Here is a 57,671-nt window from a genome sequence, read left to right as displayed (position 1 = left end):
TGGCCATCGACCTGCAGTACGCGGACGTGCGCCCCGACCGGGGGCTCTACCACCGGCTGGCGGCGGGCGGGCGGATCCGCACGCTCGTGCCCGCCGAGCGCATCACGGACGCGGCGGACCACCCGCCCGAGGACACCCGCGCGTACTTCCGCGGCACCGCCGTGGCCACCTACCCGCAGGCCATGGCGGGCGTGGGCTGGGACACCGTGAACGTGGAGCTGCCGGGCGTCCGCCGGGGGGCGCGCATCGCCATGCCCGAGCCGGGGGACCTCACCCGGGAGGTCTCCGCATCCTGGTTCGCGGCCCCGGACGCCGAGCAGTGGGTGCGCGAGGTGGCCCGCCACCGCCCCGGGCTCGTCACGGGCAGCGGCATCCTGCCAGGAGACGGCACCGACCCGCACCACGGCACCGACCCGCGGCGGGCCTGAGAACCCCCCGGCGGGCCTGAGGGCCCGCACCCACCACCGACCGATCGACCACCAGGAGGACACCATGGCCCAGGAACGCATCTTCGGCACCGGATCGCGCCGCGAGGAGGAGGCCGACGCCCCGGAGCCGGCCACCCCGCCCGTCTCCGGCGCGGCGCAGGCCCAGCGGGACACACAGGGCACGGACGACCTGCTCGCGGAGATCGACGGCGTGCTGGAGACCAACGCCGAGGCCTTCGTGAAGGGCTTCGTCCAGAAGGGCGGGCAGTGACGCCGTGGACCGCCGCATCTACGGGATCGAGACCGAGTTCGGGCTGACCCACAGCGCGCCGCAGGCCCGCGCACTGGGCGTCGACGACGCCGCGCGGCGCCTGTTCGCGCCCGTGCTCGCGTGGGGCAGGGCCTCCAACGTGTTCCTGCCCAACGGCGGACGCCTCTACCTGGACGTGGGCTCGCACCCCGAGTACGCCACCGCGGAGGCGGACACCCTGCCGGACGTGGTGGCCCAGGACGCCGCGGGCGAGCGCATCGTGGACGACCTGCGGGCCCGGCTGCAGGCCACCCTGGACGAGGAGGGCGTGGCGGGGACCGTGCACCTGTTCAAGAACAACGTGGACTCGGCCGGGAACTCCTTCGGCTCGCACGAGAACTACATGATCGCCCGCCGCACGGAGTTCTCCCGCCTGGTCCAGCACCTGCTGCCGTTCCTGGTGACCCGCCAGATCCTGGTGGGCGCCGGGCGGGTGCACCCCGCGGGGCAGCCGCCGTTCGGGGCGCTGACCCCCGGGGACGGTTCCCCGAGCTACTCGTTCTCGCAGCGCGCGGACCACATCTGGGAGGGCTCGTCCTCCGCGACCACCCGCTCCCGGCCCATGATCAACACGCGCGACGAGCCGCACGCGGACGCCCAGCACTACCGGCGCCTGCACGTGATCACCGGGGACTCGTCCATGTCGCAGACCACCACGGCGCTGAAGATCGGCACCACGGACGTGCTGCTGCGCATGATCGAGGCGGGCCAGATCCTCCCGGACCGCACGCTCGCGGACCCCGCCACGGCCCTGCGGCTCGTCTCCCACGACCTCACGGGAACGGCCCCGCTGGAGCTCGCGGACGGCTCCCGGCGCTCCGCCCTGCAGCTGCAGCAGGAGTACCTGGAGGCCGTCACCCGGTTCGTGCAGCACCACGGGGCCCACCACGACCGGCTGCCGTGGGTGCTGGAGCTGTGGGAGCGCGGGCTGCGCGCGGTGGCGGAGCAGGACCCCGCGCTCGTGGACCGGGAGCTGGACTGGGCCATCAAGAAGAAGCTGCTGGACTCCTACGCCGCCTCCCACGGCATGGACTACTCCCACCCGCGCCTGGCGCAGCTGGACCTGGCCTACCACGACACCAGTGCCACCCACGGGCTGTTCCACATGCTCGAGCGCCGCGGGGCGGTGGAGTCCTTCGTGTCCCCGGAGGACGTCTCGCGGGCCGTGGAGCAGGCGCCGCCCACGCGGGCGAGCCTGCGGGGCCGGTTCGTGGCGGCCGCCCACGAGGCCGGGGTCAACCACACCGTGGACTGGGTGCACCTGAAGCTCAACGGGGAGCACCAGCAGCGCACGATCGCCTGCCAGGACCCGTTCGCCACGCAGCACCCCGAGGTGGCCGAGGTGATCCGGGACCTGGAGCGCGGCGCGGCCTGAGACCCCCGCGCGACCCACGGCTCCCCGCGTGCTGGGGGCCGGCTCACAGCCCCGACCCACCCGTGTCCTCTAGATTGGACGCGAGCCACGACACCGCCCACGAAAGGTCACCCCGTCTTGCGCAAGATCATCCCCGCCGGCGCCACCGCCCTGGCCCTGTCCCTGCTGCTCACCGGGTGCGGTGCCTCCGGGTGGGACTCCGTGAAGCTCTCCGCGGAGCCCTCGGACGGCAAGGCGCCCTCCGTGTCCTTCGAGACCCCCCTCAAGGTGGACGACGCCCAGACCAAGGTCCTGAAGGAGGGCGACGGCCCGGACATCGACCCCGGTGACAGCATCATGCTCCAGGCCGCCCTGTACAAGGGTTCGGACGGTTCCTCCCTGGGGGAGACCTACAGCCAGGGCGCCGGGCAGGTGCTCACGGTCAACGACCAGCTCAAGGACTCCCTGCCGCAGATGTACGACGCCCTCACCAACGCCAAGGAGGGGGCGATCATCGCCTACAGCTCGCCCGAGACCAGCGGCAAGGCCGGTGACGGGGACGACTCCACCTCGGTGGAGGTCTACCACGTGACCAAGAAGCTGCCCGCCGCGCTGAACGAGAAGATGTCCACCCCGGAGAAGGGCATGCCCGAGGTCACGCAGGACGACAAGGGCACGCCCACCATCAAGAAGCCCTCCGGCTCCGAGCCCACCACGCTGAAGACGGACGTGCTCATCCAGGGCGACGGCGAGACCGTCAAGTCCTCCGACACCGTGGTGGCCAACTACGTGGGGGTGCGCTGGGCGGACGGCAAGGCCTTCGACTCCTCCTATGAGAAGGGCACCCCCGTGGCCTTCCCGCTGGACAACGTAATCGCGGGCTGGAAGGAGGGCCTGGCGGGCAAGAAGGTGGGCTCCCGCGTGGAGATCGTGGTCCCCGTGGACAAGGCCTACGGCACGGCGGAGAAGCTCGGCAAGGACTCCCAGTACCCGGCGGGCGCGCTCGTGTTCGTGGTGGACATCCTGGCCCGCACGGACACGCCCGCGCAGGCCACCCAGAGCCCCTCCGCGTCCCCCTCGGCCAGCGCCGCACCGCAGGGCACGGCCACCGCGACGCCCTCGGCGAAGGAGTCCGCCTCGGGCAAATGAGGGCGGCTACACTAAGCCCTCGGCACGGCCCCGCCCCCCGGGGCCCACGACGAAAGGTGACGCCCGTGTCATTCGGACAGCGCAAGCTCGACCGCACCAAGCCCGAGGTCGAGTTCCCCCAGGAGCCGGTCCCCACCGAGCTGCGGGTCGTGGACGTGGTCGAGGGCACCGGCCGGGCGGCCGAGCCCGGCAACACCGTGTCCTGCCACTACGTGGGCGTCACCTACTCGGGTGGCGAGGAGTTCGACGCCTCCTGGAACCGCGGCGAGCCGTTGGACTTCACGGTGGGTGTGGGACAGGTCATCCAGGGCTGGGACCAGGGTCTGCTGGGCATGAAGGTGGGCGGGCGGCGTCGTCTGGAGATCCCCTCCGAGATGGCGTACGGCAAGCGCGGCGCCGGGGCCCTGATCGGCCCCGACGAGGCCCTGATCTTCGTGGTGGACCTGCTCGACGTCCGCTGAATGCCGTCCTCCTCCGGCGAGGCGGCGCGCCGTTCCACCACGGCGTCCGCCGAGCGTCTGCTCAACCTGCTGATCGCGCTGCTGGACCGTGAGTCCGGGTACACGCGCGAGCAGCTGCGCGCGATCGTGCCCGGCTACGACCGGGCGGGCAACCAGGACGCCTTCGAGCGCATGTTCGAGCGGGACAAGGCGCACCTGCGCTCCCTCGGCTACCCGGTCGAGGAGATCCCGGACGACGACCCCTGGGCCTCGGACGCGCAGCTGACCCCGCGCTACCGCGTGCCGCGGGGCTCGTACCGCCTGCCCGAGGTGCGCTTCAGCGCCGAGGAGTCCGCGGTGCTCGCCGTGGCCGCGGACGCCTGGAACGACGCCGCCCAGGACCGGCTCGCGCGCCGCGCCCTGGACAAGCTGGAACCCGCGCTCAGCGGGGAGGTGACCCCCGGGCGGGACGTGCAGCCCACGGTGGCGGTGGCCGACCCCGCGTTCGAGCCGCTGCTCTCCGCCGTGCTCTCCCACCGCGCCGTGCGCTTCGACTACGTGGACCGCACCGGCGCCTACACCCGGCGCACCGTGCAGCCGTGGGGAGTGGGCTCTCGCTACGGGGCCTGGTACCTGGCCGGCTGGGACGCCGACCGCCGTGCCCAGCGCACCTTCCGCCTCTCCCGGATCATCTCCGAGGTGGACGTCACCCGGGAGACCTTCGACCCGCCCGAGGACTTCTCCATGGGCGGGCAGCTCGCGCGCATGGTGCGCCAGCCCCCGCGGCTGCGGGTGCTCGTGTTCGTGCGCACGGGCGCGGGACAGCTGCTGCGCCGCATCGCGGACCCCGCCGCGGACGGGGCCTGGCGTGCCCCCGAGGGCTACGACGCCGTGGTCCTCGCCGTCCACGACACCGAGTCCGCCGCGGAGCAGGTGTGCGCCGCCGGTCCTGACGCGTGGGTGCCGTGCGCCCCGGTGGAGCACGACGACCCTGCGTCGCCCGCCGTGGACCCGCAGGTCCAGGACACCGTGGCCGAGGCCGTGGCCCGCCGCCTGGAGGACGCCCGCGCGTTCCAGCGCCGGATGCCCGGTGTGCAGGTGCGCTGGGGCAAGCAGCGCAGGCACGGGGCCGCGAAGGCCAGCACCGAGCACCACCTGGCCCGGCTGCTGCACATCGTGCGCCACGTCTACGCCCACCAGGGCGCCCAGCTCGAGGAGACCGCTCGGCACTTCGGGATCACGGACGCCGAGCTCGTCAACGACCTCCAGACGCTGTTCGTGTGCGGGCGCCCCGGGCACCTGCCCGACCAGCTGATCGACGCCTCCTGGGACGACGGCCACATCTACCTGGGCAACGCCCAGGAGCTCTCCGAGCCCGTGCGGCTCACCGTCCCCGAGGCCAGCGCCCTGCTCATGGGCCTGCAGACCCTGCAGGCCGTTCCCGGCGGTGACAGCCGGGTGGTGCGCTCGGCCATGCGCAAGGTCGCCACGGCCGCGGACGCCCTGCCGCTCGCGGACGCACTCGCCGCCCCCGAGGGCGACGCCGCCGCGGAGCCCCGGGACAGCGCCGTCGTCACCGCGCTGCGCCGGGCCGTGGCCGAGAGGCGGCGGGTGCGCCTGCGCTACCTGGTCCCCTCCCGGGACGAGGTCACCGAGCGGCTCGTGGACCCGGTGCGGATGATCTTCTCCGACGGCCACCAGTACGTGCGGGGCTGGTGCCTGAGCGCGGACGCGCCGCGCACGTTCCGCGCGGACCGGATCGTGGGCTGCGAGGACGCCGGTGAGGCCGAGGTCCACCCGCGCATGGACTCCGAGGTGCGTTCGAGCATCCAGCCCGCCAAGCGCCGGCCGGTGCAGGCCGTGGTGGTCACGGACCGGCGGGGGCGGTGGATCGTGGAGCACTACCACGCCAAGCGCCACGTCGAGGTGTCCGTCCCGGAGCCTGAGGGCGGGTCCCAGACGGCCCCCACGGAACCGGGGACGGACTCCCAGGACTCCGCACCGGCCCGCTCCAGGCCCGCGCGGGGCCCGCGGCCGCTGCCGGAGTACGTGGCCGCGGAGGTGGACTTCCCCACGCTGGACGCACTGTCCTCCCTGGTCACACGGCATGCGGGACACGTGGGCGTGGTGTCCCCGCCGGAGGCCGTGGTGGCCGTGGAGCAGTGGCTGGACAGCAGCGCAACCGGGCGGGACTCACAGCGTCCTCTGTGAGGGGATGCCTATACTGGGGCACATGCTCTGGTGGATGTGGGTGCTGCTGTGGACCGTCGCGGTCCTGGCGGCCGCCGCATCCCTGGGTGCGTTGCTCTACCGGACCCTCACCCGGCAGGTGCTGCCCACCCTGGACGACCTCGAGCGCACCGCCGCCGACTTCTCCGACCGGTGGAACGCGGCCGTGGAGGGACGGCCCGCACCGCTGCGCACACCCGCACCACCCGCCATGTTCACCCCGGTGAACGAGACGCGCGCCGCCTACCGCAGCGGCCGCGACCAACGACAGACGGCCCGGCTCATCCGCCGGATGCAGCGCAAGGACGCACAGGGACTGCCGCAACGCTACGGGGACCTGGTCCGGGCCGAACAGAAAGGACTCCGCCATGGGCCGCTTGTTTGACAGCCCTCTGACCGTCGTCTTGATCCTCGTGGTCATCCTCCTGCTCTTCGGCGCTCCCAAGCTGCCCGGGATGGCCCGCAGCCTGGGCCAGTCCATGCGCATCTTCAAGTCCGAGGTGAAGGAGATGAAGAAGGACGACGAGCCCACCGTCACGGTCAACGGCCAGCCCGTGGCCGACGGCCAGCCGGTTGCCGGGACCACGGCGCAGCCTGCCGCGGCGCAGCCCACCACCGTCCAGGCGCCCGCCGCCCAGCCCACCACGGCGCAGCCCACCACCGTTCAGCCGGTGAACACCGTGCAGCCCGGTGCCGCTCAGGCGGCCCCGGTGCAGGCTCAGGCTCCCGCGGCCCAGCCGCAGCAGGTCCCGGTGGTGGACCAGCACCAGAACCCCACCGCCTGATCGGCACCCGTTCAGCGGTGCACGCGTGACACCCGGGGGCCGGACCGTTCGGTCCGGCCCCCGCTCGCACGGGTGCACGGCCCATGTCAGAGAGGTCAGGGACCCATGCCCACCACGGACTCCGGCACCGCCGAGGAATCCGCCCGCGGCCAGCGCCGGGCGCGTAAGAAGGCCACGGCCCGGCGCAACAACCCCCAGGCGCAGATGGCGCTGCGGGAGCACCTGCGGGAGCTGCGCAACCGCCTCATCAAGTCCGCCGTGGCGGCCGTGCTCGGTGCCGTGGCCGGTTTCATGGTGTACGAGCCGTTCATGCAGTACATCACCGAGCCGTTGCAGCGCCTCGCGGCGTCCGGGCGCACCGCCACGATCAACTACTCGTCCGTGGGTGGCTCCTTCAACACCATGGTGGAGGTCGCCGTGGTGCTGGGGCTGATCTTCGCGTCCCCGGTGTGGCTCTACCAGCTGTGGGCGTTCATCACCCCCGCCCTGCACAAGAACGAGCGGCGCTACGCCGTGGGTTTCCTGGCCGCGGCGATCCCGCTGTTCCTGGGCGGCTGCGCCATCGCCGTCACGGCCCTGCCCGCCGCGGTGTACGCGCTGACCGCGTTCACGCCCGAGGGCGGATCCAACTTCGTGGAGGCGAACGTCTACCTCCGCTTCTTCCTGCAGCTCATCCTCACGTTCGGGATCGCGTGCGTGGTGCCCGTGCTTCTCGTGGGCCTGAACATGCTGGGGCTGCTGTCCGGGCGCACCATCCTGAGGTCCTGGCGCGTGGTGGTGGTGATCGTGCTCGTGGTCGCCGCGATGGCCGCTCCGGGTCCGGACCCCGTGACCATGCTGTACCTGGCCATTCCCCTGCTCGTGCTGTTCTTCGTGGCCGCCGGTCTGTGCCTGTACCTCGACCGCCGTCGCGCTCGGAGGCAGGCCCGCCAGGCCGCCGCCACGGGTGAGAGCGCGGACCGGGGGACGTCTCCGGAGCAGCTGCGCTCCATGGGCAGCACCGCCGCGGGGGAGTAGCCGCGGGCGTTTCGGGTGCTGTCGGGGCCACCGCGTAGGCTGGCCGCATGTCTTCCCCCGCCGAACGCTACTCTGCCGCCAAGGCGCGCGCGGCCCACGCGGGCACCGAGCTCGCGGCCTTCGAGGCCACCCTCGACTTCTCCCTCGACCCCTTCCAGACCCAGGGCTGCCGCGCCCTGGAGGAGGGGCGCGGTGTCCTCGTGGCGGCCCCCACGGGCGCCGGGAAGACCGTGGTGGGGGAGTTCGCCATCCACCTGGCCCTGCGCCAGGGGAAGAAGGCGTTCTACACCACGCCCATCAAGGCCCTGAGCAACCAGAAGTTCCACGAGTTCTCCCGCCGGTGGGGTGCAGAGCGCGTGGGTCTGCTCACCGGGGACACTTCCGTGAACCCCGAGGCGGACGTGGTGGTGATGACCACCGAGGTGCTGCGCAACATGATCTACGGCGGCTCCGCGACCCTGGCCAACCTGGGGTTCGTGGTGATGGACGAGGTGCACTACCTCGCGGACCGCTTCCGCGGTGCCGTGTGGGAGGAGGTCATCATCCACCTGCCGGAGTACGTGCAGCTGGCCTCGCTCTCCGCCACCGTCTCCAACGCGGAGGAGTTCGGCGCGTGGCTGGGCGACGTCCGCGGGAGCACGGACGTGGTGGTCTCCGAGCACCGCCCCGTCCCGCTGTGGCAGCACGTGCAGGTGGGCCCGCGCCTGCTGGACCTCTTCCTGGACGACACCACGGTGGAGGAGGCCGCCCAGCGCCAGTCGGACCGCCACCGCGAGGAGCCGGCGGTCAACCCCGAGCTGCTGCGCCTGTTCCGCTCCCAGCACCCGCGCGGCGGCCGCTCGGGCGGGCGCGGTCCGGGCCACCGCGGGCGGCGGCGCGGCGGAGCCCACCACGAGCCGCGCACCGGTCACCAGGAGCGGATCTCGCGCCCCCACCTGCTGCGCCGCCTGGACGCCGAGGCCCTGCTGCCGGCCATCACCTTCATCTTCTCCCGCGCCGGGTGCGACGCCGCCGTGGCCCAGTGCGTGGCCGCGGACCTGTGGCTGACCACGCCCCAGGAGCAGCGCACCATCAAGGCGTTCGCCGCGGAGGCCACCGCCCACATGTCCACCGCGGACCTCGCGGCCCTGAACTACGAGGACTGGTACGCCGGGCTGGTCCGCGGGGTGTCCGCGCACCACGCGGGCATGCTCCCGGTATTCAAGGAGGTGGTGGAGCAGCTGTTCTCGGAGGGTCTGATCAAGGCCGTCTTCGCCACCGAGACCCTCGCGCTGGGCATCAACATGCCCGCCCGTTCCGTGGTGCTCGAACGCCTGGACAAGTTCAACGGGGAGTCCCGCGTGGACATCACGCCGGGGGAGTACACCCAGCTCACGGGCAGGGCGGGGCGCCGCGGGATCGACGTGGAGGGCCACGCGGTGGTGCTGTGGCGCGACGGCATGAACCCGCAGGCTGTGGCGGGGCTCGCCTCCACGCGCACCTACCCGCTGAACTCGAGCTTCCGGCCCACGTACAACATGTCCACGAACCTCATCGCCCGCTTCGGGGCCAGGCGCTCCCGCGCCATCCTGGAGACCTCCTTCGCCCAGTTCCAGGCGGACCGCTCCGTGGTGGGCGTGGCCAGGCGCGTGCGGTCCCAGGAGAAGACCCTGGAGGCGTACCGGGAGGCCATGTCCTGCCACCTGGGGGACTTCTCCGAGTACGCCGGTCTGCGCCGGGAACTGGCCCGGGAGGAGAAGTCCGCGAGCACGTCCCGCACCGCCCGCCAGCGCAACGACGCCGCGGTGTCCCTGCAGGACCTGCTCCCCGGGGACGTCGTGGACATCCCCCAGGGCCGCAACGCCGGGTGGGCCGTGGTGCTGCGCGCGGACACCCACCCCTTCGACCCGCGCCCGCACATCCTCACGGTGGACGGGAAGCTTCGCCGGGTGGGCGTGAACGACCTCGACGGCCCGCTGGCCCCCGAGTCCCGGATCCGGATCCCCAAGAACTTCTCGGGCAAGGCCCCGCAGGAGCGCAAGGACCTCGCGGCCACGGTGCGCGCGGCGCTGCGCGAGCACCGTCCCGCGCGCCAGGGGGCGGGCGGGCGCGCCATCCGCTTCGACCGGGGCACCTCCGCCCGCGACCACCGGATCGAGGACCTGCGCCGGCGCCTGCGTGCCCACCCGTGCCACGGCTGCTCCGACCGCGAGCAGCACGCCCGGTGGGCGGAGCGGGCCTGGAAGCTGGAGAAGGACACGCAGGGGCTGCGTCGGCAGATCGCCGGGCGCACCGGCAGCATCGCCGCCACGTTCGACCGCGTGTGCGCGGTCCTCACCCACTTCGCGTACCTCGAGCCGGACGAGTCCGGCCACCTGCGGCCCACCGCCGCGGGGGAGCAGCTGCGGCGGCTCTACGGGGAGCGGGACCTGCTGCTGGCGCTGAGCCTGCGGGACGGGTTCCTGGACGGGCTGGACGCCCCCGGGCTCGCCGGGGTGATGACCGCCCTGGTGTACCAGCCGCGCCGCGAGGACCAGGGGGCGCGGCCCAGGATGCCCACCGCCCCCATGGACGCCTCCGCGCAGACGCTGCTGCACAACTGGTCCGTGCTCTCGGCACAGGAGGCCGAGCACCGGCTCCCGCTCACGGCCGCACCGGAGCTGGGCCTCGCGGAGGCCATGCACCGCTGGGCGCGCGGGGCCACGCTCACCCGCACCCTCACCGGCACGGACCTTGCCGCCGGCGACTTCGTGCGGTGGGCCAAGCAGACCATCGACGTGCTCGACCAGCTGCGCGGGGTGGACGGGCTGGACCCGGCCCTGCGCGAGACCGCCCACCAGGCCATCCAGGCCGTGCGCCGCGGCGTGGTCGAGTACAGCGTGTTCGAGCAGTAGGAGCACCCGGCCCGCGCCGGGACGAAGGAGGAGCAGTGACCACGAAGCAGCCGGAGTCCCGGGTGTGGCTCAACGGATCGGTGTACTCACCGGCGGACCCGTTCGCCACGGGGATCCTCATGACGGGCGCCACCGTGGCATGGGTGGGCTCGGACGACGCCGCCCGCGCCATGGCCGGGCCCGGCGTCACCCCAGGGGACCTGCGCGCCGCGGTGGTCACCCCCGCGTTCGTCGCCCACCACCGGCTGCACCACGCCCCCGGGCGGAGCTCCCGCGCCGGGGGCGGGACGGCCCACCCTGCGCCCCACGGTGCGGAGGGGACGGGCGGCACCACCCCCGGGGGCGCCCAGGCCGCAGCCTCCCCGTTCGCGGGGCTGCCCCGGACCGCGCAGGGCTACGGCGCCGTGGAGCTGCTCGGTCCGGACGCCTCCGCCCTCGCGGCCGCCGCCGAGCGCGTGGCCGCTGACGGCGCCCACCCCCTGCCGGTGCTCGTCAGGGCGGCGGTGGAGGGGGCGGACATCGACGTCAGCACCCTGCCGTCCCCGGCCCTCGGGTTCGACGCCGCCACCGTCCCCGGCCCCACGGGGGTGCGGGAGGCCGCGCGCCAGCACCTCGTGGCGTGCACGCGCGCCGGGATCCAAGCGGTCCTGGTGCTGCCCACGCCGGAGGACGGTGACCACGGGACCGGAGAGGGAAACGGCACCGCGGCGGCGTCGTCCGAGGTCCTCGACGCGGTGCTGGACGCCGCGGACGCCGCCCGGTCCGAGACGGGGGAGCGGGCCTTCCGCGCCCGCGGCCACCGGCTCGTGGAGGTGGCCGCGCTGGACGACGCGCAGTGCGCCCGGCTGGCCACCCTGGGGCTGACTGTCTCGTGCCGCCCGGGTGCGGCGCCGCTGCGCGAGCTCGCCCGCGCCGGGGTGCCCGTGACGCTGCTGTGCGACGACCCCAATCCCTGGACGGCGGTCAAGGCAGCCCTGGAGGCCCCGGACGAGCGGATGCGCACCTCGGCGCGCGCGGCGTTCCTGGCGCTGACCCGCGGGGCGTGGCGCGCCCACCCCGGCGGGCCCTCGCTCGCGGGGCAGCTGGTGCCCGGCGCCGAGGCCACCCTCGCGGTGTGGGACGCCGAGTCCGTGGTGGTCCAGCAGGCCCAGGGGACCGGGGCCTCGTGGAGCACGGACCCCCGCGCGCGGACCCCCGTGCTGCCCGCCCTGGACGACGCCCGGCTGCCCCGCTGCGAGGCCACGGTGGTGGCCGGGGTGCTCGTGAGCGGCGCCGCACCGCGGCCCTGACGCGGCGTCGGCCATGTTGGACGTGGCCAGGGCGGCGGTTAGACTGGGTGCTTACTGCCGGGTGGGTCCATCCGTCCTTAGAAAACAGAGCGTGACCCCGCGTCCTCTCTGGTCCGAAGGCGGACGGGCCCGCCCAGTGGTCTGTCCGGCCCCTGGCGCCCGGCCGCCCATGGCATGAAAGGACCCCGGTGCGAGTTCTCACCATCATCCCCACGTACAACGAGCGTGAATCGTTGCCCACCGTCGTCTCGCGTCTGCGCGCGGCCGTCCCGGACGCCCACGTCCTGATCGCCGACGACAACAGCCCCGACGGCACCGGCGCCATGGCCGACGACTTCGCGGCCCGGGACACCAACATCCACGTGCTGCACCGGGCGCGCAAGGAGGGCCTCGGCCCCGCGTACCTCGCGGGCTTCGCATGGGGCCTGGAGCACGGCTACGACGTCCTGGTGGAGATGGACGCGGACTGCTCGCACCAGCCCGAGCAGCTGCCCCTGCTGCTGGACGCGGTCGAGCGCGGCGCGGACATGGCCATCGGCTCCCGCTACGTCCCCGGGGGGCGCACCGAGAACTGGCCCCTGCAGCGCCAGCTGATCTCGCGCGGCGGCAACCTGTACTCCCGGATCCTGCTGGGCACCTCCATCCACGACATCACCGGCGGCTTCCGCGCCTACCGGGACACCACCCTGCGGGCCCTGGACCTGGACTCCGTGCAGTCCCGCGGCTACTGCTTCCAGATCGACCTCGCGTGGCGCGCCGAGCGCCTGGGATGCACGATCGTGGAGGTCCCCATCACGTTCGTGGAGCGCGAGGAGGGCGTGTCCAAGATGAGCAACGACGTCACCGTGGAGGCCGCCACGAGCGTGGCCCGCTGGGGCCTCACCGCCCGGGCGCAGACCCTCGCCGGGAAGCTCGGCCTGCACCGCTGACCCCCACCCGGTGTGCGGGTGCCCGGGCCACGCAGCCGGGAGGTATCTGTCCCCTCTGCCCCGCCACCGGGCATGAGGTGACCCGACACGTCACATGACGAGCGGCCCCCGTCCTCGGACGGGGGCCGCTCGTTCGTGCTGCACGCGGAGCCGCGCGGATCGGCAGACCGTGCGGCGGCGCCGTGGGCTCAGAGCGCGTGCTGCTCCTTGTAGAAGGCCAGCCGCTGCTCCAGGGTCTGCTCGAGCTCCTCCACGCTGCGCCGCTCCAGCAGCATGTCCCAGTGGGAGCGCTGGTGCTTCTCGTTGGGGTTCTCGGGCTTCTCACCGTTGACCAGGATGGCTTCCTGCCCGGTCTTGGTGGTCCACACCGCGGGGATCTCCGCCTCGGCGGCGAACATCACGGACACTGACTCGCCGTCCGCCGTGCGGTACTCCACGCGCTGACGCGGGGCGGGTTCCACACCGGCTTCGGTCTCCATGGACTGGGAGCCCAGGCGCATTCCCCGGAGGCTGCGATCGCTCACGCGCTGATCCTTCCTGACGTACGTGCACGCGGCCCGCACGCCCCGGGTGGTTCACACCCGGGGCGCGGCGGTCCGCACTCTTCCCCGGTCACAACCCGCGCTCAGCGGGTTTCATTCCCGGGCAGGTCCTCCGTGCGCCCGTCCCCACCCCGCGCGGGCGGAACGGTCCCCTCCGGCAGCGGGGTCGAGGCACTGCCCCGCGAGGACGACGCCGCGTCCGCCGCCGTCTCGACGTGCGGGTCCGCGGCCTCCTGCGCGATCGGAGAGGTGTAGGGGGACTCCGGCATCTCGAACTCGCGCGGGTCGGTGAGCGTGAGGTCCGGCTCCAGGTCCTCCTCCGTGACCTTGACCGTCTCGTGCTCCACGATCGGGGAGTCCGGGGCCGGGCCGCCGGGCACGGGACCCTCGTCCTCGGCGTCGTCGTCCGGCGCGTCCGAGGAGCCCTGGTTGAGGTAGGAGCCCACTCCGCGCAGGGCGGTGCTGAGCTCGGCGGGGATCATCCACACCTTGTTCGCGGTGCCCTCGGCCACCTTGGGCAGGGTCTGGATGTACTGGTACGCGAGCAGCTTCTGGGTGGGCCTGGCACGGTGGATGGAGTCGAAGACCTTGGCGATGGCCTGGGCCTCGCCGTCCGCCCGCAGGATCGCGGCCTTCGCGTCACCCTCGGCGGAGAGCACGGATGCCTGGCGCTGGCCCTCCGCGGTGAGGATCTGCGACTGCTTCTCGCCCTCGGCCGTGAGGATGGCCGCGCGGCGGTCCCGCTCGGCGCGCATCTGCTTCTCCATGGAGTCCTGGATGGACGGCGGGGGAGTGATCTCCTTGATGTCCACGCGGGAGATGCGGATGCCCCAGCGGCCCGTGGTGGAGTCCAGCACCCCGCGCAGCTCGGCGTTGATCTTGTCGCGGGAGGTCAGGGTCTCCTCCAGGTTGAGCCCGCCCACCACGTTGCGCAGCGTGGCGCTCGTGAGCTCGTCCACCGCCTGGATGTAGTTGGTGATCTCGTAGGTGGCGGCCCGCGGGTCCGTGACCTGGAAGTAGACCACGGTGTCGATGCCCACCACCAGGTTGTCCTCGGTGATCACGGACTGCGCCGGGAAAGGCACCACCTGCTCGCGCAGGTCGATCAGGGGCAGCAGCCGGTCGATGAAGGGGATGAGGAAGTGCAGGCCGGGGTTCAGGGTGGACTGGTACTTGCCCAGCCGTTCCACGATGCCCGCCCGCGACTGCGGGATGATGCGCACCGCCTTCACGAGGGCGATGAACGCGGCGAGCACCACCACGATCAGCAGGACGAGGATGACGAGTGACATGAGGTCCTTTCGGTGGGGAGGATCTCCGCCGGGCCGCTGGGGCGACCGGTGCGGGGTCCGGGGCGTGTCCCGACGGGTGCCGGGGGCCTGGGAACGCGTGCCGCCCGGGGGGATCAGGAACGGGCGCGCGGGTGGTGCCCGGCTGCGGTTTCGGGCAGCGGGGCCAGGTTCGAGACCACGGCGGTGGCGCCGTCGATGCGGTGGACGTGAGCGGTGGCGCCCTCGGGGAGCACGGCGTCGTCCAGCGCGCGGGCCGTCCAGACGTCGCCCTCGAGGCGCACGAGCCCGGTGTGGCGGGTGACCGGCTCCACCACGGTGCAGGGCAGCCCCACGAGGCGCTCGGCGTTGGAGCGCGTGGCGGGGGTGGAGCGGTTCAGGCGGCGCAGGGCGAGGGGGCGGATGAGGAAGATCAGCAGCACGGAGACCACCGCGAAGAGGACCACCTGCAGCACCACGCTGTCCACCACGAGACTCACGCCCGCGGTCACCAGGGCCGCCAGGGACATCATCAGGAAGAGGAAGTCGAGGGTGAGCATCTCCACCGCCGCCAGCGCCAGCATGACGATCAGCCAGAGGATCCAGGGGTTGTTGACCAGGGCGTCCCACACGGCGGAACTCCGTTCTCGTCGTCCAGCGGATGGCGCGTGACGCCCGGCTCGTCCGGGACGCCACGCCTCTCGGTCCTGCCCATTGTGCCCCACACCACCCGTCGAGTCCGGGAGGGTGCCAGGCTCGGCCATGTCCGAGTGCTCGTACCGCCGCGCAGCGGCGCGCGGGTTTTTCCGTGAGAGAAATTCGTCCCGCGGGTGCGTTGTGCCCGTAATATGTGTCACGAAGCCAGACCGCACACCCATCTCGCGGGTGCGGCGGCCTTCGGCGCACAACCCGTGCGCCGCAAGCAGAGACTTACTGAGGAGTTAATGCGATGTCCACGTTCGACGTGAATGCAATTCTGTCCAGCACGGCCTACGGTTCCGACGGCGACAAGATCGGCAAGGTCGAGCAGGTCTTCCTCGACGACAACTCCGGCGACCCCACCTTCCTGACCGTCAACACCGGTCTCTTCGGCGCCAAGGAGAACTTCGTCCCCGTCAAGGGCGCCCGCCAGGACGGCGACCGCGTGGTCCTTCCCTACACCAAGGACGTCATCAAGGACGCCCCGAAGGTGGACGCGGACCAGCACCTTTCCCCCGCCGAGGAGGAGGAGCTGTACCGCTACTACGAGATGAACTACGACGGTGGCCGTACCGCCGGCACCGACCGTGAGCGCGACACCGCCGCCGGCACCGCCGGTGTGGCCGGCAACGCCGCCGGTGAGCGCCACGCCGCGGACCGCGACGTCGCCGACCGCGACCGCACCGCCGGTGTGGACCAGGACCGCCGCGCCGCCGCCGGAGAGGACGCCTCCGTGATCCGTCACGAGGAGCGCCTCAACGTGGGCACCCAGGAGCGCGAGGCCGGCCACGCGCGCCTGCGCAAGTACGTCGTGACCGACCACGAGACCGTCGACGTCCCCGTCGAGCGCGAAGAGGTCACCGTGGAGCGCACCCCGCTCAACGGCACCGATGCCCACGCGGGCACCGGCCGCATCGGCGAGGAAGAGGTCGAGGTGACCCTCCACGAGGAGCGCCCCGTCGTCGAGAAGGAAGCCGTGGCCGTCGAGGAGGTCGGGCTGAACAAGCAGACCGTCCGCGAGACCCAGCACGTGGAGGCCGACGTCCGCAAGGAGCAGGTGGACGTCGAGACCGACGTGGACCGTGACGGCCTGGGCCGCAACGGTGAGGCTCCCCGCCGCTGAAGCACTGCGCGCGAGTGACCTCGCGTGAGCACTGACACGTGTGCCCCGGGTGATTCACCCGGGGCACACGTGTGTTCCCGGCCCCGTCCGCCGGGCGCGGCTCGCGCCGAACTGCCCGGGCGCCGTCGTGCGCGTGCGGGGCAGGGCGGTAGCATCGGGGAGGTCGCAGGTGCTGCCCTGGTGCGCACCGCGCCCTGCGCGCCCCCGGTACGGGCGGGCACCCACTGAACTGACGAGGAGACACACACCATGACGGACGCCCCTGCACTTCGACTCACCGTGGACGGCGAGACCCGCACGGCGGAGTCGGGAACCACTCCCGCGCAGCTCTACGGCGAGCAGCGCGACGTGGTGGTGGCCCGTGTGAACGGCGTCCTGCGCGACCTGTCCACCCAGCTGGGGGACGGCGACGTCGTGGAGCGGGTGCTCGTGAGCGATCCCGAGGGCCTGGAGGTGCTGCGCCACTCCACCGCGCACGTCATGGCCCAGGCCGTGCAGGAGCTGCGCCCCGACGCGAAGCTGGGCATCGGCCCGTACATCACCGACGGCTTCTACTTCGACTTCGACGTCGCGGAGCCGTTCACCCCCGAGGACCTCAAGAAGCTCGAGAAGTCGATGCTGAAGATCGTCAACAGGAACCAGATCTTCCGGCGCCGCTCGGTCACGGAGGACGAGGCCCGCGCCGAGATGGCGGACGAGCCGTACAAGCTCGAGCTCATCGACCTGGCCGGCGGGCCCGGCTCGGGGGCCATGGACGAGACGGCCGAGGGTGCCTCCGTGGAGGTGGGTGCCGGGGAGCTGACGATCTACGACAACGTGGACCGCAAGAGCGGGGAGGTCGTGTGGCGAGACCTGTGCCGCGGCCCGCACCTGCCGGACACCAAGCACATCGGCAACGGCTACGCCCTGATGCGCTCCGCGGCCGCGTACTGGCGCGGCAACCAGAAGAACAAGCAGCTGCAGCGCATCTACGGCACGGCGTGGCCCACCAAGGACGAGCTCAAGGCGTACCGGGACCGCCTGGCCGAGGCCGAGCGCCGTGACCACCGCAAGCTCGGTGTGGAGCTGGACCTGTTCTCCTTCCCCGACGAGCTGGGTTCGGGTCTGCCGGTGTTCCACCCCAAGGGTGGGACCATCCGCAAGGAGATGGAGGACTACTCGCGCGAGCGCCACGCGCGCGCCGGGTACGAGTTCGTCTACACCCCGCACATCACCAAGGGCCACTTGTACGAGGTCTCGGGCCACCTGGACTGGTACCGGGACGGCATGTTCCCCCCCATGCACGTGGACGAGGAGCGCGATCCCGCCACGGGTGAGCTGACCAAGCCGGGCCAGGACTACTACCTCAAGCCCATGAACTGCCCCATGCACAACCTGATCTACCGCTCCCGTGGGCGCTCCTACCGCGAGCTGCCCCTGCGGCTGTTCGAGTTCGGGGCCGTGTACCGCTACGAGAAGTCCGGTGTGATCCACGGACTCACGCGCGTGCGGGGGATGACCCAGGACGACGCCCACATCTACTGCACCCGGGAGCAGATGAAGGGGGAGCTGACCAGCACCCTGAACTTCGTGCTGTCCCTGCTCAAGGACTACGGCCTGGAGGACTTCTACCTGGAGCTCTCCACCAAGGACCCGGAGAAGTTCGTGGGCTCGGACGAGATCTGGGAGGAGGCCACCCGCACGCTGCGCGAGGTCGCCGAGGACTCCGGGCTGGAGCTCGTCCCGGACCCCGCCGGTGCCGCCTTCTACGGTCCCAAGATCTCCGTCCAGGCCCGGGACGCCATCGGGCGCACGTGGCAGATGTCCACCATCCAGCTGGACTTCAACCTCCCGGAGCGCTTCGACCTGGAGTACCAGGCCTCGGACGGCACCCGGCAGCGTCCCGTGATGATCCACCGCGCCCTCTTCGGCTCGGTGGAGCGGTTCATGGGTGTGCTCACGGAGCACTACGCCGGGGCGTTCCCGGCGTGGCTGGCCCCGGTGCAGGTCCGCGCGATCCCGGTTGCCGAGGCGTTCAACGACTACCTCGACGGGTTCGCGCAGCGGCTGCGGGAGCACGGCGTGCGCGTGGAGGTGGACGCCTCCTCGGACCGCTTCCCCAAGAAGATCCGCACGGCCTCCAAGGACAAGATCCCGTTCGTGGTGATCGCCGGTGGCGAGGACGCCGAGGCCGGCACCGTGTCCTTCCGCTTCCGCGACGGCTCCCAGCACAACGGCGTCACCCAGGACGAGGCCGTGGAGCTGATCACCCGGCACATCCGCGAGCGGGACAACGCGGACCCCACGGCCCCCGCGGAGGAGGTCGCCGTGGTGGAGACGGTCGTCGAGGATCCCGCCGCGGATGCGGCGGCGACCACGGGCGCCACCCCCGGCGAGCCGGAAGCACCGGGCCGGTCGTGACCGGACGGGAAGAGGCGGCGGCGGAGCGGGCAAACCCGCTCCGGGACGACTTCGAGCTGCCGGGGGTCCCGGACGCCTTCCAGCGGCTGTGGACCCCGCACCGGCTCGCGTACGTGCGCGGTGAGGACACCTCGGTGGAGCAGCCGCCCGGGTGCCCGTTCTGCAACGGGCCGGGCCGCTCGGACGAGGACTCGCTCATCGTCCACCGCGGGCGGCACTGCTTCGTGGTGCTCAACCTCTTCCCGTACAACCCCGGCCACCTGCTCGTGTGCCCCTACCGGCACGTCCCGGACCTGGACGAGCTCACGGACGACGAGCTGTGGGAGCTCAGCACCCTGACCCGCACCGCGGTCTCGGTGCTGCGCGAGGTGGCCCACCCGGCCGCCTTCAACGTGGGCCTGAACCTCGGCTCCGCCGCGGGCGGCTCCGTCGCGGAGCACCTGCACCAGCACGTGGTGCCGCGCTGGGTGGGGGACTCCAACTTCATGCCCGTGGTGGCCCACACCAAACCTCTGATCCAGACCCTGGGCTCCGCCCGCGAGGACATCGCCGAGGCGTGGCCCCGGGACTGACCCCGGACGCCCCCCCACTCACGAACCCCACCCAGGACCCGCACCCCGGTCCCGTGCCCACGGTCCCTCCCCAGGGCTCGCGGGCCCACTCACTAGGATGGAGACCATGTCCCGACCTCTCGTACGCGTCCTCGGCCAAGGAGTGCGCTGGGCCTCGAGCCTGCGCGGCGGCGGCTCCGCCTTCCCCGGGCTGGTGATGGAGAAGCTGCACCCCCGATTCGTGGCGGAGGAGCTGGCCAAGCTGCCGCGCGGCGTGGTGGTGATCAGCGGCACCAACGGCAAGACGACCACCACCAAGATGACCGTGCAGCTGCTGCGCGCCCAGGGTCTGCGCGTGTTCACCAACCGCACGGGCTCCAACTTCGTCCGCGGTGTGGCGGCTTCCCTCCTGGCGGAGATGGACGCCTTCGGCCGCCTGGACGCGGACGTGGCGGTCCTGGAGCTGGACGAGGCGCACGCCGTGCACTTCGTGAAGCAGGTGCGGCCGCGGATCTGCCTGCTGCTGAACGTGATGCGCGACCAGCTGGACCGTTTCGGGGAGATCGACACGACCCGCCGGATGCTGCGCCAGGTGGCGCTGGCCACCTCCGAGACCGTGGTGCTCAACCGTGAGGACCCGCGGATCGCCGGGCTCGCCGAGGACCTGCCGGCGGGCACCGCGGTGAGCTGGTTCGGCCTCTCCGACGCGCTGCGCCCCATGTTCCCCTCCGACGACGACATGCGGGAGGGTCTGCGCCAGGTGGACCCGGGGGAGCAGGACGCCCAGGTGCCCTCCTCCCGCCGCCCGGATGCGGACGTCGTGCTGCGGGCCGTCAACGCCCGCAGCGTGGAGCTCGAGGTGCGTGGACGCACGCACGAGGCCACGGTGGACCTGTACGGCGTCTACAACCAGTACAACGCCGCCGCCGCGCTGGCGGTGAGCCTGCAGGTGCTCGGCGACGACGCCGACGTCCCCGCCCTCGTGGCGGAGCTCGGGAACGTGACCCCGGCCTTCGGACGCGGGGAGACCATCACCGTGGAGGGCAAGCCCCTGCAGCTGCTGCTGGTGAAGAACCCGGCCGGGTTCCGGCTCTCCCTCGCCTCGGCCTCCGCCGAGGACTACGCCACGATGATCGCCATCAACGACCAGTACGCGGACGGTCGGGACGTCTCCTGGCTGTGGGACGTGGACTTCGACAGCCTGCGGGAGTCCGGGGTGGACGTGGTCTCCGGAGTGCGCGCGTGGGACATGGCACTGCGCCTGGACTACGACCTCGTGCGGGTGGGCGCGGTGGAGCCCGAGCTCGAGGACGCCCTCAGACAGTTCATCGCGCAGTCGGGGCAGCGTCCCATGCGCATCTTCTGCACCTACACGGCCATGCTGTCCCTGCGCAGGATCCTGGGCGGCATGACGCACGTGGCAGCGATCTAGGAGGACACCGTGGCCGAGAACACCGCACGCCCGCTGCGCATCGTGCAGCTCTACCCCCGGGACATGAACATCTACGGCGACTGGGGCAACACCCTCACGCTGAAGCGGCGCGCCGAGCGCCACGGGCTCCAGGTGGAGATCGTGGACCACAACCCGGGTGACCCGTGGCCCGAGCACGCCGACCTCTTCGTGGGCGGCGGCGGCCAGGACTCTGGCCAGTTCCGCGTGGCCGAGGACCTGCAGGCAGTGGCCCCCCGGCTGCACGACGCCGTGGCGCGCGGGGTGCCCATGCTCGCCATCTGCGGGCTGTACCAGCTGTTCGGGCGCAGCTTCCGCACGGGCGCGGGGGAGACCCTGCCCGGGATCGGCATCTTCGATCTGGAGACGGTGGCCGGCCCCGAGCGGCTGATCGGCAACATCGTGACCGAGTCCGAGCAGCTGGGCACGATCGTGGGCTACGAGAACCACTCCGGGCTCACGCACCTCGGATCCGGCCAGGAACCGCTGGGCACGGTGGTCTCGGGAGCCGGCAACGACGGCCAGGACGGCACGGAGGGCGCTCGCACCCGCAACGTGCTGGGCAGCTACCTGCACGGCTCCATGCTGCCCAAGAACCCGCGGGTGGCGGACTTCCTGCTCGGTGCCGCTCTCGAGCTGCGGGGCGAGACCCTGCCCGCCGCGCCGCTGGACGACAGGCTCGCGGAGCGCGCCCGCGACGTCGCCGTCTCCCGCCCGCGCTGAGCCCGCCGGGACCGCACCACGACGTCGCCCCACCCCGCTGCTGCGCCCGTCGCCGGCCCTGCGTGGTTCCGGCGGCGGTGCAGGGGTGGTGGACGGCGGTGTGACAGCGCAGGGCCCGCGCTCGGTATCATGGACAGTCGTTCCGTCACCGTGCCCGGTCCCGTCGTGGCCGGGGGCATCTTCCGAGGAGGTCATCCATGTCAGGTCACTCCAAGTGGGCCACGACCAAGCACAAGAAGGCGGCGATCGACGCCAAGCGCGCCAAGGCGTTCGCCAAGTACATCAAGGGCATCGAGGTGGCCGCGCGCATGGGCGGTGCGGACACCTCCGGCAACCCCGCGCTCGAGCTCGCGGTCTCCAAGGCCAAGAAGAACTCGGTGCCCAACGACAACATCGACCGCGCGGTCAAGCGCGGTGCCGGGCTCACCGGCGAGACCATCGACTACACCGAGATCCTCTACGAGGCCCGTGGGCCGCAGGGCACCGCGCTGTACATCGAGTGCCTGACCGACAACCGCAACCGCGCGGCTTCCGAGGTGCGCGTGGCGGTGACCCGTCACGGCGGGTCCATGGCGGACTCGGGCTCCGTGGCGTACCTCTTCGAGCGCAAGGGCGTGGTGGAGGTGGCCAAGACGGACGGCCTCACCGAGGACGACGTCCTGATGGCCGTGCTCGACGCCGGCGCGGACGAGGTCGTCGAGGAGGGCGACGTGTTCGAGGTGGTCAGCGAGGCCACGGACCTGCCCGCGATCCGCAGGGCGCTGGACGAGAACGGCCTGGAGTACAACAACGACGACCCCCAGTTCCGGGCCACCATGTCCGTGGACCTGGACGTCGAGGGCGCCCGCAAGTTCCTCAAGCTCGCGGACGCGGTGGAGGAGCTGGACGACGTCCAGAACGTGTACTCCAACGCCAACATCCCCGCGGACGTCATGGCGCAGCTCGAGGACGACGAGTAGCCGCGTGAGCTCCGGCGCCCCCGCGGGGTCCCAGCGCGTGCTCGCGGTGGACCCCGGACTCACCCGGTGCGGCTTCGCGGTGGTGGACATGTCCGCCCAGCGCACCGGGACCTTCGTCCACGTGCAGGTGAGCGGCACCCGGGCCCACGAGGCCCTGGAGCGGCGGGTGCTGACCATCATGGAGACCGCGGAGGAGCTCATCGAGCGGTTCCGTCCGGACGTGGTGGCCGTGGAGCGGGTGTTCGCCCAGAACAACGCCCCCACCGTGGTGGGCACGGCACAGGCCACCGGCGTGGTGATCGCGGCGGCGGCCAGGCGGGGCATCCCCGTGGCCTGGCACACCCCCTCCGAGGTCAAGGCGGCGGTCACGGGCGACGGCTCCGCGGACAAGGAGTCCGTGAACCGGATGGTCGTGCGCATCCTGCGGCTCGAGGCACCACCGCGGCCCGCCGACGCCGCGGACGCCCTCGCGCTGGCCGTGTGCCACGGCTGGCGCGGCGGGATGGCCGGGCTCAATGCCGCGGCGAGCACGTCCACGCACTCGGGCTCCCGGCCCGCGCACGCGCCCCGCACGGGCGCCCTGACCCCCGCCCAGCAGGCCTGGCGGCGTGCGGAGAGTGCCTCACGGACGCCGGCGTCCCGGGCGCCCTCTCGAGGAACCCGTTCGGGACGGGCCTGAACCGGGCGGGTTCGGACCGGACGCACTAGTCCACCCGGATCCGTCCAGGGCTGTGCGGATCGACACGGGCGGGCGCCCGCCGAGCCGTCCTCGTGCCCGCCGCAGCCCGTTGCTACAGTGACGAGCAACGATTCGCACACGTGTTCGAACGCGCGGCGGGCCCACCCCGCGGCAGACCGTCCGCACGGTGGCCGGGCCGGTTCGGGCCCGTGTGCCACACGACCCCGGCCCAGGCCGGAAGAGGGGAGCAGCCCGTGATTGCCTCGGTGACCGGAGAGGTGCGTTTCGTGGGTGCCGCACTGGCCGTGGTGGAGGTCTCGGGCTTCGGCATCGAGGTCCACGCCAGCCCCCACACGCTGGCGGCGCTGCGGGTCGGTTCCACCGCGCACCTGCACACGGCCTACATCGCCCGCAAGGACGAGTCCCCGCTGCTCTTCGGTTTCGCCGGCGCGGACGAGAAGGAGATCTTCACCGTGATGCTGGGAGTCTCCGGGGTGGGTCCGCGCACGGCGCTGGCGGCGGTCTCCGTGCTCGGTCCCGAGGACCTCCGCCGTGCCATCGCCGCCGGTGACGACAAGGCCTTCACCGCGGTCCCCGGCATCGGCCCCAAGTCCGCCCGGCGCATCGTGCTGGAGCTCGCGGACAAGCTCGTGCTCCCGGAGCCGGCCCCGCAGCAGCCCGCCGAGCCGCAGATGCAGGTGTGGCGCGAGCAGGTGGTGGAGGCCCTCACCGGCCTCGGCTGGAGCGAGAAGGACGCCGCCCGCGGCATCGACGACGCCCTGCACACCCAGCCCGAGCTCGCGGACTCCGGCAACGTGGCCGAGATCCTCCGGGCCGTGCTGTCCTGGCTCGGCACCTCCAAGGGCACCACCCACGCACCCTCCGGGAGGCGGTGAACGTGGCCGTGGAGGAGCGCGGATCCCTCGGCCCGCAGCGCCTGGTGGGCGCCGAGGGGGACTACGACGACCAGCAGCTGGAGGCCTCGCTGCGTCCGGGCAGCCTGGACGACTTCGTGGGCCAGCAGCGGGTGCGGGCGCAGCTCTCGCTCGTGCTGGAGGCCTCCAAGCTGCGGGGGCGCACCGCGGACCACGTGCTGCTCTCCGGACCCCCGGGTCTGGGAAAGACCACCCTGGCCATGATCATCGCCCAGGAGCTGGACGTCCCCCTGCGGATCTCCTCCGGGCCCGCCATCCAGCACGCCGGAGACCTGGCGGCCATCCTGTCCTCCCTGACGCACGGGGAGGTGCTCTTCCTGGACGAGATCCACCGCATGTCCCGGCCCGCGGAGGAGATGCTCTACATGGCCATGGAGGACTTCCGGGTGGACATCGTGGTGGGCAAGGGCGCGGGCGCCACCTCCATCCCGCTGGACCTGCCGCCGTTCACGCTCGTGGGGGCCACCACGCGTGCCGGGCTGCTGCCCGGGCCGCTGCGGGACCGCTTCGGCTTCACCGGCCACCTCGAGTTCTACTCCGTCCCGGAGCTGGAACTCGTGCTGCGCCGCTCCGCCGCGCTGCTGGACCTGGACATGACCTCCGAGGCCTTCGGCGAGGTGGCCTCCCGCTCCCGCGGCACCCCGCGCATCGCCAACCGGCTGCTGCGCCGTGTCCGCGACTGGGCGCTGGTGCACGGTGTGGGGCGCATCGACGCCCGCGCCGCGGGCTCGGCCCTGGACATGTACGAGGTGGACGCACGAGGCCTGGACCGGCTGGACCGCAACGTGCTCTCCGCGCTGGTGGGCAAGTTCAACGGCGGGCCCGTGGGGCTTTCCACCCTCGCGATCGCCGTGGGGGAGGAGACCGAGACGGTCGAGACCGTCGCGGAGCCGTTCCTGGTCCGCGAGGGCCTGCTGGGGCGCACCCCCCGCGGGCGGATCGCCATGGCGGCCGCCTGGGAGCACCTGGGCCTGGACGTCCCGGAGCACGCGGCGTTCAAGGACCCCTCGTTGCGGGCGGCCCTCGCCGCAGACACCACCACCGGGGACTCGTCCAGCGCCTGACCAGATCCATCCCCTAAACTGGCACGGATGACGCGCCGGTCGCGTCCGCCCGCGTCCGTGGGCGGGAGCCCGGTGCGAGACCACCGACTCCCGACTGAACGGACACTTCGTGACCCTCCTCGCAGAGACCCAGGAAGCCGCCACCGGAGGAACCGGCTGGTTCCTCCCCGTGATGCTCGTGGTCATGGTGCTGCTGCTGTGGCTGCCCATGCGCCGGCAGAAGAAGGCCCAGGCCGAGATGAAGGCCAAGCAGGCGAGCATGGAGCCTGGCACGCGTGTGATGACCAGCTTCGGGCTGTACGGCACGCTGCGGGACATGGACCGCGAGCAGAACAAGGCCGTCCTGGAGATCTCCCCGGGCCAGCTCGTCACAGTCCACTCGCAGACGGTGACCACCGTCGTGGACGAGACCCCCGTGGTCCCCGCCCACGCCGATGCGGTGGCCGACGCGCAGGAGGCCCGCCCGGTCGAGGGCGACGTGGACGGCTCCACCGCCGCCGACGTCCGCGGAACCGGAACCCCCGGCACCGGGACGGCCGTGCGCGGCTCCGGCGAGGCCCCACGCCCCGCCGAGGAGACGGAGCACCGCACCTGGCGCGACGCCCGCGAGCGGGACGAGCGCGACAACCCCACCACCTGACACCACCCGCAGGGACACGGGCCGAGGACCTCGGCCCGTTTCTCATGCGGCCCCCCGTTCCCACGGGTGGCCGCGGGCTCCCCGGAGGACAGCCGATGGCAGCACAGAACAAGAGGGCGCAGAACCCCGGGACCCCCCGCGGCTCCCGGTGGCGCCGCCGCAGCACCACCCCGGAGGATGCCGGCTCGCCCAAGGGGCGGGGACGCGGCTCGGGGTCCCGGCGCCCGCGCTCGGGAGCGGCCGCGGCGGCGTCGTCCGCGCGGAAGGCGCTGCTGGCACTGCTGGCCGTGACGGCGGTGCTCGCGGGTGTGCTCGTCTACGGTGCCACCACCGACCGCACCGGATGGGGCCCCAAGCTCGCGCTGGACCTCGAGGGCGGAACACAGATGGTGCTCTCGCCGTCCCTGCAGGGGGACCAGGCGGGGCAGGAGATCACGCAGGAGCAGCTGGACCAGGCGGTCGAGATCATCCGGCAGCGCGTGGACGGCTCCGGCGTCTCCGAGGCGGAGATCACCACCCAGTCGGGGAAGAACATCGTGGTCTCGATGCCGGGTGTGCCCTCCTCCGAGACCCGCGACCTGATCCAGACCTCGGCGCAGATGGCGTTCCGGCCGGTGATCACCACCGGCCCGGGGGCGGCCACTCCCAAGGACAAGCGCACGGACCCCAAGTCCATCCCCGCGCCCACGGCCAAGCCCACGAACTCCTCGGACCCCAACTGGGTCACCCGCGAGCTCTTCCAGAAGTACGAGGCCCTGGACTGCAGCGCACCGCAGCCCCAGAAGGACCGTGAGTCGCAGCCGCAGGACAAGGCCGTGGTGGCGTGCGACCCCGAGAGCAACGCCAAGTTCATCCTGGGCCCGGTGGAGATCCCCGGAACCGACATCGCCGACGCCTCCTACGCGCAGGCCACCAACTCCCAGGGCCACGCCACGGGCGGCTTCGCCGTGAACCTGCAGTTCGACGACCAGGGCACCCGCACCTTCAAGGACCTCTCCGAGCGCCTGTACGGCCTGAGCCAGGGCGGGCAGCAGGACCCGCGCTCCCGCTTCGCCATCGTGCTGGACGGTTCCGTGGTCTCTGCACCCACCATGAACGCCGTGATCACGGACGGCAAGGCGCAGATCACGGGCAACTTCACCGAGGACCAGGCCAAGTTCCTGTCCCAGCAGCTGAAGTACGGTGCGCTGCCCGTGTCCTTCTCGATCGACTCCGAGCAGCAGATCTCCGCAACCCTGGGCAGCAACCAGCTGCGCATGGGCATCATCGCGGGTCTGATCGGCCTGGCGCTCGTGTGCATCTACTCGCTGTTCCAGTACCGCTGGCTGGGTCTCGTGACCATCGCGTCCCTCGTGGTGGCCGGTGTGCTCACCTACCTCGCGATCACCCTGCTGGGCTGGAGCGCGAACTACCGCCTTTCGCTCGCGGGCGTGGCCGGGCTCGTGGTGGCCATCGGGCAGACGGCGGACTCGTTCATCGTCTACTTCGAGCGCATCCGCGACGAGATCCGCGCCGGGCGGACCATTCCCGCGGCCGTGGACCACGGCTGGCAGCGGGCGCGTCAGACGGTGCTGGCCTCCAAGGCCGTGAACCTGCTCGCCGCCGTGGTGCTGTACTTCGTGGCCGTGGGCAACGTGCGCGGCTTCGCGTTCACCCTGGGACTCACCGCGATCGCGGACCTCCTGGTGGTCTTCCTGTTCACGCACCCGGTCATGGTCCTGCTGGCGCGCACCCGCTACTTCGGCACCGGTGCCAAGCACTCCGGGCTGGATCCCGAGGCGCTCGACGCCGTCCCGCTCTACCGCGGTGCCGGCCGCCTGCGCTCCCCGGAGGAGCACGACGGTCTCACCATCGCCGAACGACGCCGCCGTGCCGCTCTGAGTGCCTCCGCCGACGGTGCCGCCGCCGCGAGCGGTGCGCAGGGCGGGCCCGGGGACGCCGCGGCGTCGTCCCGGGTGCGCGGCGCCCGGTCAGCGGGGGACGACTCCGACCACCACCAGGACGGCGCGGGCTCCACCGCCGCCCGGCCCGACTCCGAGGAGGACCAGCGATGAGCAACCGGCTTGCGCGATTCGGCAACGACCTGCACAGCGGGCGCCGCTCCTACCCGTTCGTGCAGAAGCGGGGGCTGTGGCTGGGCCTGGCCCTGGCCCTGGTGCTCCTCTCCGTGCTGATCCCCGTGGTCAAGGGCGGCTTCAATCTCGGCATCGACTTCACCGGCGGTTCGGAGTTCACGGTCTCGGACGCGACGACCACGGACGTGGCACCCGGCGAGAAGGCTGTGGCGGAGACCGCGGGCGCGCAGGAGGCCACGGTCACGAACATCGCGCCAGGCACCGTGCGCGTGCAGACCGAGCAGCTCGACGACGACCAGACCCTCGCGCTGAAGCAGCGGCTGGAGGACGCCTACGGCGTGGGCGAGGACCGGGTGACCTCCACGTTCGTGGGGCCCACCTGGGGCCAGGGCGTCACCCAGCAGGCGCTGTGGGGACTGCTGGTCTTCGTGGTGCTCGCACTGGCCCTGATGGCGCTGTACTTCCGCACGTGGAAGATGTCCGTCTCATCCATCGCGGCCATGCTGTTCACCATCGTGGTGACCGCCGGGGTCTACTCCCTGGTGGGCTTCGAGATCACCCCCTCGGCCGTCATCGGGTTCCTCACGGTGCTGTCCTACTCGCTGTACGACTCCGTGGTGGTCTTCGACAAGGTGCGCGAGAACACAGCCGGTCTCCTGGACGGCACGGCCCCCACCGAGCGGGCCAGGCGGACCTACGGCGAGCAGGTGAACCTCGCGGTGAACCAGACGCTCGTGCGCTCCATCAACACCTCGGTGGTGGGCATCCTGCCGGTGGGCTCCATCCTGTTCATCGGCGCGTACCTGCTGGGTGCGGGGACCCTGAAGGACCTGTCGCTGTCGCTGTTCGTGGGCATCATCCTCGGCACGCTCGCCACCCTGTTCGTGGCGGCACCGCTGTACTCGTGGCTCCGGGACCGGGAGGAGCGCGTGCGGGAGCAGTCCCGCACGGTCCTGGCCGAGCGCACCACGGACGAGCCGCCCGTGAGCGCGGACCCCGTCTCCGCCTGAGCCGCGGCGGCACTACACTGGTGCCTCAGCCGCGCCGAGAGGCCAGTGTCCTTCCCGGCCAGCGCGGCCACGGTGAGGAGGCCGCGGATCATGCCCAGCCAGTCCCAGACCCGGGGGCAGGACGTCCCCGAGGGGTCGTCCCAGTCCTCCGAGGCGCCCGTCTCGGCTGCTGCGCCCGATGTGCGCACCGCCGCCGCCACGGGTTCGACGCCCGCCCAGGCTTCCGTGCCCGGCCGCCCCACGGCACCCGGCCCTGCCACTGGGTCCGGTGAGCGTCCCGCCCCCTCCGCGAGCAGAAGCGTTGCCGGTCGGGGAGGGGGCACGCACTACGTCCTCCCCGCGTCCCGTCCAGTGTTCGGACGGGCGGTCTTCCCAGGACGCAGCGAGCGCACGCGCTCCACGCTCTCGGCGCTCAGCGGGGAGTCCGTGCCCGGGTCCCCGGTGCTCGTGCCGCTGCTGCGCACGGTGCAGAACACCCACCCGGAGGAGGACCTCACGGTCCTGGAGCGCGCCTTCACGGTGGCGGACACCCACCACGAGGGGCAGAAGCGCAAGTCCGGGGACCCGTACATCACCCACCCCGTGGCGGTGACCACCATCCTGGCGGAGCTCGGGATGACGGGGGCCACGCTGGTGGCCGGGCTGCTGCACGACACGGTGGAGGACACCTCCTACACCCTGGACGAGCTGCGGGCGGACTTCGGCGAGGAGGTCGCGCTGCTCGTGGACGGCGTCACCAAGCTGGACAAGATCCAGTACGGAGAGAACGCCCAGGCGGAGACCGTGCGCAAGATGGTCGTGGCCATGGCCAAGGACATCCGGGTGCTGGTCATCAAGCTCGCGGACCGGCTGCACAACGCCCGCACGTGGCGCTTCGTCTCCTCCGAGTCCTCGGGCCGCAAGGCCCGGGAGACGCTGGAGATCTTCGCGCCACTGGCCCACCGGCTGGGCATGAACACCATCAAGTGGGAGCTCGAGGACCTGTCCTTCGCGGCCCTGTACCCCAAGGTGTACGAGGAGATCGTGCGGATGGTGGGGGAGCGCACCCCTGAGCGTGAGCGCCACCTCGCGGAGATCCGTGGTCAGATCGCGGAGGCCCTGGACACGGCCGGGATCGAGGCCACCATCACGGGCCGCCCCAAGCACTACTACTCGATCTACCAGAAGATGATCGTGCGCGGGAAGGACTTCGACGAGATCCACGACCTGCAGGCGGCCCGCGTGCTCGTGAACTCGGTGCGGGAGTGCTACGCCGCGCTCGGTGTGCTGCACGCCAAGTGGCGGCCGCTGCCGGGGCGCTTCAAGGACTACATCGCGATGCCCAAGTTCAACATGTACCAGTCGCTGCACACCACGGTGATCGGACCGAACGGGCGCCCGGTGGAGATCCAGATCCGCACCCACGAGATGCACCGGCGGGCCGAGTACGGCGTGGCCGCGCACTGGAAGTACAAGGACAAGGTCAACCAGGCGAACTCCGCGACCCCCAAGGCCAAGGAGGGGGAGCTGAACTGGCTCAGCTCCCTGGTCTCCTGGCAGGAGGAGGCCAAGGACTCCTCGGACTTCCTGGACTCGCTGCGGTACCAGATCAACACGGCCGAGGTGTACGTGTTCACGCCCAAGGGCGAGGTGATGGCGCTGCCCACGGGCTCCACCCCGGTGGACTTCGCCTACGCCGTGCACACCGAGGTGGGCAACCGCACGATCGGCGCACGGGTCAACGGCAAGCTCGCCCCCCTGTCCTCGCCGCTGCAGCACGGCGACCGCGTGGAGATCCTCACCTCCAAGTCCGAGCAGGCCGCGCCGTCCCAGGACTGGCTCACGTTCGTGGGCTCCCCGCGGGCGCGCACCAAAATTCGGCAGTGGTTCTCCAAGGAGCGCCGGGAGGAGGCCATCGAGCGGGGCAAGGACCAGTTGACCCGGGCCATGCGCAAGCACCGCCTGCCGCTGCAGCGCACGGTCACGGGTGAGGCCCTGCTGGCGGTCGCGCAGGACTTCAACCGGGGGGACGTGGCGGCGCTCTACGAGGCCCTGGGCTCGGACGCCGTGAGCCCGCACCAGGTGGTCGAGAAGCTGCTGGAGCACCTGGGCGGCGCGGAGGGCACCGAGGAGGACCTGGCCGAGACCACCCGGGTGACCCGGCCGGTGCGCGCCGGCGCCGCGGACTCCGGGGTGCTGGTGCAGGGCGCGTCGGACGTGTACGTGAAGATCGCCCGGTGCTGCACCCCGGTGCCCCCGGACGAGATCGTGGGGTTCGTGACCCGCGGCTCCGGGATCTCCGTGCACCGCAGGGACTGCGCCAACATGCTGGTGATCCCGGACGGGGACGACCGCGTGAAGGAGGTGTCGTGGGCGCCCACCCAGTCCTCCCTGTTCCTCGTGGAGATCCAGGTGGAGGCACTGGACCGCAAGTCCCTGCTGTACGACGTCACCCGGGTGCTGGCCGAGAACCACGTGAACATCCTTTCGGCACAGGTCCATACGTCCCGGGCCCGCCTGGCGATCTCCCGGTTCTCGTTCGAGATGGGGGACACCCGCTACCTGGACCATGTGCTGAACCAGGTGCGCCGCGTGGACGGCGTGTACGACGTCTACCGCGTCTCGGGCCACCGGCCCGTCAACTCCTAGGCCTCCCCGGGCCCGTGCGGGCCACCGGCCGGTCGCGACGGGTCAGCCCTCCAGCGCCCGCGCCAGCTTGCGCGCCCGCGCGAGGGCGGCCCGGCGCCCGGGGGTCTTGGGCATGGTCTCCAGCTCCCGCACGAGCCCGGCGGGGGTGCAGGAAAGCTGTTCGCTGCCCAGCATGGCGAGCAGGGCGGCGTCGCCCGCGGGACCAGGGACGTGCAGCGCGAGGTCCACAGCGGTGCGGTGCGGGGAGGTGAGCGTGATGCCCCGGTGCGTCACCAGGTCCTGCGGCCCGAAGCTCGTCTGGTGGAGCACGATGCCCGCGGGGACCGACGTGGTGGTGCGTGCGCCCTTGTCCACCAGGACGGGCAGCGGCGAGGGTTCCGGGGCGCAGCGGTGGAACCACGCGGCGCCGAGCCGCCCGAGCACCCCGCGCCGCTGCAGGTTGCCCGGGACCACTCGGGAGAGCACCGCGATCCGCAGCGCGTCCGAGGGCGGCTGCCACGCGTGGACGTGCGCCTCCAGCAGCTCGCGGCGCAGCACGCCGTCCGCGGCGAGTGCGTGCAGCTCGGCCCGGCTGAACGGGTGCCCGGGCAGGAACACCGGGATGGGGGCGTCGGGGCGTGCGTCCGCGCCGGGGCGCGTGACGGGGGCGAGGGCGGTCATGGTCCCATCCCACCCCACGGACCGCCCGCGGCGGCAGAGCCGCACACCATCTGTGGAGAACGGGTGGCACGAGACCGCCCCCGCCCCGGAGGAACCGGGACGGGGGCGGTGGGTGCTGTGGCTGGCCGGGTGTCAGCCCAGCTCGGCGGCGGACGCCCGCAGCGTGTCGAGCCACTGCTCGCTCGTGGCGAGGTCCTTCTCCAGCGAGGCGGCCTTCTTCTCGTTGCCGGACGCGCGGGCGGCCTCCACCGCCGCACGCTGGTCCGCGATCTTGTTCTCCAGCTGGGAGAGCATGGAGTTCGAGCGCGCCTTGGTCTCCGGGTCGGTGCGCCGCCACTTGTCGTCCTCGGCCTTCTTGACCGCGTCCTCCACCGAGCGCAGCTCGTTCTCCACCCGGCGCATGTGGGCGCGCGGGACCTTCCCGGCCTCCTCCCAGCGCTGCTGCACGGACGCGAGCTTCTTCTTGGCGGCGTCGATGTCCTTGACCGGCAGGATCTTCTTCGCCTCCGCGAGCAGCTGCTCCTTGACCTCCAGGTTGCCCTCGAACTCGCGGTCGATCTGCTCGTTCGCGGCCTTGCGGGCGTCGAAGAACACGTCCTGGGCGGCGCGGAAGCGGACCCACAGGGCGTCGTCGTCCTTGCGGGACGCGCGGGGGGACTGCTTCCAGCGGTCCATGAGCTCGCGGTACTTCCCGGCGGTCTCGCCCCAGTCGGTGGAACCGGACAGCGCCTCGGCCTCCGCGATCAGGCCCTCCTTGACGCGCTTGGCCTTCGTGTTGGTCTCGTCCAGGGAGGAGAAGAACGCCTTGCGGTGGCGGTCGAACGTGGTGCGCGCCTTGCGGAAGCGCTTCCACAGGGCGTCCTCGTCCGTCTTGGACAGCCGTCCGCCGGACTTCTGGTGCTCCTGCCACTGCGAGAACAGCTCGGCCATGCGCGCGGACGAGTGCTTCCACTGGGTCTTCTCGGGATCCTGGCCGGCCACCTCCTCGGCGGCCTCCACGATCGCGGTGCGGTGGGCCAGCTGCGCCGCCCGGTGCTTCTTCGACTCCTCGCGCTCGCGCTCCAGCGCCACGCGGATGGCGTCCTCGAGGGTGTCCAGACGCGTGGAGAGGTCCGTGAGGTCACCCACCATGGTGTGGGCGTCCACCTGCTCCCGCACGTGGGCCACGGTCTTGCGCATCTCCCCGGCGGGAGCCTTGGCGGCGATCCGCTGCTCCAGCAGTGCGACCTGCGCCTCGGCGTCGTCGAACTTGCGGGCGAAGTAGGCGAGGGCCTCCTCCGGGGTGGCGTCCGGGAACTGCCCGCACTCGTGCTCGGTGCCCTGCACGGTGACGTACACGGTGCCGTTCTCGTCCGCACGGCCGAACTTCTCGGCGCGGGCCACGGACTCGGCGGGGGACAGCGCGGGGTGGGCCGTCTCGGCCGGTGCGGGCTGGGGCGCGCGCGTCGCTGCAGGGGCGGCGGCCGGCCTGGGCCCGGGCGACGACGGCGCCGCCGGCCGGGGTGCCGAGGGTGCGCCCGGGCGCGGGGCGGCGGCGGGCTCCTGCGTCCGTGGCGCGGGTGCCGCCTCCTCCGCGGCAGGGGTCGGGGCCGCGGGCGCGCCGGGCTGCTCCTCGGGGGCCTGGGGCACGGGTGCTCCCTGCACGGGGCGGTCGTCGGATTCAGGACGTTCTGTCACCGCTACAACTCTTTCTGCACGGCCTCACCCGGGACCTCGTGGGGCGCCTCACCGGGTGGGGGTTCCAAAGACGGACACGGCCATCCTAGTCAGCCGCGCGCCCTAGAATGACTGGCGACACCGCCGCGGCGGCGCACACCCCGCAGTCCGGGCGCGCCGGCCCCGGCACGCGCACCGCGATCGAGGAGTTGCCCCCATGGCCCGCACCACGTCCCTGTCCGGTTTCCCCGAATGGCTCCCGGAGGAACGGATCGTGGAGCAGCACGTGCTCGACTCCCTGCGCCGGACCTTCGAGCTGCACGGGTTCTCCTCGATCGAGACCCGCGCCGTGGAGACCGTGGAGCAGCTGCTGCGCAAGGGCGAGATCGACAAGGAGGTCTACGGCGTCTCGCGCCTGCAGCAGGACGAGGGCGAGCCCTCCAAGGAGGGGGCCCTGGCCCTGCACTTCGACCTCACCGTGCCCTTCGCCCGGTACGTGGTGGAGAACGGCGGCCACCTGACCTTCCCGTTCCGCCGCTACCAGATGCAGAAAGTGTGGCGCGGGGAACGCCCCCAGGAGGGCCGCGCCCGCGAGTTCACGCAGGCGGACATCGACGTGGTGGGGGACGGCACCCTGGCGTTCCGCTACGACGTGGAGCTCGCCCTGGTGATGGTCGAGGCGCTCTCCCAGCTGCCCATCCCGCCGTTCGTGCTGCGCGTGAACAACCGCAAGCTGGCGGAGGGCTTCTACCGCGGGATCGGCCTCACGGACGCGCCGGCGGTGCTGCGCGAGATCGACAAGCTCGAGAAGATCGGCGCGGACGCCGTGGCGCAGAACCTGCAGGACCACGTGGGTGCCACCGCCGAGCAGGCCCGGGCGGCCCTGGCGCTCGCCGCCATCCGCACCGAGGACACCTCCTTCGTGGAGCGCGTGCGCGAGCTGGGGCAGAGCAACGAGCTCCTCGAGGAGGGCCTCGCCGAGCTCGCCGAGGTGGTGGGGGAGGCCGCCCGCCGCGCACCCGGGCGGGTCGTGGCGGACCTGTCGATCGCCCGCGGCCTGGACTACTACACGGGCACCGTCTACGAGACGGTGCTGGTGGGCCACGAGCAGCTCGGCTCGGTGTGCTCGGGCGGCCGCTACGAGTCGCTGGCGAGCAACGGCAAGAAGACGTACCCGGGCGTGGGCCTGTCCATCGGCGTCACGCGCCTGGTCACCCGCATCCTCTCGCAGTCCATGGCCTCGGTCTCCCGCGCGGTGCCCTCCGCGGTGCTCGTGGCCCTGAACGACGACGCCTCGTGGTCCGCGGCCCAGGACGTCGCCGCCGCGCTGCGCGCCCGGGGCATCGCCACGGAGGTCGCGGCCACGGCCCAGAAGTTCGGGAAGCAGATCCGCTACGCCGAGCGCCGCGGCATCCCCTTCGTGTGGTTCTCCACCGCTGACGAGTACGGCACGGTGCGCCACGAGGTCAAGGACATCCGCTCGGGCGAGCAGGTCCCCGCGGATCCCGCGTCCTGGCAGCCCCCGGCGGAGGACCTGCACCCCACCGTGGTCCGTGCGGACGCGCCGGGGGAGTGAGCCGGGCGCGCTTGTAGACTCGCGGGAGACGCGGAGCCGGGCGGGCGGCGTCGTCGTGCGCCCGGAACCGGCACGGCCGGGGCGCCAGGAGCGTCCGGCCCGCAGACACGACCGGGGCGCGGAGCCCCGGGAAGCACACGAACGAAAAGGTGAATGCATTTGTTGCGAACGCATGAACTCGGCGCGCTGAGCGCCGAGAACATTGGACAGACCGTCACGCTGGCCGGCTGGGTGGGGCGCCGCCGCGACCACGGCGGTGTGGCGTTCGTGGACCTGCGCGACGCCTCCGGCGTGGCACAGATCGTGGTGCGGGACGAGGAGCAGTTCCACCAGCTGCGCAACGAGTACGTCCTGCAGGTCACCGGCACCGTGGAGCGGCGGCCCGAGGGCAACGAGAACCCCAACCTTCCCTCCGGCGAGGTGGAGGTCATGGTGGACGAGCTCACGGTGCTCAACACCGCGGCGCCGCTGCCGTTCCAGATCGACGAGCACGTGGAGGTCGGGGAGGAGGCGCGGCTGAAGTACCGCTACCTGGACCTGCGCCGTCCCGAGCCCGCGCGCATCATGCGCCTGCGCTCCGAGGTCAACCGCGTGGCCCGCACGCTCCTGCACGAGCAGGGCTTCACCGAGGTGGAGACCCCCACGCTCACCCGCTCCACCCCGGAGGGCGCCCGCGACTTCCTGGTCCCGGCGCGGCTGGCCCCCGGCTCCTGGTACGCCCTGCCGCAGTCCCCGCAGCTGTTCAAGCAGCTGCTGCAGGTGGGCGGGATCGAGAAGTACTTCCAGATCGCCCGCTGCTACCGGGACGAGGACTTCCGTGCGGACCGCCAGCCCGAGTTCACGCAGCTGGACGTCGAGGCCTCCTTCGTGGAGGAGGACGACATCATCGCCCTCGGCGAGCAGATCGTGAAGGCGCTGTGGGCGCTGATCGGGGTGGAGATCACCACGCCCATCCCGCGCATGACCTACGCGCAGGCCATGGCGGACTACGGCTCCGACAAGCCGGACCTGCGCTTCGACCTGAAGCTCACCGAGCTCACCGAGTACTTCAAGGACACCCCGTTCCGCGTGTTCCAGGCCCCCTACGTGGGTGCCGTGGTCATGCCCGGCGGTGCCTCCCAGCCCCGCCGGCAGCTGGACGCCTGGCAGGAGTGGGCCAAGCAGCGCGGCGCCAAGGGCCTCGCGTACGTCCTGTTCAAGGAGGACGGCGAGATCGCCGGGCCCGTGGCCAAGAACATCTCCGAGGCGGAGAAGGCCGGCCTGGCCGAGGCCGTGGGTGCGAAGCCCGGTGACTGCGTGTTCTTCGCCGCCGGTGCCGTCAAGCCCTCCCGCGCCCTGCTCGGCGCCGCGCGCGTGGAGATCGGCCACCGCGTGGGCCTGATCGACGAGGACGACTGGGCCTTCGTGTGGGTCGTGGACGCACCCCTGTTCGAGCCCGCGGCGGACGCCGTTGAGTCCGGTGACGTGGCCGTGGGCTCCGGCGCCTGGACCGCCGTGCACCACGCGTTCACCTCGCCCAAGCCCGAGTTCATGGACACGTTCGACACGGATCCGGGCTCGGCGCTCGCGTACGCGTACGACATCGTGTGCAACGGCAACGAGATCGGCGGCGGCTCCATCCGCATCCACCGCCGGGACGTCCAGGACCGGGTGTTCCGCGTGATGGGCCTGAGCGAGGAGGACGCACGCGAGAAGTTCGGCTTCCTGCTGGACGCCTTCCAGTTCGGCGCGCCCCCGCACGGCGGCATCGCCTTCGGCTGGGACCGCGTGGTGGCGCTGCTCGCCGGCACGGAGTCCATCCGCGACGTCATCGCGTTCCCCAAGACCGGCAACGGCTACGACCCCCTCACCGCCGCACCCGCGCCCATCACGGCGCAGCAGCGCAAGGAGGCCGGCGTGGACGCCAAGCCCGAGCCCAAGGGCACGGCCGGCAAGGTCTCCGGGGAGCAGCAGCAGACCGCGGATCGCCCCGCCGCGCAGTAGCTTCGCCGCGGGGGCGGGTTCCCCCTCCGCACCACCGCGCACCGGCCGGGATCCTCAGGGGACCCGGCCGGTGCGCCGTTCGGCGGACCCGCGCCCACGGGGGGGGGGCGGTGTGATGGACTGCGGTCATGAGAATCGTGCTGCAGATGGTGTCCCGCGCGTCCGTGACCGTCGACGGGCGCACCGTGGGAGAGATCACGGGCCCCGGGCTGACGGCCCTCGTGGGTGTCACCCACACCGACACCCCCGAGACGGCGCAGAAGCTCGCGGCGAAGGTCGCGGGGCTGCGGATCCTGCCCGAAGAGACCTCGTGCGCGGACAGCGGGGCCCCAGTGCTCGTGGTCAGCCAGTTCACCCTGTACGGGGACGTGCGCAGGGGCCGACGCCCGTCGTGGTCCCGGGCAGCCCCCGGCGAGGTGAGCGAACCCGTCTTCGACGCCTTCGTCGCCGCCCTGCGGGGCCAGGGTGTGGAGGTGGCCACGGGGGAGTTCGGGGCCCACATGGAGGTCTCGCTCGTCAACGACGGACCGACCACCGTGCTGGTCGACAGCGAGGAGCTGGACCGGCCCCGGCGGGACTGACGCCCCGGCACCGTCACCCCGGGACGGGACGCCCGCGGAGTCGGCCGATCTGGCCCATGCCCGCCCCCGCGGACCGCTGCGGCCGTCCGGGGTGGGCAGTAGGGTCGTGGCGTGAGCGATTCCCTGTTCGACCTCCCCGACCCGATGGACCGCGCGCCCGCGGACGACGCCGTGGGCGGCCCGGACCCCGCCGGCCGGCGGGGCAGGTCCCGCGCGCCGCTGGCCGTGCGGATGCGCCCGCGCACCCTGGACGAGGTGGTCGGGCAGCAGCACCTGCTGCGCCCCGGCTCCCCCCTGCGGGCCCTGGTGGGGGCGCGTTCCGGCCCCGCGGCGCCCACGTCCGTGATCCTCTGGGGACCCCCGGGGACCGGGAAGACCACCATCGCCCAGGTCATCGCCCGCGGCCACGACACCGCCTTCGTGGAGCTCTCCGCCGTGACGGCCGGGGTCAAGGACGTCCGCCGCGTGATGGACGAGGCGCTGAGCGCTCGCGACCTCCACGGGCGCACCACCGTCCTGTTCCTGGACGAGATCCACCGCTTCACCAAGGCCCAGCAGGACGCCCTGCTGCCCGGGGTGGAGAACGGCTGGGTGACCCTCGTGGCCGCGACCACCGAGAACCCCTCCTTCTCCGTGATCTCCCCGCTGCTCTCCCGCTCGCTCATGCTCACGCTGCAGCCCCTGGAACGCGACGACATCGGGCAGCTGCTGGACCGCGCCGTCGTCGACCCCCGCGGCCTCGACGGGGCCGTGGCCCTCGCACCCGAGGCCCGCGAGCACCTGCTGGACGTGGCCGCCGGGGACGCCCGGAAGGCCCTGACCTCGCTGGAGGCGGCGGCGGGCGTCGCCCTGTCCCACGCGGGCGACGTCGCCCACCCGGCACCCGGCGCCGCGGGGGGCCCGGGGGACGAGGACGGGGACAAAAAGGCTCCCGCGGCCGCGGCGGCGGACGGGGAGCCGGACGCCCCCGTGACGGTGACCCTGGAGCACGCGGAGGAGGCCGTGAACCGCGCGGCCGTGCGCTACGACAAGCAGGGCGACCAGCACTACGACGTGGTCAGCGCGTTCATCAAGTCCATCCGCGGCTCGGACGTGGACGCGGCGATGCACTACCTGGCGCGGATGGTCGAGGCGGGGGAGGACCCGCGGTTCATCGCGCGGCGGCTGATCATCTCCGCGTCCGAGGACATCGGCATGGCGGACCCCAGCGCGCTGCAGACGGCGGTGGCCGCCGCCCAGGCGGTGCAGCTGATCGGCATGCCGGAGGGGCGCATCCCCCTCGCAGAGGCGGTCGCGCACCTGGCCACGGCACCCAAGTCCAACGCCTCCTACACGGCCCTCGACGCCGCAATCGCGGACGTCCGCGCGGGCCGCGCCGGGCCCGTCCCGCTCCACCTGCGCGACGCCCACTACCCGGGCGCTCAGCAGCTGGGCCACGGCCGCGGCTACCAGTACGCCCACGACGCCCCCAACGCCGTGGCCAGGCAGCAGTACCCGCCGGACGAGCTGGTGGGGCGGGACTACTACGCACCCACCCCCTACGGCCACGAGAAGCAGGTGGGGCACCGCCTGGAGATCCTGCGGGCCATGGTGCGGGGCACGGGCAGTTCGTCGGACTGAGACCACGCGGCGGTGGTTCGTGGGCGTGCGGTCCGCCCGCTCGCCGGGGTGCTCGGGGTGTGCCCGGGGCTGCGCCGGCGCCCGGTTCCTGCCCCGGAGCATGACGACTATCCTGGAGCGAACCCGAAAGAATCCCCAGCTACCCACCGGTAGACAGGAGTGGCAACAGTGCCTCTGACTTCTCTGAACGCACAGCAGCGCAGCAACGACCTCCGGGCCATGGCCGAGCACCCCGTGGACGTGCTGGTCATCGGCGGCGGCATCACGGGCGCGGGCATCGCCCTGGACGCCGCCACCCGCGGTCTCTCGACTGCAGTCATCGACGCGCAGGACTGGGCCGAGGGCACCTCCTCGCGCTCGTCCAAGCTGGTCCACGGCGGTCTGCGGTACCTGATGCAGCTGAACTTCGCCCTCGTGGCGGAGGCGCTGAAGGAGCGCGACCTCCTCATGCACCGGCTGGCCCCCCACCTGGTGAAGCCCATCCAGTTCATGTACCCCCTGACCCACAAGGTCTGGGAGCGTCCGTTCGTGGCCACCGGCATCGGCATGTACGACACCCTGGCCCACGTGGGGGCCAAGGCGGAGTCCCTCCCCATCCAGCGCCACCTCAGCGCCGCGGGCGTGCGCCGCACCTTCCCGGCCATGCGCGACGACGCCGCCGTGGGCGCCATCGCCTACTGGGACGGCCGCGTGGACGACGCCCGCCTGACCCTGGACCTCGTGCGCACCGCCCAGCGCTACGGCGCGCTCGCCGCCAACCGCGCCGCGGCCCGCAACCTGATCCGCGACGAGTCCGGCCGCGTGGTGGGCGCCCACATGGAGGACCTCACCACGGGTGAGACGCGCGAGGTGCGCGCCAAGGTCGTGATCTCCGCCGCCGGTGTGTGGACCGAGCCCGTCCAGGACCTCGCGGACTCCGAGACCGGCCTCAAGGTGCTGGCCTCCAAGGGCATCCACGTGGTGGTCCCCAAGGAGCGGCTGGACGGCTCCACCGGCATCATCCTGCAGACCGAGAAGTCCGTGCTGTTCATCATCCCGTGGGACAACTACTGGGTGATCGGCACCACGGACACCCCGTACGAGCGGGATCTCGCCACCCCCACCGCCACGCGCGAGGACGTGGAGTACGTCCTGGAGCACGCGAACAAGATCCTCCGCGATCCGCTGACCATGGACGACGTCATCGGCACGTGGGCCGGTCTGCGTCCCCTGGTGCAGCCGGGCACCAAGGGCGAGGCCACCCCGTCCACCAAGATCTCCCGCGAGCACTCCGTGGTGGAGGCGGCACCCGGTCTGTTCACGATCGCCGGCGGCAAGCTCACCACCTACCGCGTGATGGGCAAGGACGCCGTGGACGCCGCCCTGGGCAAGAGCGCCGCCAAGGAGAACCCCTCCATCACCGAGCACGTCGCCCTGCTGGGCGCGCAGGGCTGGTCCGGGCTGATGAACCAGTCCGAACACCTGGCCGCGCGCGCCGGCATGGAGCAGGTGGTCGTGGAGCGGCTGCTCAACCGCTACGGCGACGAGACGCTCGAGATGCTGGACACCATCACCGACCACCCGGAGCTGGGCGAGCCGGTGCCGGGCGCCGAGCAGTACCTCAAGATCGAGATCCAGCGCGCCGCCACCCACGAGGGCGCCCTGGACCTCGAGGACGTGATGTGCCGGCGCACGCACCTGAACTACGAGCAGCGCGACGGCGGCTCCGCCGCGGCACCCGAGATCGCCCGCATCATGGGCGAGGTCCTCGGCTGGGACGAGGCCGAGCGCTCCCGCCAGGTGGAGCTCTACGAGACCATGCGCCGTGCCGAGCACGCCGCGCTCGAGGAGAACGACGAGGAGAAGGCCCAGGAGCTCCGCCAGGGGGCCGGGGACCCGTACCCTCAGCGCTGATGAAGGATCTGGGGCCCGGAATCCCTCCGGGCCCCTCGGAACACCCTGGAGGGTGCAGTGAATGAAGTGACCGAGGTGGCGCTGTCCACCGTTTTCATGTCGGAGGCCTTCGGCACCGCGGTGCTGGTGCTGCTGGGCTGCGGCGTGGTGGCCAACGTGGTGCTGCCGCGGACCAAGGGCAACGGGGCGGACTGGCTGCTCATCAGCTTCGGCTGGGGCTTCGCCGTCTTCGCCGGTGTCTACGTGGCGCACGCCTCGGGCGCCCACCTGAACCCCGCGGTGACCGTGGGCATGCTCGCCGCGGGCAACACGGAGTACTCCCCAGGGGTGGCCGTGAGCTTCGCGAGCACGGTCGTCTACCTGGTGGCGCAGTTCGTGGGCGGCCTCGTGGGTGCGCTCGTGTGCTGGCTCGCCTACAAGAAGCACTTCGACGAGGCCGGGCGTGAGGGTGTGCCCACCATCGACGTGTTCTCCACGGGCCCGGAGATCCGCAGCTACGGCTGGAACTTCATGACCGAGGCCATCGCCACCTTCGTGCTCGTCTACGTGATCCTCATGTTCGGCGAGACCCCGAGCGAGCTGGGCCCGCTGGCCGTGGCCGTGCTCGTGGTGGCGATCGGCATGAGCCTGGGCGGGCCCACCGGCTACGCCATCAACCCGGCGCGCGACCTCAGCCCGCGCATCGTCCACGCGCTGCTGCCGATCCCCGGCAAGCTCAGCAGCAACTGGTCCTACGCGTGGGTCCCGGTTCTCGGGCCGCTCGTGGGCGGCGCGCTGGCCGGTGTGGCCGCGGCCGTGATCGGCTAGCCCCACCCCACACCTCGGAGCCCCAGCAGCACTTTTGACGAAGGAGTCACCCATGTCCGAACCCCAGTACGTGATGGCCATCGACCAGGGCACCACGAGCACCCGCGCCATCGTGTTCGACCACGCCGGCACGATCGTGAGCGTGGGCCAGTACGAGCACGAGCAGATCTTCCCGCGCGCGGGGTGGGTGGAGCACGACGCCCTGGAGATCTGGCGCAACACCCGCCGCTGCGTGGCGGACGCCCTCGCCGAGGGCGAGCTGACCCGCGAGAACGTGGCCGCGGTGGGCATCACCAACCAGCGCGAGACCACGGTGGTGTGGGACAAGAACACGGGCGAGCCGGTGTACAACGCCATCGTGTGGCAGGACACCCGCACCCAGGAGATCGTGGACCAGCTCGCCGAGAACGGCGGCGAGGAGCACTTCCGCAAGCTCACCGGCCTGCCGCTGGCGAGCTACTTCGCTGGTCCCAAGGTCAAGTGGATCCTGGACAACGTGGAGGGTGCGCGCGAGCGGGCCGAGGCCGGGGACCTGCTCTTCGGCACCACGGACAGCTGGCTCGTGTGGAACCTCACCGGCGGCCCTGGCGAGGGTGTTCACGTCACGGACGTGACCAACGCCTCCCGCACCCTGCTGATGAACATCGACACCCTGGACTGGAACGAGGAGCTCTGCGACACGCTGGGCATCCCCCTGGCCATGCTGCCGGAGATCCGATGCAGCTCCGAGGTCTACGGCAAGGGCCGCGCCCGCGGCTTCCTCAAGCAGGTGCCGGTCGCGGGAATCCTGGGCGACCAGCAGGCCGCCATGTTCGGCCAGACGTGCTTCGAGCCCGGCATGGGCAAGAACACCTACGGCACGGGCAGCTTCCTGCTGATGAACGTGGGTGAGACGCCGGTGCGCTCCGAGCACGGTCTGATCACCACGGTCTGCTACCAGATCGAGGGGGAGAAGCCCGTCTACGCCCTGGAGGGTTCCATCGCCGTCACGGGCTCGCTCGTGCAGTGGGTGCGGGACAACCTGGGGCTGATCCGGGACGCCAAGGAGATCGAGCCCCTCGCCCGCGCGGTGGAGGACAACGGCGGCGCGTACTTCGTGCCGGCGTTCTCGGGGCTGTTCGCCCCGCACTGGCGCCCCGACGCCCGCGGTGCTCTGGTGGGGCTGACCCGCTACGTGCGCAAGGAGCACATCGCCCGTGCCGTGCTGGAGGCCACCGCCTACCAGTCCCGGGAGGTCGTGGAGGCCATGAACAGGGACTCCAAGCAGGACCTCACCGAGCTGCGCGTGGACGGCGGGATGACGGCCAACGAGCTCCTGATGCAGTTCCAGGCGGACCAGCTGGACGTGCCGGTGATCCGTCCGAAGATCACCGAGACCACCGCCCTGGGCGCCGCCTACGCCGCGGGACTCGCTGTGGGCTTCTGGTCCGACCTGGAGGAGATCAGCGGCAACTGGGCCGAGGACAAGCGGTGGGACCCGCAGGGGGACCGCCACGAGCAGGACCGGCTGTTCCGCAACTGGGGCAAGGCCGTGACCAAGTCCCTGGACTGGGTGGACGAGGACGTCAACTGAGTCGGCTATAGTTGACGGCTGGCTGGCACGTCGTGCCATCACGCGCCCGGGACCGCGGCACCCCTGCGGTCCCAGGCGCGCAGCACGACGCTAGGTCCGTCGGATTGCGGCTGATCCGCACCTCTCCCGTGGGAACCGATGTCCACACGCCGGAGGCCAGTACCACACAGAACGGAACCCGGGGACGTCCCCGGGCGCCGTCGAACCGCAGGAAAGGCAAGTCTTGTCCCAGAACAACAGCTCTCGTGCGCGCCGCCAGGTGCGCAAGTCCCGTGCCCTCGGCATCGCCCTGACGCCGAAGGCCGAGAAGTACTTCGAGCGTCGTCCGTACGCCCCCGGTGAGCACGGCCGTGCCCGCCGGAAGCAGGACTCCGACTACAAGGTGCGTCTGACCGAGAAGCAGCGTCTGCGTGCGCAGTACAACATCCGCGAGAAGCAGATGCACCGCGCCTACGTGGAGGCCAAGCGCGTGGAGGGCCAGACCGGTGAGAACCTCATCGCTCTGCTCGAGACCCGTCTCGACGCCCTGGTCCTGCGTGCAGGCTTCGTGCGCACCATGGCCGCGGCCCGCCAGGCCGTGGTCCACCGCCACATCATGGTGGACGGCCAGCGCGTGGACCGTCCCTCGTACCGCGTGCGCCCGGGCCAGATGGTCCACGTGCACCCGCGCTCCGAGAAGATGGTCCCCTTCCAGATCGCCGCGACCGGTGCGAACCAGGATGTTCTGCCGAACACCCCGCCGTACCTGGACGTGAAGATCGACCGGCTGCAGGCCACGCTCACGCGCAAGCCCGAGCGCTCCGAGGTCCCCGTGACCTGCGAGGAGCAGCTCGTGGTCGAGTACTACGCCCGGATGGCCTGACCGTCCGAGCACCAGGCCGCCCCACCCGGGCGGCCGCAGGACAGCCCGCGGAGGAATCCGCGGGCTGTCCGCGTTCCCGGGCCCGCACGGCGCCCGGGGCACGGGGACCGGGTGCGCCCGCGCCCGGTTTTGTTGGGTAGAGTTGCGGATCGGTCGGGCGTCTTGGCTCCGACCCGATGACGATGCACGGACGGAAGTGGTGGTCACCCATGGACGGTGGAGATGTCGCCGGTCTGCTCGCGGTGCTGGTGTTCGCGGTCCTCGTGGGCCTGCTGGCCCTGCCGATCGTGAAGCTGGGGCGCGTGTTCGACGAGCTGCGCCTGACCATCCGCTCCGTCAACGACGGCACCACGCCGCTGATCGACGAGGTCACGCGCACCGTGAGCACCACCAACACGCAGCTGGAGAAGGTGGACGGGATCACCTCCAACGTCTCGGACGCCTCCGCGAACGTCTCGGCGCTCTCCTCGCTGGTGGCCTCCACGGTGGGTCAGCCCCTGATCAAGGTGGCGTCCTTCTCCCACGGGTTGCGCCGCGCGTTCTCGCCCCAGCAGGCGGCGGCGCCGGGTGCTGCCGCCCCGCAACCGGGGACCACGGACCCCGCGGACGCACCGTCCCCCGACACCGCCGACCCCCGGAGCTGAACAATGGGAATGTGGTCCAGACTCGCCCTGCTCGCCGCGGGCGCGATCGTGGGGGGAGCGGCCACGCGCGTGGCCTCCGACCCCGCCGCCCGTGAGGCCCTCGGGCGCCGCCTCCAGACCGGCACCGCGGTGGCGCGCACCGCGCCCGGCGACGTCGAGCGCAGGCCCGTCTCGGGCGGCGTCGAGCTGCTGCGCACCACGGCCCGCCGCTTCGGGGAGTTCGCCGCGCGCGTGCGCGCCGGGATGGACGAGCGCGAGGCGCAGCTGCGCGAGCAGTTCGGGGTGCGCACGCCGGTGGACCACACCGCGAACCACCCGGGCGCAGCCCACCCCACCGCGCACGACGCCGCCGTGCCCCCGGCGGGCGCCCCGTGGCGCTCCGTCACGCCGCACCAGAGCACGTCCGCCCCGGAGGACCCCCGGGGCACGGTCGTGGACCACGTCCCCTCGGAAGGAAACGAACGGTAATGCTCTCTCATGAGATCACCCAGCGCTGGCTGAGCTACTTCGAAGGCAAGGGCCACCACGTGGTGCCCTCGGCCTCACTGGTTTCCCAGCAGCCCGGAGCCATGTTCACCATCGCGGGCATGGTGCCGTTCATCCCCTACTTCCTGGGACAGGAGACGCCCCCGTACAGCCGGGCCACGTCCGTGCAGAAGTGCATCCGCACGCTGGACATCGACGAGGTGGGCAAGACCGCCCGCCACGGCACGTTCTTCCAGATGGCGGGGAACTTCTCCTTCGGCGACTACTTCAAGTCCCGGGCGATCCCCATGGCGTGGGAGCTGCTCACTAGCCCCCTCGACCAGGGCGGCTTCGGGCTGGACCCCGAGCGGCTGTGGGTCACCGTGTACGAGGGGGACCAGGAGTCCTACGACCTGTGGCACGACACCGTGGGCGTTCCCGCCGAGCGCATCCAGCGGATGGGCCGGGACGAGAACTACTGGGACACGGGGCAGCCGGGCCCGGCCGGGCCGGACTCCGAGATCTTCTACGACCGCGGTCCGCGCTACGGCAAGGACGGCGGTCCGGCGGTGGACGACGACCGCTACATCGAGATCTGGAACCTCGTGTTCATGCAGTACCAGCGCGGCGAGGGCAACGGCAAGGACTACGAGATCCTCGGAGACCTGCCGCGCAAGAACATCGACACCGGTCTGGGCGTGGAGCGCCTGGCCATGCTGCTGCAGGGCGTGGAGAACTTCTACGAGACGGACCAGGTCCGGCCCGTGCTGGACGCCGCGGCGAAGCTCTCGGGCCGCCGGTACCACGGCGCGGAGCGCGCCGGTGAGGAGGGCTACGAGGACGACGTCCGGATGCGCGTGGTCGCGGACCACGTGCGCTCCTCGCTGATGCTCATCGCCGACGGTGTGACCCCCGGCAACGAGGGCCGTGGCTACATCCTGCGCCGGCTGCTGCGCCGGGCCGTTCGTGCCATGCGCCTGCTGGGCGTGACGGACCCCTGCCTGCCCGTGCTGCTGCCGGAGTCCCGGGACGCCATGAAGGGCGTCTACCCGGTGGTCGCGGAGGACTTCGAGCGCATCTCCCGGATCGCCTACGCCGAGGAGCGGGCGTTCCTGAAGACCGTGGAGTCCGGCACCACGCGCCTGGAGCACGCCGTGGAGGTGGCCAAGGGCCAGAAGCGCCCCCTGAGCGGCGCCGACGCCTTCGCCCTGCACGACACCTTCGGCTTCCCCATCGACCTGACCCTGGAGATGGCCGGCGAGGCCGGGGTCTCGGTGGACGAGACCGCGTTCCGCGAGCTGATGGCCGAGCAGCGCCACCGTGCCCAGGAGGACGCCCGCGCCAAGAAGGGCGCCATGGCGGACCTCTCGGAGCTGCGCCGCATGCTCGACGACCACGGCAGCGAGTTCACCGGCTACACCGAGCTCGTGACCCCCACCACCGTGCGCGCGGTCCTCGCCGGCGGTGTCTCCGTGCCCGCGGCGAGCGAGGGCGAGCACGTGGAGGTGGTCCTGGAGCGCACCCCGTTCTACGCCGAGGCGGGTGGCCAGGCCGCGGACGTGGGCGTCATCGAGTCCGATGCCGGTCTGCGTCTCACGGTCGAGGACGTCCAGCAGCCCGTCAAGGGTCTGTCCGTGCACAAGGTCACGGTGGCCGCCGGCCAGGTGGTCGTGGGGGACGAGGTCACCGCGCGGGTGGACTCCCGCCGCCGCCACGACGGCGAAGCCGCCCACTCCGGCACGCACGTGGTGCACGCGGCGCTGCACGACGTCCTGGGGCCCGACGCCGTCCAGCGCGGCTCCTTCAACAAGGAGGGATACCTGCGCTTCGACTTCTCCCACGGGGAGGCCGTCACGCCGTCGCAGCTGCAGGAGATCGAGCAGATCGCGAACACCGCGATCCGCGACGACTTCGAGGTGGTCACCCGCGAGATGCCGCTGGCCGAGGCCAAGAAGCTCGGCGCCATGTCCCTGTTCGGGGAGAAGTACGGCAACGAGGTCCGCGTGGTCGAGATGAACGGCCCGTGGTCCCGCGAGCTGTGCGGTGGCACCCACGTGGGCTCCACCTCCCAGCTGGGCTCGCTGTCCCTGGTCTCGGAGCAGTCCGTGGGCTCGGGCAACCGCCGCGTGGAGGCCCTCGTGGGGCTGAACTCGTTCAACCACCTGGCCGCCGAGCGCACCCTGGTCAACCAGCTCACGGGCATGCTCAAGGTGCAGTCGAGCGCCGAGCTGCCGGAGCGGCTGGCGGCCACCCTGGACAAGCTGCGGGAGACCGAGCGCCAGCTCGCCGGGCTGCGGCAGCAGCAGCTGCAGGCGCAGGCGGGTCAGCTCGCGGGCAGCGCCGAGCGCGTGGGCGCGGTCACGGCCGTGCTGCACGACGCCGGCGAGATCGACTCGGCGGACGCCCTGCGCACCCTGGCCCTGGACCTGCGCTCGCGCCTGGGCACCGAGGCCGCCGTGGCGGTCGTGGCCGGTGTGGCCAACGGCCGTCCCCTCGTGGTGGTGGCCGTCAACGACGCCGCCCGGGACGCCGGAATCGCCGCGGGCCAGCTCGTGCGCACCGTCGCGAGCACCCTGGGTGGCGGTGGCGGCGGCAAGCCCGACGTCGCGCAGGGCGGTGGCTCCGATCCCGCGAGGATCCCGGAGGCACTGGAGGCCGTCCGGCGTCAGATCGCCGCGGCGGTCTGATGCCCGAGCGGTTCGAGCCCGGCGTGCGCATGGGTGTGGACGTGGGTCGGGTCAGGGTGGGCATCGCCCTGACCGACCCGCGGGCCGTGCTGGCCACGCCGGACCAGACGCTCACCAGGGACCGCGACGCCCGCAAGGCGTTCGATGTGAAGATCATCACCAGGCTCTGCGAGGAGCGGGGGGTCCGCACGGTCTACGTGGGCCTGCCGTACAGCCTCGACGGCGGTGAGAACGAGTCCACACGGATGGCGCGGGATTACGCCGCGAGCCTGCGGCGTCGGCTAGGCTCACGGGGGTGCACCACAGCGGTGCGCCTGGTGGACGAGCGGCTGTCCACGGTGACTGCACACCAGTCGCTGCTGGACTCGGGTGTCTCCCGACGGCACCACATGGACAGGGTGGACCAGGCCGCCGCGGTGACGTTCCTGCAGACCGCGGTGGAGCAGGGCGCACGCACCGGCCTGGAGCCGGGAGAACCGGTGGTCGGCTGATCCCGGGGCTTTGCCCCAGACCCCCGGAGGGCCCCCCGAGGGGTTCCCGCAGACCACCAGAACGGCGGACGAGGAGAATTCGTGAGCGACGAGCCGCGAGACAACGGCACCGATGACGCAGATCGGCAGCATCGGTCCACCGGTGACGTGCCCGCGTCCTCGCACGCCCCGGACGGGGGATCGCACTCCGCTCTGGCGGGATCCTTCGAGCACCACGACGTGACCCCGGAGCAGCGTCGGCGCCGGAAGATGCGCTCCCGCGCCTCCCTGGCCACCGCGGTGGCCCTGTTCACCGCCGCGCTGATCGTGGTGGTGGCGGTGCTGGGGTCCGCGCTGGGGCTCTTCGAGCGCAAGGACTACCACGGCTCCGGCGACCGGGACGTGACGTTCTCGGTCTCCGACGGCAGCACCACGGGCCAGATCGCCCAGGACCTGCAGTCCCAGGACATCGTGGCCAACGCCAGCTACTTCGTCACGCAGTTCCAGAAGCGCTATCCGGAGGACTTCATCCAGCCCGGGGAGTACCAGCTCAAGACCAAGATGAGCTCCGAGAACGTGATCAACACGTTGATGGACAAGGGCGAGGCCACCCACTACGCGGCGATCCCCAAGACCCAGCGCATCGACGACACCTTCACCGCGCTCAGCCAGGCCACGGGCATCAAGAAGTCGGAGTTCGAGGCCCTGTCCACGGAGAAGGCGAAGTTCGGGGTCCCGGACAGGTTCCCGAACCTCGAGGGCTGGCTGCACCCGGGGGAGTACCGCTTCCCGCTGGACGCCACCGCCGAGCAGGTGCTCCAGGAGATGGTGGACCGCACCAAGGACGCCCTGAAGAAGAACGACGTCGCCGAGGACAGGTGGTTCGAGGTGCTGACCGTGGGCTCCATCGTGGAGTTCGAGGGCACGCCCGCCAACTACCCCTCGGTGGCCGGGGCCATCGAGAACCGCATGAACAACCCGGACGGGGAGACCAGCGGCTACATCCAGTCCGACGCCTCCGTGACCTACGGGCTGGGGACCAAGACCGTGGAGCTCACGGACGAGGAGAAGCGGGACAAGTCCAACCCGTACAACACGTACGCGAACCCCGGGCTGCCCGTGGGACCCATCGGCTCGCCCAGTGACGACGCCATCGCCGCGGCCGCCAAGCCCGAGAAGAACGACTACTACTACTGGGTCACGGTGAACCTGGACACGGGTGAGACCAAGTTCGCCAAGACGTACGCGGAGCACCAGAAGTACGTGGAGCAGTACCAGCAGTGGTGCTCGGAGAACAAGGGCAAGTGCTCCTGAGGTGGGGCCGCTGAGCCCGTTCCCCCTGGCTCCGGCGCCGGGGGCCTCGGCCCCGCTGCGGGCGGCGGTGCTGGGCCACCCGGTGGCGCACTCGCTGTCCCCGGTGCTGCACGCGGCCGCGTACCGGCAGCTGGGCCGTCCCGCCGAGTACGTCCGCCGGGACGTGCCCGAGCACGACTGGGACGGCTTCCTCGCCGGGGCGCGCCGGGACGGCGGCTGGTCCGGGTTCTCCGTGACCATGCCGCTGAAGGCCCTGGCCGCGCGGGACGCCCAGTACCGGACACCCCTCGTGCGTGCCCTCGGGGTGGCCAACACGCTCACCGTGCGCCCGGACGGCTCCCTGGCCGCGGACAACACCGACGTCATGGGCATCATGTCGGCGCTCGCGGCGGCGGGGGAGATCCCGGCGGACCCGACCGCCGTCGTCCTGGGCGGTGGCGCCACCGCCACCGCTGCTCTCGCCGCCCTGCACGGACTGGGAGCCTCCCGGGTGGACGCCGTGGTCCGCTCCCCGCACCGCGCCCGCTCCCTGCACGACGCCGCCGCGGCACTGGGCGCGCGGGTCCGAGTACGGGGCTGGGACGAGGCGCCGGCCGCTCTGCAGGCTGCTGACGTGGTGGTCTGCACCCTCCCGCCCCACGGGGCGGACGAGCTCGCGCACGAGTGGGAGCGCCGTGCGCCCACGGTGACCGGTGTGCTGCTGGACGTGGCCTACGACCCGTGGCCGTCAGCGCTGGCGGGCGCGTGGCGGGCGGCCGGGGGAGCGGTGGTTCCCGGTGTCGATATGCTGGTCTTCCAGGCGGTGGACCAGGTGCGGTGGTTCATCCGGGGTGAGCCGCGGACCCCGGTGCCCCACGAGGACGCCGTGACCGCGGCCATGTGCCGGGCCGTGCAGCGGCCCGAGCGGCGCATCCCCGAACGGGTGCGGCGGGCGCAGACCACGCGCCTTGCCGGCTGAGCGGACGCGACGCACCCGGGAACGTCTCCGCCGAGGCGCGGCCACGGGATGCGCCGACGAAGGCGCGTCGAGGTGGACACGCCGCACCGGCACGGGCGGCACCGGAGCGGACCGGGCGGCGTCGTCGAGGCGGGGCCGAGCCGAGCAGGACCGAGCGGACAGAGACCACGCGGGATCGGTGAGATCCCCGCAGAGAACGGGAGAAGTGCATGTTGCGTTGGCTCACGGCCGGGGAGTCCCACGGCGAGGCGCTGGTGGGGATCATCGAGGGCGTTCCCGCCGGTGTGGAACTGACCACGGACATGGTCCGGGACGCGCTGGCCCGCCGACGCCTGGGCTACGGGCGCGGTGCGCGCATGAAGTTCGAGCAGGACCGGGTGCGCCTGCTGGGCGGTGTGCGCCACGGCCGCACGCAGGGCGGACCCGTGGCCATCGAGATCGCCAACACGGAGTGGCCCAAGTGGCAGGACGTGATGAGCTCCGACCCCGTGGCCCCCGAGGCTCTCGAGGGCCGCGCCCGCAACGCGCCGCTGACCCGACCCCGCCCCGGGCACGCGGACCTCACCGGCATGCAGAAGTACGGCTTCGACGAGGCGCGCCCCGTGCTCGAGCGGGCCTCCGCCCGCGAGACCGCCACGCGCGTGGCCCTGGGCGTGGTGGCCGCGCAGATCCTGGCGGCGATCGGTGTGCGCCTGGTGTCCCACACCACCGCGATCGCGGAGGTCGTGGTCCCGGACCGCGCCGCACTGCCCGGGCCGGAGGACGTCGCCGCCCTGGACGCGGACCCGCTGCGCTGCTTCGACCCCGCGACCTCCGCGGCGATGGTGGCCGCGGTGGACGAGGCCCACAAGGCGGGGGAGACCCTGGGCGGCGTCGTGGAGGTGCTCGTCCAGGGCATGCCCCCGGGGCTGGGCTCCTACGTCCACTGGGACCGGCGCCTGGACTCCCGGCTCGCCGGGGCGCTGATGGGCATCCAGGCCATCAAGGGCGTGGAGGTGGGGGACGGGTTCCGCACCGCCGCGCGTCCGGGCTCCCAGGCCCACGACGAGACCCTGCGGTCCGACGGCGCGGTGCACCGGGTGTCCAACCGCGCGGGCGGCATCGAGGGCGGGATGTCCACCGGTGACCTGCTGCGCGTGCGCGCGGCCATGAAGCCCATCGCCACCGTGCCGCGCTCGCTGCACACCGTGGACGTGGCCACGGGCGAGCCCGCCCGAGCCCACCACCAGCGCTCGGACGTGTGCGCGGTACCGGCCGCCGGCGTGGTGGCCGAGGCCATGGTGGCGCTCGTGCTCGCCGAGGCCGCGCTCGAGAAGTTCGGCGGCGACTCCGTGGCCGAGCTCGTGCGCAACCGGGACTCCTACCTCGCCGCGATCCCCGAGGCGCTGCGGACCTCCGCCGAACTCGCGGACCCCGCCGCGCTGGCCGCACTGGACGAGGTGCGCGGGGACCACTCGTGACGGCCGGCGCCCCGCTGCCCGTGGTGCTGATCGGTCCCATGGCGGCCGGCAAGTCACGGGTGGCGCAGCACATGGCCTCCCGCTACGGGCTGGAGCACGTGGACACGGACGCGGTGATCGCCTCCCGCCACGGTCCCATCCCCGCACTGTTCCGAACCCGCGGGGAGGCGGAGTTCCGCCGGATCGAGGCGGAGGTCGTGGCCGAGCTGCTCGACGATCCCCGCAACGCCCACGCCGTCATCTCCCTGGGCGGTGGTGCCCCCATGTCCCCGCTCGTGCAGCCGCTGCTCGCGGGGCGCACCGTCGCCTACGTGCACGTGGACCTGGACACCGTGCGGCCGCGCATCCGGGGCAACACCACCCGACCCATGCTGCAGCCGGACCCCGAGGCCCGGTGGTCGCAGATCATGGCCGAGCGCCGGGAGACCTTCGAGCGCCTGGCCACCATCACCCTGGACGGCCGCGCCCCGCGCACCGTGGCGCAGCTGGCCCGAGACCTCTACACCGCCCTGGGCGAACCCGCCCCGGCGCAGGGAAAGGACCGCCCCGCATGAGCGAGACCGTGATCCCCGTCCGGGGGGCCACCCCCGAGAACCGGTACGACGTCCTGGTGGGCCACGGCCTGCTCGGCCGGGTCCCCGAGCTGCTGGGCGAGCGCGTGAAGAAGGTGCTCATCATCCACCCCCGCGCGCTGCGCGCCACCGGGGACGTGGTCCAGGAGGACCTGCGCGCCGCCGGCATCCAGAGCTACGTGGCCGAGATTCCCGACGCCGAGGAGGGCAAGCGCGTGGAGGTCGCGGCCTTCTGCTGGCAGATCATGGGCCAGTCGGACTTCACGCGCTCGGACGCCGTGGTCTCGGTGGGCGGCGGCGCGGTCTCGGACCTCGCCGGGTTCGTGGCCGCCACCTGGCTGCGCGGGGTGCGCGTGGTGCACCTCCCCACCACCCTGCTGGGCATGGTGGACGCCGCCGTGGGCGGGAAGACCGGGATCAACACCGCCGAGGGCAAGAACCTGGTGGGCTCCTTCCACCCGCCGGCCGCCGTGGTGTGCGACCTGGACTCACTGGCCACCCTGCCGGAGAACGAGCTGCTCACCGGCATGGCCGAGGTGGTCAAGTGCGGGTTCATCGCCGATCCCGTGATCCTGGACCTGATCCGGGAGAACCCCGCGCAGGTGCGGGACTCCCAGTCCCCGGTGGTGCGCGAGCTCATCGAGCGCGGCGTGCGGGTCAAGGCGGAGGTGGTCTCCTCGGACCTCAAGGAGTCCGGACGGCGCGAGTACCTCAACTACGGCCACACGCTGGGCCACGCGATCGAGCACAACGAGCGCTACCAGTGGCGCCACGGAGCGGCGGTGTCCGTGGGAATGGTCTTCGCCGCGGAGCTCTCCCGTGCGGCGGGAACGCTCGCGGACGACGTCGTGGGCGAGCACCGCGAGATCCTCACCTCCCTGGGGCTGCCGGTGACGTACCGGGCGGACCAGTGGCCCCGGCTGCTGGAGGTCATGAAGCGGGACAAGAAGACCCGCGGCAGCCTGCTGCGCTTCGTGGTCCTGGACCGTGTGGCGGCCCCCCGCATCATGGAGGTCCCGGACCCGGCCATCCTCTTCGCGTGCTACCAGGAGATCGCCGACTGACACGCACGCGTCCCGTGCACCCCGGGCCCGCGGCCGCTCCGTGGCGGGCCCGCGGGGCGCGGTAGACTGGTGCGGCTCCACGAGCCGGACCCAGTGCGGCGACGTTCCCGACGAGAAAGTGACACCGTGGCAACCAGCAACGACATCAAGAACGGCACCATCATCAAGCTCGATGGCAACCTGTGGCAGACCATCGAGTTCCAGCACGTCAAGCCCGGAAAGGGCGGCGCGTTCGTGCGCACCAAGCTGCGCAACGTGACCAGCGGCAAGGTGGTGGACAAGACGTTCAATGCCGGTGCGAAGATCGAGACCGCCACGGTGGACCGCAGCGAGTACCAGTACCTGTACCAGGACGGCGACGACTACGTCTTCATGGACAACTCCACCTACGACCAGATCACGGTCCCGGGTGTCGTGGTGGGGGACGCCGCGAACTTCATGCTCGAGAACCAGAACGTGACCGTGGCCCTGTACGAGGGTGCGCCGCTGTACATCGAGATGCCGCCATCGGTGGTGCTGGAGATCACCTACACCGAGCCCGGCCTGCAGGGCGACCGCTCCACGGGTGGCACCAAGCCCGCCACGGTGGAGACCGGCTACCAGATCCAGGTCCCCCTGTTCCTGGAGCAGGGCACCAAGGTCAAGGTGGACACCCGCACCGGTGACTACCTGGGACGCGTCAACGAGTGAGCGGCGCACGGAGCAAGGCGCGCATCCGCGCCGTGGAGATCCTCTTCGAGGCCGAGCAGCGCAACGAGGCCGTCCGCGACGCCCTGGTGCGCCGGCGGGAGAACTCGTCCTCGCCCGTGGCGCCGTACACGGTGGACATCATCGAGGGTGTGGACTCCCGGCGGCAGGACATCGACGAGTTCCTGGAGACCTACTCCCAGGGCTGGGCGCTGAACCGGATGCCTGCGGTGGACCGCAACGCGCTGCGCGTGGGCGCGTGGGAGCTGCTCTACAACGACGAGATCCCGGACGGGGTGGCCGTGGCCGAGGCGGTGGCCGTGACCCGGCAGCTGTCCACCGACGACTCCCCGCGCTTCGTCAACGGTCTGCTCGGTCGGCTGCAGAAGGTCAAGCCGAGTCTGCTGGACGACTGAGTGACCCGCCCCGGTTCGTGCACCCCACGGGCCGGGGTTTTGCGTGTGGTAGCTTCGAGAACCGATCGCACCCTTTAAGTCCGTCCCGTGAGGCGGGGAAGGAGGCGGCACGTGAGCGTGCCCGCACACGCCGAGACGACCCCCGGGGGAACCACCTCCCGGGTGATCCTCTCGACACCCGACATCGACCGGGCCCTGTCCCGGATCGCCCACGAGATCCTGGAGTCCAACAAGGGCTCCCACGGTCTCGTCCTGCTGGGCATCGCCCGCAGGGGATTCCCGCTCGCCCAGCGCCTGGCCGCCCGGCTCGAGCAGATCGACCCCGATTTCCACGCCGCCGCGGCCACCGGCCAACTGGACATCACCATGTACCGCGACGACCTGCGCCGCCACCCTGCCCGCACCCCCCAGCCCACGGTGCTGCCGGAGTCCGGGATCGACGGGCGCACCGTGGTGCTCGTGGACGACGTCCTGTTCTCGGGGCGCACCATCCGCGCGGCCCTGGACGCGCTCGTGGACGTGGGGCGCCCCGCCGTGGTGCGCCTGGCGGTGCTGGTGGACCGCGGCCACCGCGAGCTGCCCATCCGCGCGGACCACGTGGGCAAGAACCTGCCCACCTCGTCGCAGGAGAAGGTGCGCGTGCTGCTGCGCGAGACCGATCCCGAGCCGCGCGCGCCGGGCCACGAGGACTGCGTGGTCATCGACGCGCCGGTGGCCACCGATCCCGACGTCGCCCGCGCACCCCGCCGGGGCGAAGGAGGCTCCCGCGCATGAGACACCTGCTCACCACCCGGGACCTCGCCTACGCGGACGCCGTGCAGATCCTGGACACCGCGGACCAGATGGCCGAGGTCTCCTCCCGCTCCGTGAAGAAGCTGCCCGCCCTGCGCGGGCGCACCGTGGTGAACCTCTTCTTCGAGGACTCCACGCGCACCCGGATCTCCTTCGAGACGGCGGCCAAGCGGCTGAGCGCGGACGTGATCAACTTCTCCGCGAAGGGCTCCTCGGTGTCCAAGGGGGAGTCCCTGAAGGACACCGCCCAGACCCTGATGGCCATGAGCGCGGACGCCGTGGTGATCCGCCACGCGTCCTCGGGCGCCCCGCAGCAGCTCGCGGACTCCGGCTGGATCGACGCCGCCGTGGTCAACGCCGGGGACGGCAAGCACGAGCACCCCACCCAGGCCCTGCTGGACGCCATGACCTTGCGCCGGGTGCGCTCGCGCGCCACGGGAACCGCGAGCACCGGCATGGACCTGGAGGGCATGCACGTGGTGATCGTGGGGGACGTGCTGCACTCGCGGGTGGCCCGCTCCAACGTGTGGCTGCTGACCACCCTGGGCGCGCGCGTCACGCTCGTGGCCCCGCCCACCCTGCTCCCGGTGGCCACCGAGGCCTGGCCGTGCGAGATCGGCTACGACCTCGACGAGGCGCTGGCGCAGGCCCCGGACGCCGTGATGATGCTGCGGCTGCAGCGTGAGCGCATGAACGCCGCGTTCTTCCCCAGCGAGGCGGAGTACACGCGCGGGTGGGGTCTCACCGCCCAGCGGGTGCAGCGCCTGGAGGCTGCGGGGGCGCCCACGGTCTTCATGCACCCCGGTCCCATGAACCGCGGGCTGGAGATCTCCTCCGAGGCCGCGGACTCCCCGCGCTCCACCGTGCTGGAGCAGGTGGCCAACGGCGTGTCCGTGCGGATGGCCGTGCTGTTCCGCCTGCTCTCCGGCGACGAGAGCACCCCGTACCCGAACGAGAGCTGAGGTCCCGACATGAGCTGCTACCTGATCGGCAACGCCCGCCCCGAGGGCGGTGAGCCCGCGGACCTGCTCGTCACGGACGGGAGCATCACCGCCGTGGGCGCGCCGGGGTCCCTGGACGTGCCCGAGGACGCGGAGGTCCTGGACGCCTCCGGTCTGATCGCCCTGCCCGGGCTGGTGGACATGCACACCCACCTGCGCGAACCCGGCCGCGAGGACGCCGAGACCGTGGAGACCGGCACCCGCGCGGCGGCCAGGGGCGGCTACACCGCCGTGTTCGCCATGGCCAACTCCGACCCCGTGGCGGACACCGCGGGCGTGGTGGAGCAGGTGTGGCAGCTGGGCCGTGACGCCGGATGGGCGGACGTCCACCCCGTGGGCGCGGTCACCGTTGGGCTGGCGGGCGAGCAGCTGGCCGAGATC

52 protein-coding genes (1 of these 52 only partly in view) are annotated in these 57,671 nt (G+C 72.1%); 47 read left to right on the top strand and 5 right to left on the bottom strand.

The annotated features are described in order from the left end of the window. The 12 genes from dop to Q4A22_RS08130 all read left to right on the top strand — a co-directional run. Positions 1–428, top strand: the final stretch of a protein-coding gene (gene dop, locus Q4A22_RS08185) for a depupylase/deamidase Dop (protein ID WP_303178438.1). 1,312 nt of this gene lie to the left of the window's left edge; only the last 428 of its 1,740 coding nucleotides appear in the window; the start codon falls outside the window, past its left edge; the stop codon is at positions 426–428. 64 nt (positions 429–492) lie between these two features. Further along, entirely contained in the window at positions 493–699 is a 207-nt protein-coding gene (locus tag Q4A22_RS08180; protein WP_303178437.1) for a ubiquitin-like protein Pup, read from the top strand. Positions 700–703: 4 nt separating this feature from the next. After that, complete coding sequence (pafA, locus tag Q4A22_RS08175) at positions 704–2,113, top strand: Pup--protein ligase (RefSeq protein ID WP_303178435.1); 1,410 nt, start codon at positions 704–706, stop codon at positions 2,111–2,113. A gap of 117 nt (positions 2,114–2,230) precedes the next feature. After that, positions 2,231–3,241 carry an FKBP-type peptidyl-prolyl cis-trans isomerase gene (locus Q4A22_RS08170; RefSeq protein ID WP_303178434.1) on the top strand — a complete coding sequence of 337 codons (1,011 nt, stop codon included), beginning with the start codon at positions 2,231–2,233 and terminating at the stop codon, positions 3,239–3,241. Positions 3,242–3,306: 65 nt separating this feature from the next. Beyond that, positions 3,307–3,702: an FKBP-type peptidyl-prolyl cis-trans isomerase gene (locus Q4A22_RS08165; RefSeq protein ID WP_303178433.1), complete on the top strand. Its 396-nt coding sequence runs from the start codon at positions 3,307–3,309 to the stop codon at positions 3,700–3,702. Then, positions 3,703–5,892 (top strand): WYL domain-containing protein, encoded by a 2,190-nt coding sequence (locus tag Q4A22_RS08160; RefSeq protein WP_303178431.1) that lies wholly within the window; start codon positions 3,703–3,705, stop codon positions 5,890–5,892. A gap of 22 nt (positions 5,893–5,914) precedes the next feature. Beyond that, positions 5,915–6,295, top strand: coding sequence for a hypothetical protein (locus Q4A22_RS08155; protein ID WP_303178429.1), 381 nt, complete (start codon positions 5,915–5,917; stop codon positions 6,293–6,295). Beyond that, on the top strand, positions 6,279–6,695 hold the full coding sequence (tatA, locus tag Q4A22_RS08150) for a Sec-independent protein translocase subunit TatA (RefSeq protein ID WP_303178427.1): 417 nt from the start codon (positions 6,279–6,281) through the stop codon (positions 6,693–6,695). The genes Q4A22_RS08155 and tatA overlap by 17 nt, the downstream gene beginning before the upstream one ends. Positions 6,696–6,800: 105 nt before the next feature. Continuing rightward, a complete protein-coding gene (gene tatC / locus Q4A22_RS08145; RefSeq protein WP_303178426.1) occupies positions 6,801–7,712 on the top strand; it encodes a twin-arginine translocase subunit TatC in 912 nt (303 codons plus the stop codon). A 47-nt stretch (positions 7,713–7,759) separates the two neighbouring features. Next, positions 7,760–10,585 (top strand): RNA helicase, encoded by a 2,826-nt coding sequence (locus Q4A22_RS08140; RefSeq protein WP_303178424.1) that lies wholly within the window; start codon positions 7,760–7,762, stop codon positions 10,583–10,585. Positions 10,586–10,620: 35 nt separating this feature from the next. Next, the gene (locus Q4A22_RS08135; protein ID WP_303178421.1) at positions 10,621–11,874 is read left to right on the top strand and encodes a hypothetical protein; all 1,254 of its coding nucleotides are present in this window, start codon (positions 10,621–10,623) and stop codon (positions 11,872–11,874) included. A gap of 188 nt (positions 11,875–12,062) precedes the next feature. Continuing rightward, positions 12,063–12,803 (top strand): polyprenol monophosphomannose synthase, encoded by a 741-nt coding sequence (locus Q4A22_RS08130; RefSeq protein WP_303178419.1) that lies wholly within the window; start codon positions 12,063–12,065, stop codon positions 12,801–12,803. Between the two features lie 188 nt (positions 12,804–12,991). Here the strand turns inward: Q4A22_RS08130 and Q4A22_RS08125 are convergent, their stop codons facing one another. The 3 genes from Q4A22_RS08125 to Q4A22_RS08115 form a co-directional block, all read right to left on the bottom strand. Next, on the bottom strand, positions 12,992–13,327 hold the full coding sequence (locus tag Q4A22_RS08125) for an RNA polymerase-binding protein RbpA (protein ID WP_303178417.1): 336 nt from the start codon (positions 13,325–13,327) through the stop codon (positions 12,992–12,994). A gap of 101 nt (positions 13,328–13,428) precedes the next feature. Then, entirely contained in the window at positions 13,429–14,637 is a 1,209-nt protein-coding gene (locus Q4A22_RS08120; protein WP_303178415.1) for an SPFH domain-containing protein, read from the bottom strand. Positions 14,638–14,750: 113 nt separating this feature from the next. Beyond that, entirely contained in the window at positions 14,751–15,245 is a 495-nt protein-coding gene (locus Q4A22_RS08115; RefSeq protein WP_303178412.1) for an NfeD family protein, read from the bottom strand. 317 nt (positions 15,246–15,562) lie between these two features. Here Q4A22_RS08115 and Q4A22_RS08110 point away from each other — a divergent pair, with 317 nt between their 5' ends. From Q4A22_RS08110 to Q4A22_RS08050, 13 genes are all read left to right on the top strand, one after another. Beyond that, positions 15,563–16,435, top strand: a complete 873-nt coding sequence (locus tag Q4A22_RS08110; protein WP_303178410.1) for a PRC and DUF2382 domain-containing protein — start codon at positions 15,563–15,565, stop codon at positions 16,433–16,435. Between the two features lie 249 nt (positions 16,436–16,684). After that, positions 16,685–18,835, top strand: coding sequence for a threonine--tRNA ligase (thrS, locus tag Q4A22_RS08105; RefSeq protein ID WP_303178408.1), 2,151 nt, complete (start codon positions 16,685–16,687; stop codon positions 18,833–18,835). Next, on the top strand, positions 18,832–19,407 hold the full coding sequence (locus Q4A22_RS08100) for an HIT domain-containing protein (protein ID WP_303178406.1): 576 nt from the start codon (positions 18,832–18,834) through the stop codon (positions 19,405–19,407). Before thrS ends, Q4A22_RS08100 begins: the two co-directional genes overlap by 4 nt. Before the next feature lie 97 nt (positions 19,408–19,504). Then, on the top strand, positions 19,505–20,818 hold the full coding sequence (locus Q4A22_RS08095; protein ID WP_303178405.1) for a Mur ligase family protein: 1,314 nt from the start codon (positions 19,505–19,507) through the stop codon (positions 20,816–20,818). A gap of 9 nt (positions 20,819–20,827) precedes the next feature. Next, positions 20,828–21,559, top strand: coding sequence for a type 1 glutamine amidotransferase (locus Q4A22_RS08090; RefSeq protein WP_303178404.1), 732 nt, complete (start codon positions 20,828–20,830; stop codon positions 21,557–21,559). 197 nt (positions 21,560–21,756) lie between these two features. Beyond that, complete coding sequence (locus tag Q4A22_RS08085) at positions 21,757–22,518, top strand: YebC/PmpR family DNA-binding transcriptional regulator (protein ID WP_303178402.1); 762 nt, start codon at positions 21,757–21,759, stop codon at positions 22,516–22,518. 4 nt (positions 22,519–22,522) lie between these two features. Further along, positions 22,523–23,197 carry a crossover junction endodeoxyribonuclease RuvC gene (gene ruvC, locus Q4A22_RS08080; RefSeq protein WP_303178401.1) on the top strand — a complete coding sequence of 225 codons (675 nt, stop codon included), beginning with the start codon at positions 22,523–22,525 and terminating at the stop codon, positions 23,195–23,197. Between the two features lie 254 nt (positions 23,198–23,451). Continuing rightward, entirely contained in the window at positions 23,452–24,093 is a 642-nt protein-coding gene (ruvA, locus tag Q4A22_RS08075) for a Holliday junction branch migration protein RuvA (RefSeq protein ID WP_303178400.1), read from the top strand. A 2-nt stretch (positions 24,094–24,095) separates the two neighbouring features. Beyond that, positions 24,096–25,196 carry a Holliday junction branch migration DNA helicase RuvB gene (gene ruvB, locus Q4A22_RS08070; RefSeq protein ID WP_303178459.1) on the top strand — a complete coding sequence of 367 codons (1,101 nt, stop codon included), beginning with the start codon at positions 24,096–24,098 and terminating at the stop codon, positions 25,194–25,196. 109 nt (positions 25,197–25,305) lie between these two features. Next, the gene (gene yajC, locus Q4A22_RS08065; RefSeq protein WP_303178398.1) at positions 25,306–25,836 is read left to right on the top strand and encodes a preprotein translocase subunit YajC; all 531 of its coding nucleotides are present in this window, start codon (positions 25,306–25,308) and stop codon (positions 25,834–25,836) included. A 95-nt stretch (positions 25,837–25,931) separates the two neighbouring features. Beyond that, entirely contained in the window at positions 25,932–27,890 is a 1,959-nt protein-coding gene (secD, locus tag Q4A22_RS08060) for a protein translocase subunit SecD (protein WP_303178397.1), read from the top strand. Continuing rightward, positions 27,887–28,921, top strand: a complete 1,035-nt coding sequence (gene secF, locus Q4A22_RS08055; protein ID WP_303178396.1) for a protein translocase subunit SecF — start codon at positions 27,887–27,889, stop codon at positions 28,919–28,921. The genes secD and secF overlap by 4 nt, the downstream gene beginning before the upstream one ends. A gap of 225 nt (positions 28,922–29,146) precedes the next feature. Next, complete coding sequence (locus tag Q4A22_RS08050) at positions 29,147–31,549, top strand: bifunctional (p)ppGpp synthetase/guanosine-3',5'-bis(diphosphate) 3'-pyrophosphohydrolase (protein ID WP_303178458.1); 2,403 nt, start codon at positions 29,147–29,149, stop codon at positions 31,547–31,549. Positions 31,550–31,591: 42 nt separating this feature from the next. Here Q4A22_RS08050 and Q4A22_RS08045 read toward each other — a convergent pair whose 3' ends face one another. Both Q4A22_RS08045 and Q4A22_RS08040 read right to left on the bottom strand, forming a co-directional pair. Then, the gene (locus tag Q4A22_RS08045) at positions 31,592–32,209 is read right to left on the bottom strand and encodes a type IV toxin-antitoxin system AbiEi family antitoxin (protein WP_303178395.1); all 618 of its coding nucleotides are present in this window, start codon (positions 32,207–32,209) and stop codon (positions 31,592–31,594) included. Between the two features lie 132 nt (positions 32,210–32,341). Beyond that, a complete protein-coding gene (locus tag Q4A22_RS08040) occupies positions 32,342–33,886 on the bottom strand; it encodes a DUF349 domain-containing protein (protein ID WP_303178394.1) in 1,545 nt (514 codons plus the stop codon). Between the two features lie 196 nt (positions 33,887–34,082). Between Q4A22_RS08040 and hisS the strand changes: the two genes are divergently transcribed. The 22 genes from hisS to Q4A22_RS07930 all read left to right on the top strand — a co-directional run. After that, positions 34,083–35,441, top strand: coding sequence for a histidine--tRNA ligase (gene hisS / locus Q4A22_RS08035; protein ID WP_303178392.1), 1,359 nt, complete (start codon positions 34,083–34,085; stop codon positions 35,439–35,441). A 159-nt stretch (positions 35,442–35,600) separates the two neighbouring features. Further along, on the top strand, positions 35,601–37,424 hold the full coding sequence (gene aspS, locus Q4A22_RS08030) for an aspartate--tRNA ligase (RefSeq protein ID WP_303178390.1): 1,824 nt from the start codon (positions 35,601–35,603) through the stop codon (positions 37,422–37,424). A 128-nt stretch (positions 37,425–37,552) separates the two neighbouring features. Further along, complete coding sequence (gene dtd / locus Q4A22_RS08025; RefSeq protein ID WP_303178387.1) at positions 37,553–38,005, top strand: D-aminoacyl-tRNA deacylase; 453 nt, start codon at positions 37,553–37,555, stop codon at positions 38,003–38,005. Between the two features lie 144 nt (positions 38,006–38,149). Continuing rightward, complete coding sequence (locus tag Q4A22_RS08020) at positions 38,150–39,625, top strand: replication-associated recombination protein A (RefSeq protein ID WP_303178457.1); 1,476 nt, start codon at positions 38,150–38,152, stop codon at positions 39,623–39,625. Positions 39,626–39,793: 168 nt separating this feature from the next. Next, positions 39,794–41,518: a glycerol-3-phosphate dehydrogenase/oxidase gene (locus Q4A22_RS08015; RefSeq protein ID WP_303178386.1), complete on the top strand. Its 1,725-nt coding sequence runs from the start codon at positions 39,794–39,796 to the stop codon at positions 41,516–41,518. Positions 41,519–41,575: 57 nt separating this feature from the next. Continuing rightward, entirely contained in the window at positions 41,576–42,325 is a 750-nt protein-coding gene (locus tag Q4A22_RS08010) for an MIP/aquaporin family protein (protein ID WP_303178385.1), read from the top strand. Between the two features lie 52 nt (positions 42,326–42,377). Beyond that, positions 42,378–43,898: a glycerol kinase GlpK gene (gene glpK, locus Q4A22_RS08005; RefSeq protein WP_303178383.1), complete on the top strand. Its 1,521-nt coding sequence runs from the start codon at positions 42,378–42,380 to the stop codon at positions 43,896–43,898. Between the two features lie 223 nt (positions 43,899–44,121). After that, positions 44,122–44,760, top strand: coding sequence for a 30S ribosomal protein S4 (gene rpsD, locus Q4A22_RS08000; RefSeq protein WP_303178381.1), 639 nt, complete (start codon positions 44,122–44,124; stop codon positions 44,758–44,760). A 209-nt stretch (positions 44,761–44,969) separates the two neighbouring features. Next, complete coding sequence (locus tag Q4A22_RS07995) at positions 44,970–45,404, top strand: DUF948 domain-containing protein (protein WP_303178380.1); 435 nt, start codon at positions 44,970–44,972, stop codon at positions 45,402–45,404. 9 nt (positions 45,405–45,413) lie between these two features. Next, complete coding sequence (locus Q4A22_RS07990; protein ID WP_303178378.1) at positions 45,414–45,872, top strand: hypothetical protein; 459 nt, start codon at positions 45,414–45,416, stop codon at positions 45,870–45,872. Then, entirely contained in the window at positions 45,872–48,556 is a 2,685-nt protein-coding gene (gene alaS / locus Q4A22_RS07985; RefSeq protein WP_303178376.1) for an alanine--tRNA ligase, read from the top strand. The genes Q4A22_RS07990 and alaS overlap by 1 nt, the downstream gene beginning before the upstream one ends. After that, on the top strand, positions 48,556–49,047 hold the full coding sequence (gene ruvX, locus Q4A22_RS07980; RefSeq protein WP_303178374.1) for a Holliday junction resolvase RuvX: 492 nt from the start codon (positions 48,556–48,558) through the stop codon (positions 49,045–49,047). Before alaS ends, ruvX begins: the two co-directional genes overlap by 1 nt. Positions 49,048–49,128: 81 nt before the next feature. Further along, positions 49,129–50,340, top strand: a complete 1,212-nt coding sequence (gene mltG, locus Q4A22_RS07975; protein ID WP_303178371.1) for an endolytic transglycosylase MltG — start codon at positions 49,129–49,131, stop codon at positions 50,338–50,340. A gap of 1 nt (position 50,341) precedes the next feature. After that, positions 50,342–51,298: a shikimate dehydrogenase gene (locus Q4A22_RS07970; protein ID WP_303178369.1), complete on the top strand. Its 957-nt coding sequence runs from the start codon at positions 50,342–50,344 to the stop codon at positions 51,296–51,298. Between the two features lie 209 nt (positions 51,299–51,507). Next, the gene (aroC, locus tag Q4A22_RS07965) at positions 51,508–52,758 is read left to right on the top strand and encodes a chorismate synthase (protein WP_303178367.1); all 1,251 of its coding nucleotides are present in this window, start codon (positions 51,508–51,510) and stop codon (positions 52,756–52,758) included. Further along, on the top strand, positions 52,755–53,312 hold the full coding sequence (locus Q4A22_RS07960) for a shikimate kinase (protein WP_303178365.1): 558 nt from the start codon (positions 52,755–52,757) through the stop codon (positions 53,310–53,312). The genes aroC and Q4A22_RS07960 overlap by 4 nt, the downstream gene beginning before the upstream one ends. Then, the gene (gene aroB, locus Q4A22_RS07955; RefSeq protein ID WP_303178363.1) at positions 53,309–54,394 is read left to right on the top strand and encodes a 3-dehydroquinate synthase; all 1,086 of its coding nucleotides are present in this window, start codon (positions 53,309–53,311) and stop codon (positions 54,392–54,394) included. The genes Q4A22_RS07960 and aroB overlap by 4 nt, the downstream gene beginning before the upstream one ends. Positions 54,395–54,520: 126 nt before the next feature. Then, a complete protein-coding gene (efp, locus tag Q4A22_RS07950) occupies positions 54,521–55,084 on the top strand; it encodes an elongation factor P (protein ID WP_303178361.1) in 564 nt (187 codons plus the stop codon). Next, positions 55,081–55,497 carry a transcription antitermination factor NusB gene (gene nusB / locus Q4A22_RS07945; protein ID WP_303178359.1) on the top strand — a complete coding sequence of 139 codons (417 nt, stop codon included), beginning with the start codon at positions 55,081–55,083 and terminating at the stop codon, positions 55,495–55,497. Before efp ends, nusB begins: the two co-directional genes overlap by 4 nt. Positions 55,498–55,608: 111 nt before the next feature. Beyond that, a complete protein-coding gene (gene pyrR / locus Q4A22_RS07940) occupies positions 55,609–56,271 on the top strand; it encodes a bifunctional pyr operon transcriptional regulator/uracil phosphoribosyltransferase PyrR (protein WP_303178357.1) in 663 nt (220 codons plus the stop codon). After that, positions 56,268–57,251 carry an aspartate carbamoyltransferase catalytic subunit gene (locus Q4A22_RS07935; protein WP_303178355.1) on the top strand — a complete coding sequence of 328 codons (984 nt, stop codon included), beginning with the start codon at positions 56,268–56,270 and terminating at the stop codon, positions 57,249–57,251. The genes pyrR and Q4A22_RS07935 overlap by 4 nt, the downstream gene beginning before the upstream one ends. Positions 57,252–57,260: 9 nt before the next feature. Beyond that, on the top strand, positions 57,261–57,671 hold a 411-nt coding region (locus tag Q4A22_RS07930), incomplete at its 3' end, for an amidohydrolase family protein (protein WP_303178354.1).

Origin of the sequence: Kocuria sp. (assembly GCF_030530945.1) — a bacterium.
Lineage (GTDB): Bacteria > Actinomycetota > Actinomycetes > Actinomycetales > Micrococcaceae > Kocuria.
The sequence above is the reverse complement of the archived record's forward strand: the minus strand, read 5'-3'. Positions and strand labels throughout refer to the sequence as shown.

What these genes read in the sequence shown, in the direction of transcription:
- Q4A22_RS08180 (WP_303178437.1), top strand. Translation starts at nt 493, where the DNA reads ATGGCCCAGGAACGCATCTTCGGCACCGGATCGCGCCGCGAGGAGGAG.
- Q4A22_RS08160 (WP_303178431.1), top strand. Translation starts at nt 3,703, where the DNA reads ATGCCGTCCTCCTCCGGCGAGGCGGCGCGCCGTTCCACCACGGCGTCC.
- Q4A22_RS08155 (WP_303178429.1), top strand. Translation starts at nt 5,915, where the DNA reads ATGCTCTGGTGGATGTGGGTGCTGCTGTGGACCGTCGCGGTCCTGGCG.
- tatA (WP_303178427.1), top strand. Translation starts at nt 6,279, where the DNA reads ATGGGCCGCTTGTTTGACAGCCCTCTGACCGTCGTCTTGATCCTCGTG.
- tatC (WP_303178426.1), top strand. Translation starts at nt 6,801, where the DNA reads ATGCCCACCACGGACTCCGGCACCGCCGAGGAATCCGCCCGCGGCCAG.
- Q4A22_RS08140 (WP_303178424.1), top strand. Translation starts at nt 7,760, where the DNA reads ATGTCTTCCCCCGCCGAACGCTACTCTGCCGCCAAGGCGCGCGCGGCC.
- Q4A22_RS08120 (WP_303178415.1), bottom strand. Translation starts at nt 14,637, where the DNA reads ATGTCACTCGTCATCCTCGTCCTGCTGATCGTGGTGGTGCTCGCCGCG.
- Q4A22_RS08110 (WP_303178410.1), top strand. Translation starts at nt 15,563, where the DNA reads ATGTCCACGTTCGACGTGAATGCAATTCTGTCCAGCACGGCCTACGGT.
- thrS (WP_303178408.1), top strand. Translation starts at nt 16,685, where the DNA reads ATGACGGACGCCCCTGCACTTCGACTCACCGTGGACGGCGAGACCCGC.
- Q4A22_RS08095 (WP_303178405.1), top strand. Translation starts at nt 19,505, where the DNA reads ATGGAGACCATGTCCCGACCTCTCGTACGCGTCCTCGGCCAAGGAGTG.
- Q4A22_RS08085 (WP_303178402.1), top strand. Translation starts at nt 21,757, where the DNA reads ATGTCAGGTCACTCCAAGTGGGCCACGACCAAGCACAAGAAGGCGGCG.
- secD (WP_303178397.1), top strand. Translation starts at nt 25,932, where the DNA reads ATGGCAGCACAGAACAAGAGGGCGCAGAACCCCGGGACCCCCCGCGGC.
- secF (WP_303178396.1), top strand. Translation starts at nt 27,887, where the DNA reads ATGAGCAACCGGCTTGCGCGATTCGGCAACGACCTGCACAGCGGGCGC.
- Q4A22_RS08045 (WP_303178395.1), bottom strand. Translation starts at nt 32,209, where the DNA reads ATGACCGCCCTCGCCCCCGTCACGCGCCCCGGCGCGGACGCACGCCCC.
- hisS (WP_303178392.1), top strand. Translation starts at nt 34,083, where the DNA reads ATGGCCCGCACCACGTCCCTGTCCGGTTTCCCCGAATGGCTCCCGGAG.
- dtd (WP_303178387.1), top strand. Translation starts at nt 37,553, where the DNA reads ATGAGAATCGTGCTGCAGATGGTGTCCCGCGCGTCCGTGACCGTCGAC.
- Q4A22_RS08020 (WP_303178457.1), top strand. Translation starts at nt 38,150, where the DNA reads ATGGACCGCGCGCCCGCGGACGACGCCGTGGGCGGCCCGGACCCCGCC.
- glpK (WP_303178383.1), top strand. Translation starts at nt 42,378, where the DNA reads ATGTCCGAACCCCAGTACGTGATGGCCATCGACCAGGGCACCACGAGC.
- Q4A22_RS07995 (WP_303178380.1), top strand. Translation starts at nt 44,970, where the DNA reads ATGGACGGTGGAGATGTCGCCGGTCTGCTCGCGGTGCTGGTGTTCGCG.
- Q4A22_RS07990 (WP_303178378.1), top strand. Translation starts at nt 45,414, where the DNA reads ATGTGGTCCAGACTCGCCCTGCTCGCCGCGGGCGCGATCGTGGGGGGA.
- alaS (WP_303178376.1), top strand. Translation starts at nt 45,872, where the DNA reads ATGCTCTCTCATGAGATCACCCAGCGCTGGCTGAGCTACTTCGAAGGC.
- ruvX (WP_303178374.1), top strand. Translation starts at nt 48,556, where the DNA reads ATGCCCGAGCGGTTCGAGCCCGGCGTGCGCATGGGTGTGGACGTGGGT.
- aroC (WP_303178367.1), top strand. Translation starts at nt 51,508, where the DNA reads ATGTTGCGTTGGCTCACGGCCGGGGAGTCCCACGGCGAGGCGCTGGTG.
- aroB (WP_303178363.1), top strand. Translation starts at nt 53,309, where the DNA reads ATGAGCGAGACCGTGATCCCCGTCCGGGGGGCCACCCCCGAGAACCGG.
- Q4A22_RS07935 (WP_303178355.1), top strand. Translation starts at nt 56,268, where the DNA reads ATGAGACACCTGCTCACCACCCGGGACCTCGCCTACGCGGACGCCGTG.